At 65.9% G+C, this 56,205-nt stretch carries 57 protein-coding genes and 2 riboswitches (2 of these 59 cut by a window edge); of the genes, 33 read left to right on the top strand and 24 right to left on the bottom strand.

Annotated elements, in window-relative coordinates; translation table 11 throughout:
- Window positions 1–398, bottom strand: the 5' end (the start) of a protein-coding gene (locus MYCSM_RS02330) for a PH domain-containing protein (protein WP_015304520.1). It extends 1,045 nt beyond the left edge of the window; 398 of the gene's 1,443 nt are visible here — the first part of the coding sequence; its start codon is at window positions 396–398; its stop codon lies beyond the left edge, outside the window.
- Window positions 395–886, bottom strand: coding sequence for a PH domain-containing protein (locus tag MYCSM_RS02325; protein WP_015304519.1), 492 nt, complete (start codon window positions 884–886; stop codon window positions 395–397). The genes MYCSM_RS02330 and MYCSM_RS02325 overlap by 4 nt, the downstream gene beginning before the upstream one ends.
- 47 nt (window positions 887–933) lie before the next feature.
- Between MYCSM_RS02325 and MYCSM_RS02320 the strand changes: the two genes are divergently transcribed.
- Genes MYCSM_RS02320 through MYCSM_RS02300 form a run of 5 tightly spaced genes read left to right on the top strand, consistent with a single transcriptional unit; the run spans window position 934 to window position 6,871 of the window.
- On the top strand, window positions 934–1,845 hold the full coding sequence (locus tag MYCSM_RS02320; protein ID WP_015304518.1) for an SDR family NAD(P)-dependent oxidoreductase: 912 nt from the start codon (window positions 934–936) through the stop codon (window positions 1,843–1,845).
- Window positions 1,845–3,068 (top strand): molybdopterin molybdotransferase MoeA, encoded by a 1,224-nt coding sequence (gene moeA / locus MYCSM_RS02315; RefSeq protein WP_015304517.1) that lies wholly within the window; start codon window positions 1,845–1,847, stop codon window positions 3,066–3,068. The genes MYCSM_RS02320 and moeA overlap by 1 nt, the downstream gene beginning before the upstream one ends.
- Window positions 3,069–3,109: 41 nt before the next feature.
- Window positions 3,110–3,808 (top strand): phosphatidylserine decarboxylase, encoded by a 699-nt coding sequence (locus tag MYCSM_RS02310; RefSeq protein ID WP_015304516.1) that lies wholly within the window; start codon window positions 3,110–3,112, stop codon window positions 3,806–3,808.
- Window positions 3,805–4,659: a CDP-diacylglycerol--serine O-phosphatidyltransferase gene (gene pssA, locus MYCSM_RS02305; RefSeq protein WP_015304515.1), complete on the top strand. Its 855-nt coding sequence runs from the start codon at window positions 3,805–3,807 to the stop codon at window positions 4,657–4,659. Before MYCSM_RS02310 ends, pssA begins: the two co-directional genes overlap by 4 nt.
- A 16-nt stretch (window positions 4,660–4,675) precedes the next feature.
- On the top strand, window positions 4,676–6,871 hold the full coding sequence (locus MYCSM_RS02300) for an AAA family ATPase (RefSeq protein WP_015304514.1): 2,196 nt from the start codon (window positions 4,676–4,678) through the stop codon (window positions 6,869–6,871).
- Window positions 6,872–7,104: 233 nt separating this feature from the next.
- On the opposite strand, the gene MYCSM_RS02295 is transcribed toward MYCSM_RS02300, so the two are convergent.
- Entirely contained in the window at window positions 7,105–7,593 is a 489-nt protein-coding gene (locus MYCSM_RS02295; protein ID WP_015304513.1) for an SRPBCC family protein, read from the bottom strand.
- A gap of 41 nt (window positions 7,594–7,634) precedes the next feature.
- On the opposite strand from MYCSM_RS02295, the gene MYCSM_RS02290 reads away from it, so the two are divergent.
- The 8 genes from MYCSM_RS02290 (at window position 7,635) to MYCSM_RS02255 (ending at window position 15,297) form a co-directional block, all read left to right on the top strand.
- Complete coding sequence (locus MYCSM_RS02290; protein WP_015304512.1) at window positions 7,635–8,111, top strand: DUF1707 domain-containing protein; 477 nt, start codon at window positions 7,635–7,637, stop codon at window positions 8,109–8,111.
- 111 nt (window positions 8,112–8,222) lie between these two features.
- A complete protein-coding gene (locus tag MYCSM_RS02285) occupies window positions 8,223–11,099 on the top strand; it encodes a Na+/H+ antiporter subunit A (RefSeq protein ID WP_015304511.1) in 2,877 nt (958 codons plus the stop codon).
- Complete coding sequence (locus MYCSM_RS02280; protein WP_015304510.1) at window positions 11,096–11,566, top strand: Na(+)/H(+) antiporter subunit C; 471 nt, start codon at window positions 11,096–11,098, stop codon at window positions 11,564–11,566. Before MYCSM_RS02285 ends, MYCSM_RS02280 begins: the two co-directional genes overlap by 4 nt.
- Window positions 11,563–13,155, top strand: a complete 1,593-nt coding sequence (locus MYCSM_RS02275; RefSeq protein WP_015304509.1) for a Na+/H+ antiporter subunit D — start codon at window positions 11,563–11,565, stop codon at window positions 13,153–13,155. Before MYCSM_RS02280 ends, MYCSM_RS02275 begins: the two co-directional genes overlap by 4 nt.
- On the top strand, window positions 13,152–13,685 hold the full coding sequence (locus MYCSM_RS02270; RefSeq protein WP_015304508.1) for a Na+/H+ antiporter subunit E: 534 nt from the start codon (window positions 13,152–13,154) through the stop codon (window positions 13,683–13,685). The genes MYCSM_RS02275 and MYCSM_RS02270 overlap by 4 nt, the downstream gene beginning before the upstream one ends.
- Before the next feature lie 76 nt (window positions 13,686–13,761).
- Window positions 13,762–14,043 carry a monovalent cation/H+ antiporter complex subunit F gene (locus MYCSM_RS02265; RefSeq protein ID WP_015304507.1) on the top strand — a complete coding sequence of 94 codons (282 nt, stop codon included), beginning with the start codon at window positions 13,762–13,764 and terminating at the stop codon, window positions 14,041–14,043.
- Complete coding sequence (gene mnhG / locus MYCSM_RS02260) at window positions 14,040–14,402, top strand: monovalent cation/H(+) antiporter subunit G (RefSeq protein ID WP_015304506.1); 363 nt, start codon at window positions 14,040–14,042, stop codon at window positions 14,400–14,402. Before MYCSM_RS02265 ends, mnhG begins: the two co-directional genes overlap by 4 nt.
- Window positions 14,389–15,297 carry an SAM-dependent methyltransferase gene (locus MYCSM_RS02255; RefSeq protein WP_015304505.1) on the top strand — a complete coding sequence of 303 codons (909 nt, stop codon included), beginning with the start codon at window positions 14,389–14,391 and terminating at the stop codon, window positions 15,295–15,297. The genes mnhG and MYCSM_RS02255 overlap by 14 nt, the downstream gene beginning before the upstream one ends.
- 61 nt (window positions 15,298–15,358) lie before the next feature.
- Here the strand turns inward: MYCSM_RS02255 and MYCSM_RS02250 are convergent, their stop codons facing one another.
- Genes MYCSM_RS02250 through MYCSM_RS02230 form a run of 5 tightly spaced genes read right to left on the bottom strand, consistent with a single transcriptional unit; the run spans window position 15,359 to window position 18,650 of the window.
- A complete protein-coding gene (locus MYCSM_RS02250) occupies window positions 15,359–15,991 on the bottom strand; it encodes an LON peptidase substrate-binding domain-containing protein (RefSeq protein WP_085976550.1) in 633 nt (210 codons plus the stop codon).
- Window positions 15,992–15,993: 2 nt separating this feature from the next.
- Complete coding sequence (locus MYCSM_RS02245; RefSeq protein WP_015304503.1) at window positions 15,994–17,133, bottom strand: glutamate--cysteine ligase; 1,140 nt, start codon at window positions 17,131–17,133, stop codon at window positions 15,994–15,996.
- Entirely contained in the window at window positions 17,114–17,824 is a 711-nt protein-coding gene (sodC, locus tag MYCSM_RS02240) for a superoxide dismutase[Cu-Zn] (protein WP_015304502.1), read from the bottom strand. Before sodC ends, MYCSM_RS02245 begins: the two co-directional genes overlap by 20 nt.
- A 10-nt stretch (window positions 17,825–17,834) precedes the next feature.
- Complete coding sequence (locus MYCSM_RS02235) at window positions 17,835–18,299, bottom strand: LytR C-terminal domain-containing protein (protein WP_015304501.1); 465 nt, start codon at window positions 18,297–18,299, stop codon at window positions 17,835–17,837.
- Between the two features lie 42 nt (window positions 18,300–18,341).
- The gene (locus tag MYCSM_RS02230; RefSeq protein ID WP_015304500.1) at window positions 18,342–18,650 is read right to left on the bottom strand and encodes a DUF3263 domain-containing protein; all 309 of its coding nucleotides are present in this window, start codon (window positions 18,648–18,650) and stop codon (window positions 18,342–18,344) included.
- 137 nt (window positions 18,651–18,787) lie between these two features.
- On the opposite strand from MYCSM_RS02230, the gene MYCSM_RS02225 reads away from it, so the two are divergent.
- From MYCSM_RS02225 to MYCSM_RS02215, 3 genes are read left to right on the top strand one after another with little or no spacing between them, the layout of a single operon-like run.
- Window positions 18,788–19,381, top strand: coding sequence for a peptide deformylase (locus tag MYCSM_RS02225; RefSeq protein WP_015304499.1), 594 nt, complete (start codon window positions 18,788–18,790; stop codon window positions 19,379–19,381).
- Window positions 19,382–19,384: 3 nt separating this feature from the next.
- A complete protein-coding gene (locus MYCSM_RS02220) occupies window positions 19,385–20,263 on the top strand; it encodes an N-acetylglutamate synthase, CG3035 family (RefSeq protein WP_015304498.1) in 879 nt (292 codons plus the stop codon).
- Between the two features lie 3 nt (window positions 20,264–20,266).
- Window positions 20,267–21,067, top strand: a complete 801-nt coding sequence (locus tag MYCSM_RS02215) for an exodeoxyribonuclease III (protein ID WP_015304497.1) — start codon at window positions 20,267–20,269, stop codon at window positions 21,065–21,067.
- Between the two features lie 70 nt (window positions 21,068–21,137).
- On the opposite strand, the gene MYCSM_RS02210 is transcribed toward MYCSM_RS02215, so the two are convergent.
- Both MYCSM_RS02210 and MYCSM_RS02205 read right to left on the bottom strand, forming a co-directional pair.
- Window positions 21,138–22,073, bottom strand: coding sequence for a lysophospholipid acyltransferase family protein (locus MYCSM_RS02210; protein ID WP_015304496.1), 936 nt, complete (start codon window positions 22,071–22,073; stop codon window positions 21,138–21,140).
- A 59-nt stretch (window positions 22,074–22,132) separates the two neighbouring features.
- Window positions 22,133–23,902, bottom strand: coding sequence for an MFS transporter (locus MYCSM_RS02205; RefSeq protein ID WP_015304495.1), 1,770 nt, complete (start codon window positions 23,900–23,902; stop codon window positions 22,133–22,135).
- A gap of 127 nt (window positions 23,903–24,029) precedes the next feature.
- Window positions 24,030–24,139: riboswitch (TPP riboswitch) on the top strand.
- Between MYCSM_RS02205 and thiC the strand changes: the two genes are divergently transcribed.
- The 7 genes from thiC (at window position 24,135) to MYCSM_RS02170 (ending at window position 30,229) form a co-directional block, all read left to right on the top strand.
- Window positions 24,135–25,697: a phosphomethylpyrimidine synthase ThiC gene (thiC, locus tag MYCSM_RS02200; protein WP_015304494.1), complete on the top strand. Its 1,563-nt coding sequence runs from the start codon at window positions 24,135–24,137 to the stop codon at window positions 25,695–25,697. Its footprint overlaps the riboswitch before it by 5 nt.
- Window positions 25,694–26,530, top strand: coding sequence for a bifunctional hydroxymethylpyrimidine kinase/phosphomethylpyrimidine kinase (thiD, locus tag MYCSM_RS02195; RefSeq protein WP_015304493.1), 837 nt, complete (start codon window positions 25,694–25,696; stop codon window positions 26,528–26,530). The genes thiC and thiD overlap by 4 nt, the downstream gene beginning before the upstream one ends.
- Window positions 26,527–27,144 (top strand): alpha/beta hydrolase family protein, encoded by a 618-nt coding sequence (locus MYCSM_RS02190; RefSeq protein WP_015304492.1) that lies wholly within the window; start codon window positions 26,527–26,529, stop codon window positions 27,142–27,144. The genes thiD and MYCSM_RS02190 overlap by 4 nt, the downstream gene beginning before the upstream one ends.
- Window positions 27,141–27,677, top strand: a complete 537-nt coding sequence (locus MYCSM_RS02185) for a DUF4190 domain-containing protein (RefSeq protein WP_015304491.1) — start codon at window positions 27,141–27,143, stop codon at window positions 27,675–27,677. The genes MYCSM_RS02190 and MYCSM_RS02185 overlap by 4 nt, the downstream gene beginning before the upstream one ends.
- Window positions 27,678–27,692: 15 nt before the next feature.
- Window positions 27,693–28,415, top strand: coding sequence for a septum formation family protein (locus MYCSM_RS02180; RefSeq protein ID WP_015304490.1), 723 nt, complete (start codon window positions 27,693–27,695; stop codon window positions 28,413–28,415).
- A gap of 43 nt (window positions 28,416–28,458) precedes the next feature.
- The gene (locus tag MYCSM_RS02175) at window positions 28,459–29,943 is read left to right on the top strand and encodes a flavin-containing monooxygenase (RefSeq protein WP_015304489.1); all 1,485 of its coding nucleotides are present in this window, start codon (window positions 28,459–28,461) and stop codon (window positions 29,941–29,943) included.
- 19 nt (window positions 29,944–29,962) lie between these two features.
- A complete protein-coding gene (locus MYCSM_RS02170; RefSeq protein ID WP_015304488.1) occupies window positions 29,963–30,229 on the top strand; it encodes a hypothetical protein in 267 nt (88 codons plus the stop codon).
- Here MYCSM_RS02170 and MYCSM_RS02165 read toward each other — a convergent pair.
- Complete coding sequence (locus tag MYCSM_RS02165) at window positions 30,196–31,434, bottom strand: TetR/AcrR family transcriptional regulator (protein ID WP_041313020.1); 1,239 nt, start codon at window positions 31,432–31,434, stop codon at window positions 30,196–30,198. The two genes, MYCSM_RS02170 and MYCSM_RS02165, sit on opposite strands and share 34 nt — an antisense overlap.
- 103 nt (window positions 31,435–31,537) lie before the next feature.
- On the opposite strand from MYCSM_RS02165, the gene MYCSM_RS37680 reads away from it, so the two are divergent.
- Genes MYCSM_RS37680 through MYCSM_RS02155 form a run of 3 tightly spaced genes read left to right on the top strand, consistent with a single transcriptional unit; the run spans window position 31,538 to window position 33,347 of the window.
- On the top strand, window positions 31,538–31,690 hold the full coding sequence (locus tag MYCSM_RS37680) for a hypothetical protein (RefSeq protein ID WP_015304486.1): 153 nt from the start codon (window positions 31,538–31,540) through the stop codon (window positions 31,688–31,690).
- A gap of 12 nt (window positions 31,691–31,702) precedes the next feature.
- Window positions 31,703–32,044, top strand: coding sequence for a hypothetical protein (locus MYCSM_RS02160; protein WP_015304485.1), 342 nt, complete (start codon window positions 31,703–31,705; stop codon window positions 32,042–32,044).
- A 16-nt stretch (window positions 32,045–32,060) separates the two neighbouring features.
- Window positions 32,061–33,347 (top strand): APC family permease, encoded by a 1,287-nt coding sequence (locus MYCSM_RS02155; RefSeq protein WP_015304484.1) that lies wholly within the window; start codon window positions 32,061–32,063, stop codon window positions 33,345–33,347.
- Here MYCSM_RS02155 and MYCSM_RS02150 read toward each other — a convergent pair.
- On the bottom strand, window positions 33,344–33,769 hold the full coding sequence (locus tag MYCSM_RS02150) for an ester cyclase (protein ID WP_015304483.1): 426 nt from the start codon (window positions 33,767–33,769) through the stop codon (window positions 33,344–33,346). The two genes, MYCSM_RS02155 and MYCSM_RS02150, sit on opposite strands and share 4 nt — an antisense overlap.
- A gap of 78 nt (window positions 33,770–33,847) precedes the next feature.
- On the opposite strand from MYCSM_RS02150, the gene MYCSM_RS02145 reads away from it, so the two are divergent.
- Window positions 33,848–35,134 carry a uracil-xanthine permease family protein gene (locus MYCSM_RS02145; protein ID WP_015304482.1) on the top strand — a complete coding sequence of 429 codons (1,287 nt, stop codon included), beginning with the start codon at window positions 33,848–33,850 and terminating at the stop codon, window positions 35,132–35,134.
- A gap of 227 nt (window positions 35,135–35,361) precedes the next feature.
- Here MYCSM_RS02145 and MYCSM_RS02140 read toward each other — a convergent pair whose 3' ends face one another.
- Complete coding sequence (locus tag MYCSM_RS02140) at window positions 35,362–36,645, bottom strand: acyl-CoA dehydrogenase family protein (protein ID WP_015304481.1); 1,284 nt, start codon at window positions 36,643–36,645, stop codon at window positions 35,362–35,364.
- Window positions 36,646–36,740: 95 nt separating this feature from the next.
- On the opposite strand from MYCSM_RS02140, the gene MYCSM_RS02135 reads away from it, so the two are divergent.
- Window positions 36,741–37,973, top strand: coding sequence for a polyamine ABC transporter substrate-binding protein (locus tag MYCSM_RS02135; protein WP_015304480.1), 1,233 nt, complete (start codon window positions 36,741–36,743; stop codon window positions 37,971–37,973).
- A gap of 8 nt (window positions 37,974–37,981) precedes the next feature.
- Here the strand turns inward: MYCSM_RS02135 and MYCSM_RS02130 are convergent, their stop codons facing one another.
- From MYCSM_RS02130 to MYCSM_RS02100, 7 genes are all read right to left on the bottom strand, one after another.
- A complete protein-coding gene (locus tag MYCSM_RS02130) occupies window positions 37,982–39,427 on the bottom strand; it encodes a M28 family peptidase (RefSeq protein ID WP_015304479.1) in 1,446 nt (481 codons plus the stop codon).
- Window positions 39,424–40,932: a M28 family metallopeptidase gene (locus MYCSM_RS02125; protein WP_015304478.1), complete on the bottom strand. Its 1,509-nt coding sequence runs from the start codon at window positions 40,930–40,932 to the stop codon at window positions 39,424–39,426. Before MYCSM_RS02125 ends, MYCSM_RS02130 begins: the two co-directional genes overlap by 4 nt.
- Before the next feature lie 135 nt (window positions 40,933–41,067).
- On the bottom strand, window positions 41,068–41,835 hold the full coding sequence (locus MYCSM_RS02120; protein WP_015304477.1) for an SGNH/GDSL hydrolase family protein: 768 nt from the start codon (window positions 41,833–41,835) through the stop codon (window positions 41,068–41,070).
- A complete protein-coding gene (locus tag MYCSM_RS02115) occupies window positions 41,832–42,590 on the bottom strand; it encodes a thiazole synthase (protein ID WP_015304476.1) in 759 nt (252 codons plus the stop codon). The genes MYCSM_RS02120 and MYCSM_RS02115 overlap by 4 nt, the downstream gene beginning before the upstream one ends.
- Window positions 42,583–42,780, bottom strand: coding sequence for a sulfur carrier protein ThiS (gene thiS / locus MYCSM_RS02110; RefSeq protein ID WP_015304475.1), 198 nt, complete (start codon window positions 42,778–42,780; stop codon window positions 42,583–42,585). Before thiS ends, MYCSM_RS02115 begins: the two co-directional genes overlap by 8 nt.
- Complete coding sequence (gene thiO / locus MYCSM_RS02105; RefSeq protein WP_015304474.1) at window positions 42,777–43,784, bottom strand: glycine oxidase ThiO; 1,008 nt, start codon at window positions 43,782–43,784, stop codon at window positions 42,777–42,779. Before thiO ends, thiS begins: the two co-directional genes overlap by 4 nt.
- Window positions 43,775–43,884, bottom strand: a riboswitch (TPP riboswitch). Its footprint overlaps the gene before it by 10 nt.
- Window positions 43,885–43,906: 22 nt before the next feature.
- The gene (locus MYCSM_RS02100) at window positions 43,907–45,277 is read right to left on the bottom strand and encodes an FAD-dependent oxidoreductase (RefSeq protein ID WP_015304473.1); all 1,371 of its coding nucleotides are present in this window, start codon (window positions 45,275–45,277) and stop codon (window positions 43,907–43,909) included.
- 75 nt (window positions 45,278–45,352) lie between these two features.
- Between MYCSM_RS02100 and thiE the strand changes: the two genes are divergently transcribed.
- Window positions 45,353–46,036: a thiamine phosphate synthase gene (gene thiE / locus MYCSM_RS02095; RefSeq protein WP_015304472.1), complete on the top strand. Its 684-nt coding sequence runs from the start codon at window positions 45,353–45,355 to the stop codon at window positions 46,034–46,036.
- Here thiE and MYCSM_RS02090 read toward each other — a convergent pair.
- Window positions 46,008–46,502 (bottom strand): NUDIX hydrolase, encoded by a 495-nt coding sequence (locus MYCSM_RS02090; RefSeq protein WP_015304471.1) that lies wholly within the window; start codon window positions 46,500–46,502, stop codon window positions 46,008–46,010. The two genes, thiE and MYCSM_RS02090, sit on opposite strands and share 29 nt — an antisense overlap.
- Before the next feature lie 145 nt (window positions 46,503–46,647).
- Between MYCSM_RS02090 and glnX the strand changes: the two genes are divergently transcribed.
- The 4 genes from glnX to MYCSM_RS02070 all read left to right on the top strand — a co-directional run bounded on the left by glnX (window position 46,648) and on the right by MYCSM_RS02070 (window position 51,843).
- Complete coding sequence (glnX, locus tag MYCSM_RS02085; RefSeq protein ID WP_015304470.1) at window positions 46,648–47,967, top strand: protein kinase G-activating protein GlnX; 1,320 nt, start codon at window positions 46,648–46,650, stop codon at window positions 47,965–47,967.
- On the top strand, window positions 47,967–48,944 hold the full coding sequence (locus MYCSM_RS02080; RefSeq protein ID WP_015304469.1) for a glutamate ABC transporter substrate-binding protein: 978 nt from the start codon (window positions 47,967–47,969) through the stop codon (window positions 48,942–48,944). Before glnX ends, MYCSM_RS02080 begins: the two co-directional genes overlap by 1 nt.
- Entirely contained in the window at window positions 48,944–51,199 is a 2,256-nt protein-coding gene (locus MYCSM_RS02075; RefSeq protein ID WP_015304468.1) for a serine/threonine-protein kinase PknG, read from the top strand. The genes MYCSM_RS02080 and MYCSM_RS02075 overlap by 1 nt, the downstream gene beginning before the upstream one ends.
- Before the next feature lie 278 nt (window positions 51,200–51,477).
- Window positions 51,478–51,843, top strand: coding sequence for an STAS domain-containing protein (locus MYCSM_RS02070; RefSeq protein WP_015304467.1), 366 nt, complete (start codon window positions 51,478–51,480; stop codon window positions 51,841–51,843).
- Window positions 51,844–51,992: 149 nt separating this feature from the next.
- On the opposite strand, the gene MYCSM_RS02065 is transcribed toward MYCSM_RS02070, so the two are convergent.
- The 3 genes in view from MYCSM_RS02065 to fgd are tightly spaced (at most 18 nt apart) and all read right to left on the bottom strand, a layout consistent with a single transcriptional unit that may run on beyond the window.
- The gene (locus MYCSM_RS02065; RefSeq protein ID WP_015304466.1) at window positions 51,993–53,123 is read right to left on the bottom strand and encodes an acetate kinase; all 1,131 of its coding nucleotides are present in this window, start codon (window positions 53,121–53,123) and stop codon (window positions 51,993–51,995) included.
- An 18-nt stretch (window positions 53,124–53,141) separates the two neighbouring features.
- The gene (gene pta / locus MYCSM_RS02060; RefSeq protein ID WP_015304465.1) at window positions 53,142–55,202 is read right to left on the bottom strand and encodes a phosphate acetyltransferase; all 2,061 of its coding nucleotides are present in this window, start codon (window positions 55,200–55,202) and stop codon (window positions 53,142–53,144) included.
- A gap of 12 nt (window positions 55,203–55,214) precedes the next feature.
- Window positions 55,215–56,205: the 3' portion of a glucose-6-phosphate dehydrogenase (coenzyme-F420) gene (fgd, locus tag MYCSM_RS02055; protein WP_015304464.1), read on the bottom strand. The gene runs 20 nt beyond the window's last position; the window shows 991 of its 1,011 coding nt (coding positions 21–1,011); the start codon falls outside the window, past its right edge — the gene reads right to left on this strand; it ends in the stop codon at window positions 55,215–55,217.

The following is a 56,205-nucleotide window of genomic DNA, read 5'->3' as shown; positions in this document are numbered from 1 at the left end:
TCGACCGCATCGAGCGCGAATACCGTGTCGCCCCTTGCCTCCTTACCCGTGCCCAGCCGCAGAACGGTCAACCCGAGCAGTCGGTGCAACAATCGCGCATCGGTCGACACCGAGCGAATCCTATTGCGCGGCACCGAAAGCACCTTGCGCTGAAGGACACCCGTACGCAGCCGCACTTCTTCGGCCTCGATCCGGTATGTGGTGGTGAACCAGCGCGCCACGCCATAGCCGACGACGAGCGCGAGCCCAAATAGTGTCCACAGCGGATTGCCGGTGGCCGATCCGAGCACCACCGATCCAATCAGCAGCGGTATCTGGCGCAGCACCTCATGGACAGGATGCACCAGCAGCATGCGGGGGCTGAGCCGTTGCCACGCCTGCCCGGCGGGGCCCGTCACGTCGCGTCCTCGCCGCCGAGCGCCGCGATATCGGTCAACTGCGCGACAACCCGGTCTGCCACATCGGAATCCAGCGCGACGATTCGCACCGCGCCCGCCGACGACGCCGTCGTCACCGTCACATTGGCCAGCCCGAACAACTGGTCCAGCGGGCCGCGTTCGGTGTCGACGGTCTGCACCCGCGAGATCGGCGCGATCCGGCGCTCCTGCACCAGCCACCCCGTCCGGGTGTACACCGCCTTGGTGTCAATGTCCCAGCGGTGCACGCGGTATCGCCACGCCGGCACGACGCCGACGAACAGCGCGATGCCCGAAACCGTGGCGGCGGCCGCGACAACATGCACCCCCGGTAATCGCGGACTGATCACGAACCACACCAGCTGGCCCGCTGCCAGCATCAACCATGGGATCGCCGCACCGATCGCCCAGACCAGCGGAGCCTTGCGGCTCGGCGGATTGGCCGGCTCAACCAGTTCGACTGCTCGCATCCCCACGACAACGAAACTAGCCGCCAGCTGCTGAGTATGTTGAGGCCATGAGCAACAAGTGGACCGCGGCCGACGTGCCCGATCAAACCGGCCGGGTCGCCGTCGTGACAGGCGCGAATTCCGGCCTCGGCTTCGACACCGCGGCGGTATTGGCGGACAAGGGTGCCCACGTCGTGCTTGCGGTGCGCAATCTCGACAAGGGCAAGGAGGCCGCGGATCGGATCACGTCGAAAAGCCCTAACGCCGTGGTCAGTCTGCAGGAGCTGGACCTGACGTCCTTGGACAGCGTGCGTACGGCCGCCGATCAGCTGCGCGCCGACTACCCCCGTATCGATCTGCTGATCAACAACGCCGGCGTGATGTACGTGCCGACGCGCGAGAGCACCAAAGACGGCTTCGAGATGCAGCTCGGCACCAACCATCTCGGCGCCTTCGCGCTGACCGGTCAGCTGCTCGACAACATGCTGCCTGTCGAAGGGTCGCGCGTTATCGCGGTCAGTAGCGTCGGCCACCGCATCCTGGCCCGGATTCATTTCGACGATTTGCAGTTGGAACGCAAGTACAACCGCGTCGAGGCCTACGGACAGTCGAAACTCGCGAACCTGCTGTTCACCTACGAGCTGCAGCGGCGGCTGGCCGCCAAGGGCACCCCGACGATCGCCGCGGCCGCCCATCCCGGTTTCTCCGACACCGAGCTCATGCGGCACCTGCCCGGTTTCATCCCTGACTTCATCTGGCGTGCCTTGACCCAGCCGGCAGACATGGGTGCGCTGCCGATCCTGCGCGCGGCCACCGACCCCAACGTGCAGGGCGGCCAGTATTACGGGCCCGATGGCATCGGCGAAGTGCGAGGACACCCGAAAGTCGTTGAGTCCAGCGCACAGTCGCATGACGAGGGTCTTCAGCGGCGGCTGTGGACGGTGTCCGAAGAGCTCACCGGCGTGACGTTCCCCGTCTGATGCGCACCGTCGACGAACACCGGCGCGTTGTCGCCGGCCTGATCAAGCCAAAGCCGTCGGTCACCTTGCCGCTCGCCGACACACTCGGCCTCGTCCTTGCCGACGATGTGGTTGCGCCACTATCGCTGCCGGGGTTCGACAACTCGGCGATGGACGGTTATGCCGTCGTGGCGGACGACGTCGCTGCCGCGACACCCGAACAGCCCGTGCTGCTGCCCGTGGCCGAGGACATCCCCGCCGGCCGTACTGACCCGCTCACCCTGAAACCCGGTACGGCACACCGCATCATGACCGGCGCGCCGCTGCCGGCAGGAGCAACGGCGGTGGTCCCGGTCGAGGCCACTGACGGTGCCACCGACACGGTGTCCATCCGCGCGAGCGCCAGGGACGGTCAGCATGTCCGTCGCGCCGGTGAGGATGTCACGGCAGGCACGACGGTGCTGCGAGCGGGCCAGTTGCTCACGCCTGCGGCGCTTGGTCTCGCGGCGGCGTTGGGCTTGGGTGAGCTGAAAGTCGTTGCACCGCAACGGGTCTTGGTGATGTCCACCGGCACCGAGTTGGTGCCCCCCGGTACGCCGTTGCAGCCGGGCCAGATCTACGAGTCCAACGCGGTGATGCTGGCCGCAGCCGTGCGTGACGCGGGCGCCGTCGTGGTTGCCGAGCCGATGGTCGGCGACGACGTCGCCGCCTTCCGCGACGCACTAGATCGCCACACAGGTGATGCCGACCTGATCATCACGACGGGCGGCGTCAGCGCGGGGGCGTACGAAGTGGTCAAGGACTCACTCGGAGCCGGAGGACCCGCGACATCGGGCCAGGGCGGCGATGTCCAGTTCGTCAAGGTGGCGATGCAGCCGGGCATGCCGCAGGGCGCCGGTTCGGTGAATGGCATACCGATCATCACGCTGCCCGGCAATCCGGTCAGCGCGCTGGTGTCGTTCGAGGTGTTCATCCGCGAACCGCTGCGCGCCGCGATGGGACTGCCGAATCCCGACCGGCCGCGGCGCACGGCGGTCCTGGCTGAGGACCTGACCTCGCCGCGGGGCAAGCGTCAGTTCCGGCGCGGGGTGCTCGACCGCGAGGCGGGCACGGTCACCAGCTACGGCCCGCCGGCGTCCCATCATCTGCGCTGGCTGGCCTCGGCCAATTGCCTGCTGGAAATCGACGAGGACGTCGCCGAGGTCGCCGCCGGGTCGACGGTGCACGTGTGGGACTTGGCCTAAGCCCTCTCGGCGAAACGGGCCGCCCGTAGAATCGCTGCACGATGGCCAGACGCCCCGACCTCAAATCCGGCCCTGAGCGGCTCGCGGCGCTGGTGCGCACCACTATTCCGCCGATGCACTCTGCAGGGCTGCCGTTCGTTGGCGCCAGTCTCGCGCTCGCCGCGCTGGGACGTAGGCGCCCGTGGTTGCGCCGCGCCGGCCTGGCGTCGGCGGCCGCGAATGCCGCGTTCTTCCGGCATCCGCGGCGCGTGCCACCCACGCGACCGGGCCTCATTGTCGCGCCTGCGGACGGACTCATCTGCCTCATCGAGGAGGCGCTGCCCCCTGCCGAACTCGGGCTGCCCCCAACGCCGTTGCCGCGCATCAGCATCTTCCTGTCGATCTTCGACGCCCACGTGCAGCGGGCGCCGATCAGCGGCGAGGTGGTTTCGGTCGTGCACCGGCCTGGGGCGTTCGGCTCAGCCGAACTCGAGGCCGCCAGCGAGGACAACGAACGCAACAGCGTGCTGATCCGCACCGCCGACGGCGCCGACGTGATCGCCGTGCAGATCGCCGGCCTGGTGGCGCGGCGCATCGTGTGCGAGGCCAAGGTCGGCGACAAGCTGACCATCGGCGACACCTACGGCCTGATCCGGTACGGGTCGCGGTTGGACACGTACCTGCCCGCAGGCTCAAACATCCTGGTGTCCACGGGGCAGCGGGCACTGGCTGGCGAAACAGTATTGGCCGAGCTGTCGTGAAACCGCGCATCAAGGCGCCCGTCGTGAGCCTGCGCATCCTGCCAAGCGCCATGACGGTGGCAGCCATCTGCCTCGGGTTGACGTCGGTGAAGATGGCGCTGGACAACCGCCCGACCGAGGCGATGGCGTTTCTGGCGGTGGCCGCGATCCTCGACGCGCTCGATGGTCGCATCGCCAGGATTCTGAAGGTCGCCTCGCGGATGGGTGAGGAGATCGACTCGCTGGCCGACGCGGTGAATTTCGGTGTGGCACCGGCATTCATCGTCTACGGCACGCTGCTCTCGCACTCGCGAGGTGGCTGGATCGTGGTGTTGGTCTACTCCGTCTGCATCGTGTTGCGGCTGGCTCGGTTCAACGCGATGCTCGACGTCGACAAGCCCGCCTACGAAAAGGAGTACTTCGTCGGCATGCCGGCGCCGGCGGGCGCGATCGGTGCAATCGGTCCGCTGGCCGCCAAGATGCAGTTCGGCGACGGGTGGTGGACGTCGGAGGCGGCGGTCATCATCTGGATGATTGGCGTCTCGCTGCTGGTGGTCAGCACCCTGCCCATGCGTAAGATTCACACCTTCTCGGTGTCACCAAACATGGTTCCGCTGCTATTGCTCGGGGTGGTCGTCCTGGTGGCGGCGTCAATCTTCTACGGCTACTTGACGATCCTGGCGATCATCGCGGCCTACGTCATTCACATCCCGTTCGCCATCCGTACGCGCCGATTCCTTGCCGAGCATCCAGAAGTGTGGGACGACAAACCCCGACAACAACGTGCGGCGCGACGGGCGATCCGAAGGGCGTCGGGCCCTCAGCGTCGCCGCTCGATGTCGCGGCTTGGCCTGCGCAAGCCGGGCAGGTGAGATGACGCAGACCGAAATGGCGGAGGATCCTCCGCTGGGCCATCTGCGGCTGACTGCTCGCCTGAACACCTCAGCGCTGGACGCGCGCCGCGGCGTCGTCCGGTTACACCCGGAAGCCATTGCAGCCCTTGGTATTCGCGAGTGGGATGCGGTTTCGCTGACCGGCTCGCGTACCACCGCCGCGGTGGCAGGGCTGACACCCGGCGGCACACCGACCGGCACCGCACTGCTTGACGACGTGACGCTGTCCAACGCTGGGCTGCGCGAGGACACTACGGTGATCGTGTCGGCAGTCACCGTCTACGGCGCGCGATCGGTCACCGTGAGCGGGTCAAAGCTTGCCACCCAGTCGATTTCGTCGACGACGCTGCGTCAGGCCCTCCTTGGCAAGGTGATGACCGTTGGCGACACCGTGTCGCTGCTCCCGCGCGATCTCGGCCCCGACATTCCGACCTCGGCGGCTACCGCGGCACTGGCGTCGTCGGTAGGCATCACGTGGACGTCGGAATTACTGACGGTCACCGGTGTCGATCCCGCGGGACCGGTGAGCGTGCAGCCGAATTCGGTGGTGAGTTGGGGCGACGGGGTGGTCGCAACCGCACCCGCAACGGCAGTCCAGCACACGGTGTCCACCCCGAAGAAGACGGCGACGGTCAACATCGACGACCTCAAGGGCTCACATGCCCAAGCCTCGCGGCTCACGGAGTGGCTCAAGCTGGCACTCGACCAGCCTGAACTTCTCGAAACACTCGGCGCCACATCGAATCTCGGTGTCCTGGTGTCCGGCCCTGCCGGCGTTGGCAAGGCCGCGCTCGTGCGTGCCGTTTGTGCCGACCGGCGGCTGGTCGAACTCGACGGCCCCGAGGTGGGAGCGTTACGTGCCGAAGACCGGCTGCAGAGCGTGTCCTCTGCCGTGGCCACCGTGCGCAACGGCGGTGGCGTTCTGCTGATCACGGATATCGATGCGCTGCTGCCAGGCAGCCAGGACAGGCCCGCCGAATCCGTATCAACGCTGATCCTCACCGAGTTGCGCAACGCCGTCGCCACCCGGGGTGTCGCGTTCATCGCGACCTCACAGGCGCCGGACGGGGTCGATCCGCGGCTGCGGGCGCCCGACCTGTGCGACCGCGAGCTGGGGCTGAGCCTGCCCGACGGCGCCGTCCGCAAGCAGTTGCTCGAGGTGCTGCTGCGCGACGTGCCGGCTACCGACCTCAACCTGGACGAAATCGTCGAACGCACACCGGGTTTCGTCGTGGCCGACCTGTCCGCATTGGTACGCGAGGCGGCGTTGCGAGCGGCGGCGAGGGCCAGTGCCGATGGTAAGGCGCCGGTGCTGACGCAGGACGACCTGATGGGCGCGACGACGGTCATCCGGCCGTTGTCGCGATCGGCCACCCAAGAGGTGTCGGTCGGATCGGTGACGCTCGACGACGTCGGCGATATGGCGGAGACCAAGCAGGCGCTCACCGAGGCGGTGCTGTGGCCACTACAGCACCCGGACACCTTTCAGCGGCTGGGCGTAGCGCCGCCGCGCGGTGTTCTGCTGTATGGACCGCCCGGCTGCGGCAAGACGTTTGTGGTACGGGCGCTGGCCAGTTCCGGACGGTTGTCGGTGCACGCCGTCAAGGGCGCCGAGCTGATGGACAAGTGGGTCGGCTCATCGGAAAAGGCTGTGCGCGAACTGTTTCAGCGCGCCCGCGACTCGGCGCCGTCGCTGGTGTTCCTCGACGAGATCGATGCACTCGCGCCACGGCGCGGGCAGAGTTTTGACTCCGGCGTGACGGACCGCGTGGTGGCCGCGCTGCTGACAGAACTCGACGGCATCGAGCCGCTGCGCGACGTGGTCGTGCTTGGTGCGACGAACCGGCCAGATTTGATCGACCCCGCGTTGCTGCGGCCGGGACGACTCGAGAAGCTGGTGTTCGTCGAGCCGCCGGACGCCGAGGCCCGTCGCGAAATACTGCGCACCGCAGGCAAATCCATTCCACTCAGCGACGACGTGGATTTGGATGCGCTAGCCGGGGAGCTGGCTGGCTACAGCGCAGCAGACTGCGTGGCGTTGTTGCGTGAGGCGGCGCTGACCGCAATGCGGCGGTCAATCGATGCGGCCGACGTGACTGCTGCCGACGTCGCGAAGGCGCGAGCAACAGTGCGGCCGTCACTGGACCCGGCGCAGGTCGAGTCGCTGCGCGCGTTCTCGGCCGCGCGCTAACGACGCGCGCCGCGGCGAGCACCGCGAAACTGCAGTTGTTGCGATGTTCACTCGCGGTTTGTCGCAATAACTGCAGTTTCGAGGAGCTGTCGCCTCCGTGGCCCTAGCGAAGCTCTTAGGCTGAGCGAGTGGTGGCTGATATGCCCGTTCGCGTAGTCGCAACTTGGCCAAAGAGTTTCGCGACGGACTGCGAGGCCTACACCAACGCTAAGGCTCGCTTTGTCGAGAAAGCGCTACGACCTCTCGGCTAGCGTTGCCAGCCGCTCGATCGACGCCAACAGTTTGTCTGCCGTGGTGTCACGCGCGCGGGGCAATCGCTTCTCGTCGGTCAGCGCCGACCAATCGTAGATGTGGGTGACCAGCGTCCGTGAGTCGTCCAGAGGTTCGAGTTGCCAGCGCCACAGGTGACCCGGCGGTGGCTTGCCCGGTTCTGAGGGAAGCCACGCGATGAGGCGTCCCTCCTCGAACTCGACGATATGGTTCGTGCGCTCGGCGCCCATGGTCAGCGTCATCGTGAACACGTCGCCCACCGTCCGCACCCGTTGACCGGTCGGCGCTTGCGCCAGGTTGTCGTTGCCATCCCACCGCGGCTGCTGCGACGGGTCGGCGATGAGTTCGAAGATCTTGTCCGCGGGCGCCGCGATCTCGCGGCTCGCGCTGACGACCGTAAGAGTCACATTTCGATTCAACATCATCTTGACAGTGACAAGTTCACCGTGCATAGTCGACCTAGAACTTGTCACTGCCAAGATCGGAGGCCTCCATGACCGCACCAGCCGTCGCGTCCGTTCGAGCCGGCGACCACGACCGTGACCGCACCGCCACGCAGCTGGGCCAGGCACTAGCGCAGGGCTACCTCGCGGTCGACGAATACGACAGTCGGCTGCAGGCCACGTTCGCCGCGCACACCACCGCCGAACTGCGCCGACTCATCGCCGACCTGCCGCTCGCGCAGCTTCGTCGCAACGATCCCCAGCGCCAGGCCGCACGCAGGCGGGCCGCACGGCTCGGGGTGCGCATCCACCTCGGGGTCTACCTCACAATGGTCGTCATCGTGCTCACTGTGTGGCTGGCGGTCGGCCTCGCGGTGGGCGAGTGGTACTTCTGGCCGATCTGGCCCATCCTCGGCGCGGGTATCGGCGTCGCCTCTCACGCCATCCCGGTTCGGTTCGCAACGCCGCGGCTGTGTCACTCGCGCGCAGCGATCTACCGCCGCGGCCAGTTCGACATCATCCGGTAGCCGCTCACTCGCCCACGAGGCCGGATGGTAGCTGCATCCGCCCACGTAGACTGGCGCTAACCCAAAGCCTTCACCCGGCTGACACCCCGACCACAGCACGATCGGAGTGCCATGCTTGCCATCTTGTTCGCGCACGCGGTCGCTACCGCGCTCGCTCCCCTGCTCGTCGCCCGCTGGGGCCGGATGGCGTTCTACCCGCTGACCCTCGTTCCGCTGGGCTCGCTGGTCTGGGTGGCGATGAACTGGCCCGGCCATCGTGGACCGACCACGGTCAACATCGAGTGGCTGCCCGAGCTATCGATGAACATCACCCTCCGATTCGATGCGCTCGCGGCGATCATGAGCGTGCTGGTCCTCGGCATCGGGGCGCTGGTCCTCTTCTACTGCACCGACTACTTCCACCATCACGACGGTCATACCGAAAAACGGTTGCCGAGTTTTGCCGCCGAGTTGGTCGCGTTCTCCGGTGCGATGTTCGGTTTGGTCTGCAGCGACAACATGCTGGTGCTCTACGTGTTCTGGGAGCTCACGACTGTCCTGTCGTTCCTCCTCGTCGGCCACTACGCCGAACGGGCCACCAGCCGCCGGGCCGCCACACAGGCGTTGTTGGTGACGACGTTCGGAGGGCTGGCCATGTTGGTCGGCATCGTCGTACTCGGCAACGTGTCGGGCACCTATCTGTTGTCCGAACTGATCGCCTCGCCGCCGACCGGCCCGGCCGCGTCGATCGGGATCGTGCTGGTGCTCGTCGGTGCGCTCGCCAAATCGGCCATCGTGCCGATGCATTTCTGGCTGCCCGGCGCGATGGCCGCCCCAACGCCGGTCAGCGCATATCTGCACGCCGCGGCGATGGTCAAGGCCGGCGTGTATCTCGTCGCGCGGATGAGCCCTGGCTTCGCCGACTCGCCACCATGGCGGCCCACGGTCGTGATCCTCGGTGTGCTCACCATGTTGTTGGCGGGCTGGCGCGCGGTGCGCGAACACGACCTGAAGCTGATCCTGGCCTTCGGCACGGTCAGCCAACTCGGGCTCATCACCTTGATGGTGGGTGCGGGCGGCCGCGATCTGATGCTGGCAGGTCTGGCGATGCTGTGTGCACATGCGATGTTCAAGGCGTCGTTGTTCATGGTCGTTGGCGTCATCGACCACGCCACCGGCACCCGCGACATCCGCAGGCTCGCCTGGCTCGGGCAACGCAGCCGGCCGCTGCTGATCATCGCGGTCGGCGCAACCGCGAGCATGGCCGCGCTGCCGCCGTTCCTCGGCTTCGTCGCCAAGGAGGCCGACCTCGAAACCGTCGCGCACGCACCGACACTCGGCGCCGCGGCGCCCTACGTGCTCGCAGGTATCGTTCTCGGCTCGGTGTTCACCACCGTCTACAGTTTGCGATTTTTGTGGGGGGCCTTCAGCCGCAAAGGGTTACCGCAACCGAGCAAGCGGGTGGCCGAAATGCACCGTCCGGTAAGCAGTTTCCTGATCGCACCCGGGATCTTGGCCGTCGCGGGACTGGTATTCGGCGTCTGGCCCGCGGGCCTGGACGACGCGCTCGACGGCTACGCCGAGACCGTGCCCGGCGGGCAGCAGTACCACCTCGCGCTCTGGCACGGATTCGGCACCCCGCTGCTGCTTTCGGTTCTGGTGTTGGCGGTCGGCACGGCAGCCTACTTCGGCCGCGACCGGCTCTGGTGGCTGCCGACCGTGCGCCAGCCGCTTGGAAACGCCGACCGGATCTACGACGCCGCGCTGCGGGGCCTCGATCTGATGTCGGTGCGGCTCACCGCATTCACGCAACGCGGATCGATCCCGGCCACCCAGTCGGTGATCCTGTCCACGCTGGTGCTGGTGCCCGTCATCGCCCTCGCGCTCGGTGCCCGCGACCGCCCGTCCTTCGCGTTGTGGGACTCACCGCTGCAGGTCGTGGTCGGGCTGTTGATGCTGGCTGCGGCGTTGGGTGCGACGGTGATGCGCAACCGGCTGGCGGCGGTGCTGCTGGTCGGTGTCACCGGCTACGGCTGCGGCGCGATCTTCGCGTTCCACGGCGCGCCAGACCTGGCGCTGACCCAATTCCTTGTCGAGACACTGACTTTGGTGATCTTCGTGCTAGTTTTGCGCACGCTGCCCGCCGAAGCCGACCGCCAGAACATCAAGCGATACCGGATGCCGCGCGCACTTCTCGCGCTCGCCGTCGGCGCAACGGTCACCACGTTGGCGGTGTACGCAATGGCGGCTCGCACCGGCACCCCGATAGCCGCATTGCTGCCCGACGCGGCGTACTACCGCGGACACGGCGCCAACACCGTCAACGTCCTTCTGGTCGACATCCGCGCCTGGGACACCCTCGGTGAAATCTCGGTACTGCTGGTCGCGGCGACCGGCGTTGCATCACTAGTGTTCCGGCACAGGCGTTTTGGGGCAGCACCCCGCGTCGCCGACGCTGGCCGGCCCGACGTGGGTCGGCTACCCGACATCGCGATCAGCCCGGCAGCTGGAGACGTGACATGGTTGCGCGGCAGCGAATTGCGCGATCCGCGGCATCGCTCGCTGGTGCTCGAGGTCGCCACCCGGATGATCTTCCCGCTCATCATGGTGTTGTCGGCGTACTTCTTTTTCGCCGGGCACAACACGCCGGGCGGTGGATTCGCGGGCGGACTCACTGCGGGGCTCGCGTTGGTGCTGCGGTATTTAGCCGGCGGCCGTTACGAACTCGGCGAGACGCTGCCGTTGGATGCGGGAAAGATCCTCGGCGTCGGCCTTGGCCTGTCGACCGGTACCGCGGTGGCCTCCCTTCTGGTCGGCGCACCGGTGCTGTCGTCGGCGCTGGTTCAGATCGACGTGCCGGTGCTCGGCACCGTCAAGTTCGTCACCGCGTTGTTCTTCGATCTCGGCGTCTACATGATCGTTGTCGGCCTGGTGCTCGACGTGCTGCGCAGCCTCGGTGCGCGAGTGGACGCCGACCTCGGTGAACAACGGCAGAAGGTGGCCGCATGACCACCTTCCTGGTTCCCCTGGCACTCATCGGTGGGCTCACTTCCGTTGGGGTGTACCTGCTGCTGGAGCGCAATCTGACCCGAATGTTGTTGGGGCTGTTGCTGATCGGCAATGCGATCAACCTTCTGATCCTGACCGTCGGGAGCGCGTCGGGAAATCCGCCGATCCGCGGTCGCACCAGCGACGGCGACACCACCACGGCTGACCCGTTGGCACAGGGCATGATCCTGACCGCCATCGTCATCACCATGGGGATCGCGGCGTTCGTGCTGGCGCTGACGTATCGGTCGTATCGGTTGAACACGGTCGAAGAAGTCAGCGACGATCCCGAGGACACCAGGGTCTCACAGCTCGCCGGAAAGGACGGCGCCGTACTGGAAGACGACCGCCCCCAACCCGACATCGCGAAGGACACCGACGCACCGGACGAGCTCGACGCCCTGCCAGGGCTGGAGGGGTCGCGATGACAGCCTCTGGAGTGTTGACGCCACTGCCCGTGCTGATCCCGTTGATCGGCGCCGCGCTGACCCTGTTCGCAGGCCGCAGACCCCGGCTTCAGCGAGCCATCACCCTTGCCGCGCTGTGTGTAGTGGTCGCGGTGTGCGCCGGGCTGCTCTACCTCACCGACCGCAACGGCACGCTGGTGCTGCAGGTGGGCGGATGGGGACCGACGACGGCAGGCATCGGCCCGCTGGGCATCACGCTGGTCGTCGACCGGCTGTCGGCCCTGATGCTCGTCGTGTCGTCAATTGTGTTGCTGTGCGTGGTGTTCTACGCGATCGGGCAGGGCATCCGCGACGGCGATGAACGGCAACCGGTTTCGATCTTCCTGCCCACCTATCTGGTGCTGTCGGCGGGCGTGTGCACGGCTTTCTTGGCAGGTGACCTGTTCAACCTGTTCGTCGGGTTCGAGGTGTTGCTGTCGGCGAGTTTCGTGCTGCTGACAATCGGCGCCAGCAAGGACCGCGTCCGCGCGGGCATCGCCTACGTGATGGTCTCAATGGTTTCGTCTCTGGTGTTCCTGTTCGGCATCGCGTTGGTCTACGCCGCCACCGGCACACTGAACCTGGCCGAGTTGGCCGTACGGCTCGACAGTGTGACGGCAGGCACCCGCACCGCGCTGTTCGCGGTGCTGCTGGTCGCGTTCGGCATCAAGGCGGCGGTGTTCCCGCTGTCTACATGGTTGCCGGACTCCTACCCCACCGCGCCTGCGCCGGTCACCGCTGTGTTCGCCGGCCTGCTGACGAAAGTCGGTGTGTACGCGATCATCCGGGCACACTCGCTGTTGTTTCCCACCGGCGGACTCGATCCGCTGTTGTTGGTGGCGGCGCTGCTGACAATGCTGATCGGCATCCTCGGCGCGATTGCGCAGAGCGACATCAAGCGTCTGCTGTCCTTTACACTCGTCAGCCACATCGGGTACATGGTGTTCGGCATCGCGTTGTCGAGTCAGCTCGGCATGTCGGGTGCGATCTACTACGTCGCCCACCACATCGTGGTGCAGACCACCCTGTTCCTGGTGGTCGGATTGATCGAGCGGCAGGCGGGTGCGTCGACGCTGCAGCGGCTCGGTGGGCTTGCCGCCGTCAGCCCGCTGCTCGCCTTCCTGTTCGTCGTGCCTGCGCTCAATCTCGGTGGCATTCCCCCGTTTTCCGGGTTCATCGGCAAGGTGGCGCTACTCGAGGCGGGCGCCCAAAGCGGCTCGTTGCTGGCGTGGCTGCTGGTCGGCGGCGGCGTGCTCACCAGCCTGCTGACCTTGTATGTGGTGACGCGGGTGTGGACCAAGGCGTTCTGGCGGTCTCGTGAAGACGCCCCCGAGGGCCATCTATCCCGCGCCGCGCCTTCGGTGCTGCTCGACGAACCCGAGGATATTCAGTTCGTCGACCGCGATCACGTCGGCCGGATGCCGGTGGGGATGCTGTTGCCAACGGGCGCTCTGATCGCGGTTGGCCTGACGTTGACGGTGCTCGCAGGGCCGATCTTCTCCTACAGCGGTCGGGCCGCAGACGAGGTGCTCGACCGCAACCAATACATCTCGGCGGTGTTGGGCAGATGAGACGGATAGCGCTGCGCGTGTGGGTACTGGTCTGGCTGATGCTGGTGTGGATCCTGTTGTGGGGCACGGTTTCTGCTGCCAATATCCTGTCCGGCTTGGCTGTCGCGCTGATCGTCACCTTGCTGTTGCCGCTGCCGCCGGTCCCGGTCGAGGGGCGGGTGCACCCGCTCTCGCTGCTTGGGCTGGTCGGCCTGGTGGGGTGGTATCTGCTGCTGTCGTCGCTGCAATTGGCGATGCTCGCAGTCCGGCCGGGCCCGCCGCCGCTGTCCGCGGTGCTGCGGGCACACATGGCGATCAAGTCGGATCTGGTGTTGGCGCTCGCGGTCAACATCATCAACCTCACGCCGGGCACCATCGTGCTCGAGATCGACCAGGTGCGCCGGATGATCTACGTCCATGTGATCGACGTCGGATCCGACCGCGCGGTCCAGAGGTTCTACCGGCAGATCGCACAGGTGGAGCGGCTGCTGATCGCGTCGTTCGAGCGCGAAGAGCATTGGCGGCCGGCGGCGGAAAGGGAGCGCGCATGATGACTTCCCGAAGACGACCGCGAGTGAGGACCGCAGCGAGGAACGAGCGAGGACCGGAGCGACCGGGAGTCGAGGCATGACAACCGTCTGGATCATCGCCGCAGTCATGCTCACCACCGCCGCCGTCCTCACTATGTTCCGGCTGCTGGCCGGTCCGAGCACGTTGGACCGGCTGGTCGCGCTTGACGCTCTTGTCGCGGTGACGATGTGCGCGATCGGCACGTGGGCGGCGTTCAGCCTCGACACCACCGTGACCTACGGCCTTACCGCGCTCGCGTTGATCAGCTTCGTCGGCTCAGTCAGCGTCGCCCGATTCCGGGTGCCCGACAAGCTGCGCTCAGCACGGAGACCGCAATGAGGATGCTGGACATCGCCGCGGCCGTGCTGGTGCTCGGCGGCTCGACGCTGGCACTGACCGCGGCGATCGGCGTGGTGCGCTTCCCCGACACCCTGACCAGAATGCACGCAGCCACCAAGCCGCAGGTGCTGGGCCTCTTGCTGGTCTTGGCCGGCGCGGCGATCCGGCTGCGCGGCAACGCCGATGTCGGCATGGTCATCCTCACCGGATTGTTCACATTGATCACCGCGCCCGTCGTCGCCAACCGCGTCGGTCAACTCGCGTACCGCGAACAGAACATTCGTGATGACCTGCTGACGAAAGACGAAATGCATGAGTTCGCCGAAAACAGGGAATCCGGTGCCAATGGCCAGAACTGACAATGACAGCTGGGACATCACCGAGGGCGTCGGACAGACCGCACTCGGTGTGGCGATGGCGCGCGCCGATGAGACGGCGACCGGCTGCCCATTGTTCAGCGACCCGTTCGCGCAACTGTTTCTCGACGCCGCCACCGAACGCGGATGGCAACGACCTCCGCCGTACATGGTCGAGCGGATTCGCTCCATCAGCAGCTACGCGGCGTCGCGCACCAAATGGTTCGACGAGTTCTTCATCGCCGCAGGCGCCAACGGCATCGACCAGGCGGTGATCCTGGCCGCGGGCCTCGACGCCCGCGGCTGGCGGCTGCCGTGGGTGGACGGCACCGAGCTCTACGAGATCGATCAACCCAAGGTGCTCGAGTTCAAGGCACAGACGCTGGCCCAGCATGACGCCAAGCCCAACGTTTTCCGTTACGTCGCGGTCCCGGTCGACCTGAGGCAGGACTGGCCAAAAGCATTGCGCGACGCGGGATTCGACGCGACCAAAGCCACGGCGTGGGCGGCAGAAGGATTGCTGCCGTATCTGCCCGCGGCCGGGCAGGATCTGCTCTTCGAGCGGATCGACGAACTCAGCGCATCTGGCAGTCGCGTCGCGGTCGAGTCGTTCGGCCGCGGTTTCTTCGACCGGGATTACCTGGCAAGCCGTCGCGAACAAATGCGCCGTCTGCGTGAACAGGCGGGCGAGGACCCCGACGCGGACGCCCCTGATACCCAGGACCTGTGGTATCTCGAGGATCGCACGGACGTGGCCGACTGGCTGACCGGCCACGGCTGGCAGGTGTCCGAGATCGAGGCCCGCGACTTGATGACCCGGTACGGCCGCTGCACCCCAGACCAGGATGAGGCCACGATTCCCCGGTCGGTGTTCATCGAGGGCCATCGGATCTGTTGAGGAAGGCGACGACGTCGGCAAGCCCTCGGCTCACCGCCGCGCAAGCTGCCTTCGACGGGTTTCATTCCGACAGCTGGAACTCCACCATGGCGGTGACGGTCTCCACCGCGTCGCGCAGCGCCGTGACCCGGTCTGCGACCGTGGGCGCCGACAGCACCGCATACCGGTCGGCCTGCCCCATCGGAACGCGGGAAGCCAACGCGTACAGCCACATTGCCGCATCACCGGAGTCGTCGGCGCCGACAACGATATCCCTGGGATCGACCTCGGCCCCGCGGGCCCTTGCGATCCGCTCGAACAATGCGATCATCCGGTCCTCGATGTCGCGGATCGCGTCGGCGTCGACCGCCGCGCCGGGCTGGTCGGGCCACACCTCGACGGCAGCCCGTGGATAGGGATCGTCGGGATGCCATTCGAGCACCCGGATACGCTCGGCCATCACACAGCGCAGCCGGTAGCGGCCGTCGCCGAAATCAGCGCACTCGGTGATGTGGGCCATCGCACCGACATCGCTGCGGGTGTCGCCGCCGCCGACCTCGCGGCCTGCCGAGATCAGCACCACGCCGAACGCCGGATCCTCGGTGGCCAGGCAGTCGGAAACCATTGCGGTGTAACGCGGTTCGAAGATTCGCAGCGGCAGCTCCTCGCCGGGCAGCATCGCCACCTCGAGCGGGAACATCGGCGTGATGAGCACTACTAGATGTCCAGCTCCGCAACCAGCGAGTCGACCACGGCACGCAGATCGCCGTCGTGCTCCTCGGCGACCCTGCGCTGACGCTGGTAGGAACCACCCGAGGAGTAGATGTCGGACACCGCGGCGAGCTCGTCGGCACAGTTCAGCGATTTGGCAACCGGCTCAAGCTTGTTCAGCAACTCGTCGAGGTCCTCGGTCACCAGCCGTTCATTGCTGTCGGCGTCCTGGATGATGACGGCATCGAGGCCATAGCGTGCCGCGCGCCACTTGTTTTCCTGCACATGCCAGGGCGGCATGGTCGGCAGCCGCTCACCGGCGTCGAGGCGATGGTCGAGGTCGACGATGAGGCAATGAGTCAGCGCAACCAACGCTGAGAGCTCGCGAATGTTGGAAACCCCGTCGAAGATCCGCACCTCGACCGTCCCCTTGTGGGGCGAAGGCCGGATGTCCCACCGGATTTCGTTCATGTGGTCGATGATCCCGGTCTTCTTCTGGTCGTGCACAAAGCCTTCCCACTCCGCCCAGGTCTGGAAGTGGAACGGCAAACCGGCCGTCGGCAGCTGCTGGAACATCATCGCCCGGTTCGAGGCGTAGCCGGTGTCCTCGCCATCCCAGTACGGGGAGGACGCCGAAAGCGCCAACAGATGCGGATAGTGGTTGAGCAACGACGTGTTGATGGCCATCACCTTGTGCGCCGACGAGATGCCCACGTGCACATGCACGCCCCAGATCAGCATCTGCCGTCCCCACCATTGGGTGCGCTTGATCAGCTCGGCGTAGCGCGGTGCATCGGTCAGGCTGCCGGGCGACCACTTCGCGAACGGATGCGTCCCTGCGCAGAACAGTTCCATGCCGCGCTCTCGGACGATCTTGCGTGCGGCCCTCAGCGTCGACCGCAGATCATCCATCGCCTCCGGCACGGAATCACAAATGCCGGTGACGATCTCAACGGTGTTACGCAGCAGTTCCTTGTGAACGTGCGGATTGTTTTCGCCGAGTTCGACTATCACTTCCGCGGCCTCGTTGCTGACGTCGCGGGTCTCGGAGTCGACGAGAGCGAACTCCCACTCGACGCCAAGGGTCGGCCGGGGCGAGCCGACGAAGTCTATATGGCCGGGGTGGCTAGCCGGTGCCGATGACACCGCACGCCACGCGCTTTCCGGCGTCGCCGGTGGCCAGGGTGGTCTCGTCCGGCGGCGGCGCACCATTCACCTGCTGGTAGCGCTCCGGCGGGATGTTGGCGAAGTTGTCCGCCTTCTCGTGAATGATGATCGCAGTCTTGGCGCCGCCGAGCAGATCCTCGGCCGTGAACGCATCCGTCGTCGTCACCAGCTTCGCGGTGCCGTCCTGTCGAACTTGAAGTGACGCCAGGTCGCCGCTTGCGGGATGGCCGGTGTGGCCCGCCTTCTGGAAATGCGCACCCGCGGAATTGAAGTCGCCGGGCGCGCCGCCTGTCGGTGCAACGGAGTTGGCCTCGCACTTACCGACGGCGTGGATGTGCATACCGTGGAAACCCGGCGTCAGCTTGCCTGGCGTCGTGGTCTCGACCGTGACGGTGGCGAAGCCGCCCGCGAACTCGATGTCCGCGGTGGCAACCGTGGTGCCGTCGGCCAGCTTCAGCTGCGTCGTGAGTTTCTCGCCCGCCGCGGGGGCCGGCGTCTCGCCGTGTCCGCCGCCCTGCGCCTCGCTGGGTGACGCGGACGGTGCGGGCGAGCCGGTCCAGACCGACGGCGTAGTGCCGGGTGAGGTGGCAGTCGGTTCGTTCGGGCTGCACGCGCTCAAGGCGACGGCCGGAACGGCGAAGAAGGCAGCAACAGCGACGGTCTTCAGCATGCGCAAGAGCCTAGCCGGTGACCGCCACGACCACGCCCGGCGGTTGCTCTGTCAGTTCGGGCAGTCGCGCCTGCACCGGTGCCTGCAGCAGCTTGCCCACTTCGTCGGCGGCTTCGTGCTCCCCTGGCGCGTCGCTGAAGAACACCGTGGTTGCCGACACCTCCGGCAGTGTCAGGTTGCCGGTTTCGGTGACGTTCCAGCCGGCTTCCCTCAACCTGTTGGCGGTGCTTTCGGCTGCGCCCTCGGTCGACGAGATGTTGTAAACGCGCACGTCGGCCTTCGCAGGAGCGGGTGTCGCAGATGACGTTGCCGAGGGCGGGGTGCTGACAGTGCTGGTGGCGATCGACGACTGGTCGCCCTCAGAGTCGCCTGAGCCCATCGCCTGGAATCCAACCAGCAGGAACACCACACCCAGGAACAGCAGCACCATGACCATGGCGCGCAAAGGCAGCCCGGAGGAATTTCGCTGATTCATTACCGCCCACTCTATCGAGAGAGGGAACCCAGACCCGAAAGCTCAGGTGACGTCGAAGCCCAGCCGACGAGCCGCGCGGGCCTTCTGCCGGCTGGCCCGCAGTCGCCGCAGCCGCTTGACCAGCATCGGGTCGGCTGCCAGCGCCTCGGGGCGGTCGACAAGGGCGTTGAGCACCTGGTAGTAGCGGGTGGCCGACATCGAGAAGAGCTCCTTGATGGCGTCTTCCTTTGACCCGGCGTATTTCCACCACTGGCGCTCGAAGGCCAAGATGTCATGCTCGCGCCGAGTCAGCCCATCGGTGAGATCAGAGTCGTCCCCGGATTGCTCAGTCCGCGCGATCGCGCCGTCCATATTGCCCCTGGACCCTTCCCCACACTCGAAATAACAACGTTGCTGTTTCGGCGATCATTCAACCACGGGTTTGGAAGCCGAAGCGTTACCCAACCCCGCGAGTCGGGTGAGAAGGATTGCCGACTTAAGCTTCCCCCGTGGCTGTCGTACCCATCCGAATCGTGGGAGATCCCGTCTTACACACTGCGACCGAACCGGTGACCGTTAACGGCGACGGTTCGCTACCCGACGATGTCGTGGCGTTGATCAACGATTTGTACGAGACGATGGACGCCGCGAACGGGGTTGGACTGGCCGCCAACCAGATCGGCGTTGCCAAGCGGGTATTCGTCTACGACTGCGCCGACGAGCGCGGGCGGACGGCACGCCGTCGCGGAGTCGTTGTCAATCCGGTGCTCGAGACGTCCGAGGTGCCCGAGACCATGCCGGACCCCGACAACGACGACGAGGGCTGCCTTTCGGTGCCTGGCGAATCGTTCCCGACGGGCCGGGCCGACTGGGCGCGGGTCACCGGCCTGGACGCTGACGGCAACCCGATCACGATCGAGGGCACTGACCTGTTCGCGCGGATGCTGCAGCACGAGACCGGTCATCTGGATGGCTTCCTCTATCTGGATCGGCTGGTCGGCAGGCATGCGCGCAGCGCGAAGCGGTCGGTGAAGTCGCACGGCTGGGGGGTGCCGGGGCTGAGCTGGATGCCGGGCGAGGACCCGGACCCGTTCGGTCACTAGCCCGTGGTTGATGTCGGCGCCCGTGTGGTGGTGCGGTACCGGTTGCCTGCCGGGTCGGTGCCGCCGCTGACGGACGTCATCGGACACTTGGAGGCTATCGGGCCGACGCTGACGGTGCGCACCAAACGCGGTGAGGCTGTTGATATTTCCGCTGACGACGTGGTGACAATCAAGGCGCTCGCCGCGGCGCCGGTGCGCACCGGCGACATCCGCAACCTCGAGCATGCGGCGGCGTTGGCGTGGCCGGGCGTGGACCATTCTTGGGTCGGAGGCTGGCTGTTGCGCTTCGGCCACGGCATCACTCGGCGGGCGAATTCCGCTGTCCCGCTTGATGTTTCTGGTGCCGGCGTTGTTGGAGCGGTCATCGACTGGTATGCAGCCAGAGGGGTGGCGCCGCTGGTGGCGGCGCCGGACCGACTGTTGCGCCTCCCGCCGGGCGTCCCGACGGATGCCGAAACGGTCATCATGTCAGGCGAATTGGATTTCGCGTCCCGTGCCGTCGACATCGCGGGCGCGCCAGACGACGACTGGTTGCGGCTGTACCGGCGTGAGGTGCCGGTCGACGTGTTGACGGCGGTGATCGGGGGCGTGGTGGCGTTCGCGTCAGCTGCCGGCGCGGCAGTGGGCAGGGCGGCTGTCACTGAGGCGCCCGACGGCACGCGATGGGTGGGGTTGTCGGCGGTGCACGTCGTCGAGGAGGCGCGGCGGCGAGGTCTGGCGCGCGATGTGTGCGCGGCGCTGTTGGCCTGGGGCGGGGAGCAGGGCGCAACGCGCGCCTACGTGCAGGTGCTCGCGGACAACACCGCTGCCTCACGGCTTTACGAGTCGATGGGCTTTTCCGAGCACCACCGCTCGCGATACGTCGACGCACGTAGCCTGTAACCCATGCGGCTGGCGACGTGGAACGTGAACTCGATCCGCGCCCGCGTCGACCGCGTGGTCGACTGGCTCGAACGGGCCGACGTCGACGTACTGGCCATGCAGGAGACCAAGTGCTCCGTCGAGCAGTTCCCCGTGATGCCGTTTCTGGCGGCCGGATACGAGGTCGAGCACTGCGGCTTCAACCAATGGAACGGAGTGGCAATCGCGTCGCGGGTAGGACTCGACGACGTCCAGGTCGGCTTCGAAGGCCAGCCCACCTGGAGCGACAAGCCCGACGTCGAGGCCGCGGCTGAGGCCCGAGCACTCGGCGCCACATGCAACGGCGTACGGGTGTGGAGCCTGTACGTGCCCAACGGGCGGTTCGTCGGCTCATCTCACTATGACTACAAACTGGAATGGCTTGCTGCACTTCGTAATACGGCGCACCGCTGGTTGACCGAGGATCCATCGGCCCAGATCGCGCTCGTGGGCGACTGGAACATCGCGCCCACCGACGAGGATGTCTGGAGCCCGGAGTTCTACGCGAACAGTACGCATGTCACGCCGCCTGAGCGTGCGGCGTTCAACGCGATAGTCGACGCCCAATATGTCGATATAGTGCGCCCATTCACGCCGGGACCCGCGGTCTACACCTACTGGGACTACACGAAACTGCGATTTCCCAAGAACCGCGGCATGCGCATCGACTTCATCCTGGGCTCACCGGCATTGGCCGCCCGCGTCACGCACGCCGAGATCGTCCGCGAGGAGCGCAAAGGCAAGGCCCCGAGCGACCATGCACCAGTCTTGGTGGAGTTGACATAATGCATTGTGCCTGCGGCTATGGCGTAATACCGCGAGTAGTTAACGCGCTCACCGCAGAGTCAATGCAGGTTTAGCCGAACAGGGGCAACGCCCGCTTGCGCGCCAACGCGTCCATCCCGCGCTGGATGCTGTCCTGCACCTCCCAGTACTTCTCATCGAGGTACTCGTCGTCATCGGCGCGATCGGGTTGGCGGTCCAGCTCGATTGCAGGCATGAGCCGCGTCCGGATCTTGGCTGGCAATGGGAACTGCGGCAGCGCCGCAGGTGCAATCCCCCACGGCAGCGAAAGTGCGATCGGAAACACCTTGAGCCGCAATAACTTATCCAATTGCAACCGGCGAGATAGCTGATCGCCACGAATCAGCACCGGCATCGCGTCCGCTCCACCGACCGTCGCGATCGGCACGATCGGCACCCCGGCGCGAATAGCCATCTTCACGAATCCCTTGCGGCCAGCCAGGTTCGCGCGGTCGCGTTCAGCCCACGGTCGCAGCGAGTCGACTTCACCACCCGGCCAGACCGCCACATCGCGGCCCTCCGCCAACGCGGTGGCCATCGAGTCGGGTGCGGCCGGCAGCACCCCCATCGCCCGGAAGTATCGACCTACCAGGGGCATGGCCATCAGCACGTCATGCGCGGTGCCGTGCAACGGCCTGTCCTGGCCGAACCGCCGCCACCAGTGCACGCCCACCGTCCACGCGTCCCACACGAACGGCGCGCCCGAGTGAATGCCCACCAACAGCACCGGCGGATCCGGCAAGTTTTCCCAGCCGTCGAATTCCATCCGGAACCAATAGTCGACGAGGAAGTTCCAGAAATACTTCTGCCGTTGCATGGTGGCCTCGTCCGGGCCGTCGAGCGCCCACTCACCTGCGCGCTCGTTCAGCCAGCCAACCAGGCCGTCCTCCTGCTGCCGCCGCGCATTTACCCGCTCTCGGGCCTCGCTCGCATGCCGTTCTGCCTGCTGCCTGACCTCCTGCGGCCTGCTATCAACTGTGCTGCCCATGGGCCACGGTTACCCGCATGCACCACCGGCCTAACCCGCGCGCCAGAAGCGTGCTTCCACTACGCCTCGTTGTCGGCGTTGTCCTCGGTGCCGTAGCGGCCGGGGTTGAAGATCGACGCCATCGCACCGATCAGCATCATCACGGCCGCCGCGCTGAACACCACCACCAGGCCCGAATGGAATGGCTCGGTGATCAGGTGCGGGAAGAAGGTCTGACCGGTCAGCACGTCGGCGTTCACGCCGGGCTGTTGCAATGCGCCCGAGGGGGCCAGCAACTCGGCCATCGGGTTGTAGCCGAGGAAGGCCGCAAACAGGCTGCCGACAGGCGGCAAATTCGCCACGTCGTGCGCGACGGTTACAGAGACACCTTGCTCCTGCAGCCCCGAGCTCATCGCTGAAGGAAGCGTGTGGGCCAGCCCAACGATCATGAGCGAGAAGAAGATCCCGATCGACAGCGATGAACCGGCGTTGAAGAACGTCGCGCGCACGCCGGAGGCCGCACCACGCTGCGCGGCAGGCACGCTCGACATGATCGCCGCCGTGTTGGGTGCGGTGAAGATGCCGCCGCCGAGGCCATTCAGGAAGACCAGGATCGCGAACACCCAGTAGTTGAAGTTCACCGGGATCATCACGAGCGCGATGAACGCACCCGCCATCAGCAGCATGCCGCCGACCGTGAAGACCCGCGCGCCGAAGCGGTCCGCCAGCGATCCGGCCATCGGCGCAGCGATCAGGAAGCCGAAGGTCGCCGGCAGCAGATAGATCCCCGCCCACAGCGGCGTCGACTCAAAGCTGTAGCCGTGCAACGGAAGCCAAATGCCCTGCAACCAAATGATCAACATGAACTGCAGCCCGCCACGGCCCACCGACGACATCAGCCCCGCCAAGTTGCCCATGCCAAATGACGCCGACCTGAACAGCCGGAGGTCCACCATTGGCTGGGCGACCCGCAGCTCGATGAGGCAGAACGCGACGAGCAGCAACACGCCAAACAGGATCGAGCCGAGCACCCACGGGTTCGTCCACCCCGTCGTCGAATCCCCATACGGCTGAATGCCATACGTGATTCCGGTCAGCATCACCGTCAGGCCGATCCCGAACGTGAGCGTGCCTGCCCAGTCCAGCCGCCCCGGCGTCCGGACGCCGAGTTCCTTCAGCGACCGGTAGCTCCAGATCGTGCCGAGCACTCCGATCGGCACGCCGACCCAGAAGATCGCCTGCCAGTGAATCTCCGACAGCACGCCACCAATCAGCAGGCCGAGGAACGACCCCGCGACGGCGGCCACCATGTTCACCCCCAGCGCCATACCGCGTTGGTTCGCCGGGAACGCGTCGGTGAGTATCGCCGCCGACGACGCCATCAGCATGGCGCCACCGACCCCCTGGATCACCCGCCAGCCGATCAGCCACAGCGCGCCAGGACCCATGTGAAACGGATCGAAGGACAGCGCGACGGCCGCAACCGTGAAGACCGCGAATCCAAGGTTGTAGATGCGCACGCGGCCGAACATGTCGCCCAGCCGACCGAAGAACACCACCAGCACCGCGGTCACGACGAGGTAGCCCATCAGCATCCACAGCAGGTAGCTGACGTTGGCCGGCGCCAGCGGGTTCAGCCCGATGCCACGGAAAATCGCGGGCAGTGAGATGAGGACGATCGAGGCGTTGATCGACGCGAGCAGCATGCCCAACGTGGTGTTGGACAGCACGATCCACTTGTAGAACGGGTGGTCGTGGTCCATTCGCCGCCGACGGTCAGCCGTCTCGGCCATCGCCGTGTCGACATCCGCCACTACCTGGGTCTTCGTCTTCTCTATCTCAGTCGTCATCTATTCGCTTACGTATCCATGGCGCAGCAATCGGCGCAAAACACATATATTAGCTATACAAAGCAACCGGGAGCAATTCCGTATTCCCACTGGCCGCCCGCGTCACGGCTGCGCTAGCCTGCATACTGTCCACACACACGGGAGCGCACACCCAGTGCGCTGAGAGGACAGCTGGGGCTGTCGACCGTACGAACCTGACCGGGTAATGCCGGCGTAGGGAGTATGACTAAAAATGACGCTGCTTGATTCCGCTTCTGTTTCTGTCACCACCGGCCCGATCGTGGGCAGCACCAAGATCTACGTCGACGGGGTTCCGTTTCGGCGGGTGAATCTGACCAACGGCGAGTACCTGGATCTGTACGACACCTCCGGTCCGTACACCGATCCGGACGCGGAGATTGATCTGCACCGAGGCTTGTCGCCGCGCCCCGGTGTTGTCCGCGAAGAGGGCACGCAGTTGCAGCGCGCCCGTAATGGTGAGATCACCGCGGAGATGGCGTTCATCGCCGCCCGCGAAGGCATGCCCGCCGAGCTGGTTCGCGACGAGGTCGCCGCCGGTCGCGCGGTGATCCCGGCCAACCACAACCACCCGGAGAGCGAGCCGATGATCATCGGTAAGGCGTTCGCGGTGAAAATTAATGCCAACATTGGCAATTCGGCTGTCACAAGCTCCATCGCCGAAGAGGTCGACAAGATGGTGTGGGCTACGCGCTGGGGCGCCGACACCATCATGGATCTGTCGACCGGCCGCAACATCCATGAGACGCGCGAATGGATCCTGCGCAATTCGCCGGTCCCCGTCGGCACCGTCCCGATCTACCAGGCCCTCGAAAAAGTCAATGGCGATCCCACCCAACTCAGCTGGGAGGTCTACCGCGACACCGTGATCGAGCAATGCGAGCAGGGTGTGGACTACATGACCGTGCACGCCGGCGTGCTGCTGCGCTACATTCCGCTGACCGTCAAGCGCGTCACCGGCATCGTCAGCAGGGGCGGCTCGATCATGGCGGCCTGGATGCTGGCGCATCACAGCGAGTCGTTCCTCTACACGAATTTCGCGGAGCTCTGCGAGATCCTGGCCCGCTACGACGTCACCTTCTCGCTGGGTGACGGCCTGCGTCCAGGCTCGATCGCCGACGCCAACGACGAGGCGCAGTTCTCGGAGCTGAGAACGCTTGGCGAGCTGACCAAGATCGCGAAAGCCCATGGCGTGCAGGTGATGATCGAGGGGCCGGGCCACATCCCCATGCACAAGATCGTCGAGAACGTGCGCCTCGAAGAGGAGCTCTGCGAGGAGGCGCCGTTCTACACCCTCGGCCCGCTGGCCACCGACATCGCGCCCGGCTATGACCACATCACCAGCGCCATCGGGGCCTCGATCATCGCCCAGGCCGGCACCGCGATGCTGTGCTATGTCACACCCAAGGAGCACCTGGGCCTGCCGGACCGCAACGACGTCAAGGTCGGCGTGATCACCTACAAGATCGCTGCGCACGCAGCCGATCTCGCGAAGGGGCACCCGCGTGCGCAGGAGCGTGACGACGCATTGTCAAAGGCCCGCTTCGAGTTTCGCTGGCACGACCAGTTCGCGCTGTCACTCGATCCGGACACCGCGCGCGAATTCCACGACGAGACACTGCCCGCGGAGCCCGCCAAGACCGCGCACTTCTGCTCGATGTGCGGGCCGAAGTTCTGCTCGATGCGCATCACCCAGGACATCCGCGACGCGATGGCAGAGAAGTCCAGGGAGTTCGCCGAACACGGAAACCAGGTCTATCTACCCTTGGCTACATGAACTTCCTGCCCCTGACCCCGCCGGGCCAGACCCCGCTGCGGGTGCTGACCATCGCCGGATCCGACTCCGGCGGTGGTGCCGGACTACAGGCCGATCTGCGGACGTGCGCGCTGCTCGGTGTGCATGGACTTGCGGCGGTGACTGCCGTGACCGTACAGAATTCGTTGGGCGTCAAGGGGTTTCACGTAGTTCCGGAAGAGACCATCGCAGCGCAGATCGAGGTGGTGGCCACCGATATCGGGGTGCAGGCGGCCAAGACCGGGATGCTGGCGTCGAAGGAAATCATCGCGACAATCGCAGATACCTGGCGCACACAAGGTTTGGCCGGAAACGTGCCGCTGGTGGTCGATCCGGTCTGCGCTTCGATGCACGGCGACCCGCTGTTGCATCCGAGTGCACTGGATTCCTTCCGTACTGAGCTGTTCCCGCTGGCGTCGTTGATCACACCGAATCTCGATGAGGTCCGGCTACTCGTCGATATCGAAGTGGTCGACGAACAATCGCAGCGTGAGGCCGCCCGAGCGCTACACGCGTTCGGTCCAGAATGGGTGCTCGTCAAGGGCGGTCACCTGCGATCGTCAGCGAACAGCCCCGACATGTTGTTCGACGGCACCGACTTCCATCAGTTCGACTCTGAACGGGTGCACACCGGCCACGACCACGGGGCCGGCGACACCCTTTCCGCGGCCACGGCGTGCGCGCTCGCGCACAACTACTCGATGCCCGACGCCGTCGCGTTCGGGAAACAATGGGTCACCGAATGTCTGCGCGCCGCATACCCATTGGGCCACGGCCACGGTCCGGTGTCGGCACTGTTCAGACTCAACTCATGACAATCGAGGAGATCGCCGGCGTCGCGCACGAGCCCAAAGGCAAAGCCAAGGGTGCAGTCGTGCTGACCCACGGCGCGGGCGGTAGCCGGGAGTCACCGCTGCTGATCAGGATCTGCGACGAGTGGGCCAGCCGCGGCTGGCTCGCCGTCCGGTACAACCTGCCGTACCGGCGGCGACGGCCCAAGGGGCCGCCGTCCGGCTCGGCAGCCACCGACCAGGCCGGCGTCGTCGAGGCCATCGAGTTGGCCCGCACGCTGACGAAGGGTCCGGTCGTCGCGGGCGGCCACTCCTATGGCGGCCGGATGACGTCGATGGTCATCGCCGATGAGGCCGCCGCCGTCGACGTGCTCACACTCTTCTCGTATCCGCTGCACCCGCCGGGCAAGCCCGAGCGCGCCCGCACCGAGCACCTGTCGCGCATCACGGCGCCGACGGTGTTCACCCATGGCACCGCCGATCCGTTCGGCACCATCGATGAACTGCGCCCCGCCGCGGCGCTGATCTCCGCCGCGACCGAGCTCGTCGAAATCACCGGAGCCCGTCACGACCTGGGCTCCAAAACCCTCGATGTCCCGGGGTTGGCGGTCGACGCCGCACTACGGTTGCTCGGGTGAGAGCGCTCCCGCCCGACCCGAAACGGCCTGGCGGGAGCAACGGCTGGGCGATCGCCGCGTTCGTGCTCGGCATCCTCGGCGGCATCATCCTCAGCGTGATCTTCGCGATCTTGGCCTTGGTGCAGATCCGGAGAAGTCACCAGCGCGGCCGCGGACTGGCGATCGCGGCGCTCGTCATCTCGGCGATGTGGATCGTGGTCATCGGCTCGGTCATCGCGTATGGGGTGTCCGCACAAGGGAAGTCGGTACGGGCCGCCGACCTCAACACCGGAGACTGCGTCAAGGAAGCCTACGACGACCACATGCCGACCTGGGTGAAGCGGGTGCGCTGCGACCGGCCCCACTACGGCGAGGTGTTCGCAATCCTCACCCAGCCCGACGCGACTGTCGCCGACTGCGGATCAAAGTTCTTCGACTACGCACCGAACTCGCCGGAGGGCCCCGCGTTTCGGGTCGCGTGGGCAAACCGCGACGGGTCCATCGTTTGCATCGCTATGTCGAGGCATGAACGGTGGTCATCGCTTCGCGATTGACGCTAGGGTCAGCGCGTGAGTACACCGCCGAGCAATCCCCCGCCATACGGCGAACCGCCGCAGGGACCGTATGGCCAGCCGGCCCAAAACCCTTACCCGCCGCAACAGGGCGGATACCCACCGCCCCCGGGCGCGTACCCACCGCAGCCCCCTCCCGGCGCGTACCCGCCGCCTGCTCCTGGCGCGTACCCTCCTGGCGATTACCCCCCGCCCCAGCAGGGCGCATATCCGCCTCCTCCCCCGCCACTGCCCTACGGGGAGGCGCCTTCGCTCGGCGCCTACGGTCCACCACCGAAGAAGACGCGGTGGGGCTTGATCATCGGCCTGATCGTCGGCGTCTTCGCGCTGATGGCCATCGCCGTCATCGTCTTCGTGGTGATCATCGGCAAGGGCACGGTCACCGCCACGGACGTGAAAGTCGGCGACTGCCTCAAGGAGATACCGGGTAACACCCGCGTGCTGACCGTCGACACCGTCGGCTGCGACCAGCCACACGCCGGCGAGGTTTTCGCGGTACTGCTGATGCCCGAGGGCGACTTTCCAGGACAGTCCGCGATCGAGGCCTATCAGAACAAGTGCGAACCCGCGCTGGCCACGTATGCACCCAACGCGATGACCGACAACACGGTCCAGCTGTACGTGCTGTATCCGACAGCCGAAACATGGTCGCAAGGCGATCGGGCGGTGACGTGCGTTGCGACTCTGGATCCGCCGCGAGCCGGGTCGCTGAAGCACTGAGCCGGTCGGCAAAGTTTCCGGTACCTGAGGTACCGTCTTGCGCATGACTTCGGAGCTTTACGACGCGGTCATTGTGGGAGCCGGCTTCGGCGGCATAGGCGCAGGCATCCAGCTCAAGCGGATGGGCTACCACAATTTCGTGATCCTGGATCGCGAGGATGACCTAGGCGGAACCTGGCACGTCAACCGCTACCCAGGCTTGGCCGTCGACGTCCCGACCACCACGTACTCGTACTTCTTCGAGCCAAACCCGAACTGGTCGCGACTGTTCTCCACCGGTGGAGAGATCAAGCAGTACGCCGACGACGTCGCCGACAAGTTCGACATCCGCAGGCATATGCGCTTGCGCACCGTCGTCGAGGGTGCTCGCTGGGACGAGGAAGCCAGCGTATGGAAGGTCACGCTGGCCGATGGCGACGTGTTGTCCACGCGATTCCTGATCACCGCCACCGGCTTCCTGTCGCAGCCGAAGGTGCCAGACATCCCCGGCGTGATGGACTTCGCGGGCAAGGTCATCCACACCACCGCGTGGGACGACGAGTATCCGCTGGCCGGCCGCAAGGTCGCCGTCATCGGCACCGGTGCCACCGCTGTCCAGCTCATCCCCGAACTGGCGAAACGGGTTGCCGACCTGACCGTCTACCAGCGCACCCCGATCTGGGTGGTGCCGAAGATCGACATTCGCTTCGGTGACCGAGCCAAGCGGCTGTTCGCCCGAATCCCGTTGACACAGCGCGCGATTCGCTGGCTGACCGACTCGATCTACGAGGTGATGATCAACACCGCGATCATCCACCACCGGCACTTTCGCAGGCTCAACATCGCCGCCGCAGACCTGTCGAAGATGCACCGCTTCGCGTCGATCCGCGACAAGGAGCTGCGCCGCAGGCTCACCCCGGACTACGACTTCGGCTGCAAGCGGCCGACGTTCTCCAACGGCTACTACCGCGCCTTCACGAAGCCGAACGTGCATCTGCAGACCGACGGCATCACCCGCATCGAGGCCGACGGCATCGTCAACGCCGACGGCTCGAAGACGGTCATCGACACCCTGGTGCTGGCCACCGGCTTCGACCTGTGGGAGGCCAACTTCCCCGCCATCGAGGTCATCGGCCGGGAGGGCCGCAACCTCGGAAAGTGGTGGCGTGAAACCAGATTCCAGGCGTACCAGGGCGTGACGATGCCGTACTTCCCGAACTATCTGAGCCTGGCCAGTCCCTTTGCATTCCTCGGGTTGAACTTCTTCAACACGATGGAGTATCAGATGCGGCACATGGACCGGCTGTTCGGTGAGCTCAAGAAGCGCGGCGCCACGACCTTCGAGGTGACCGAGGACGCCAACACCCGCTACCGCGACCGGATGACCGACCTGCTTGGCGATTCGCTGTGGACGATCGGCAACTGCGCGACGTCGCGGTCCTACTACTTCAACCCGCAGGGCGAGCCGACACTGCTGCGGCCGATGTCAACAAGCAGGGCGATCAAAGAGGCATCGGATTTTCCGTTGAGCGACTACCAGATTGCGTGATCAGAGAGGGCCAGCAGCTGTGCCGAAAACCAATTCGCGTCTCACTAAGTTCGCCGGGCTGGTGGTAGCCGGCGTCGGGCTGTCGCACTTCACCAGCCCACAGTTGTTCGACGGGATCACGAAGTCCGCGTTTCCGCGCAACACCCGCCAGCGGGTCTACATCCACGGCGGCGTCGAGACGGCACTTGGGCTTGGGCTGAGTTCGGCCAAGACTCGGCCGCTGGCCGCCGTCGGCACCATCGGTTACCTGGACTACTTGGCGGGCAACGCAGCGCGCAACCGGTAGCGACCGAGCAGCGTCAGGTCCACCAAGCGCTCGACGACCGCCCGGACCGGCGCGGAGTTGTCGTACCGCATCAGCCGGCCCAGGTCGATCACCAGTGACATCGCGGCGTGCACAGCGAAGCGCGCTTGCCCCGGCGTCCAATCAGGCCGCACCGACACCACCAGCTCCACCCACGATTCGACGTTGGCGCGCTGCAGGTTTCGCAGGATCTTCTGGTCGCCAGGTGTCATGTTGAGCCGCTCGGTGTAATACACGTAGTCCAGTTCGGGACGGTCGAATGACCGCAGCACGTACGCATCGATGACCGCGGTCAGCGCCTCTTCGCGATCGGGCGTGTTGGCCACGATGTCCAACATCTCCTCCGACAGCCGGTCGGCCGCCCGCCGAAACGCGGCCGCGAGGATGTCGCTCTTACCCGAGAAGTACCGGTAGATGCCGGACGCCGGCATTCCCACGGCCGCCGCGATATCTTCCATGCTGGTGTCGCGGTAGCCCTTGAGGTTGAACAGGCGCATCGACTCATTCAGCAGCGCTTCGTATTTCGGGGTTTCCGCACCGCCGGTGAGGGGAGGCCGAGCCTCGGACACGGTGCTTTCGACGTCGGGAAGGTCGGCGGCGAGCACCGCGTCGGCGAGATCGGCGAGCAATGCCCGGACCTGGATAGCGGGCAGCTTCGCTCGGTGATCGACGATGCTGCCGATCACCGACAGCGCGGCGGTCGACAAGGTCCACCTCTGCCGCGACGTCAGCTCCGGCCGAATTGCCATCAGCGGCAGCTGGATCCGGTGGTGCACGGTACGCATCTGGGCGATCAGCGTGGCTTGGTCATCGCCGTGCAGGTAGCGGCCTTCCCAGCGGTAGAGCCCACCGGATTCGCGGTTGGCCATCGCGGTGTCGATGAGCGCCGAGACGAGCCGATGCAGCGTCAGCTCGGCATCACCGTCCGCCTCGTCGGCGAAGAACGTGCAGTCGACCAATTGCTGGCCGAGGTTGAGTACCGCGTCGCGGAACAGCTCGTACTTGCTCGAGTAGTGGCGGTACAGCGCGGCGGCGGAGATCCCCACCCGTTTCGCGATGGTCTCCATGCTGACGCCGTAATAACCAAGCGCGCTGAACCCCTCAGCCGACGCGCGGGCGATCTGCGCCTTGCGATCCTTCGGCCGGCGCCGGACACCCTCGGCGCGGGTGGGCCTGGTGCGCGCCATGGCCAACACCATAACGGACGCGAGCCATACATAGCGGCCCACTTTGGTTGGAAAATCACAAGAAATAGTCGTGTACGTCAAGAATGGCCATTAACATAGTGCCGTGCTCGACGCGCCGCGACGGTTGGGATTCCAGGTGACGATAGGTGGATTGATCGTCGTCGCGGTAGTGCTTGGCACTCCGTACCTGGTCTCGTACCTGGGGTCGATCGTGTCCTGGCCGGTACTGCTGTTCGCAGACGTCTGCATGACCTGAACGGGGAACCCTTTGCATCACTACCACCATCGCGCGTTCTACATCGGCATCGTCGCTTTCTCCCTCATCATCGTCGGACTGTTGGCACTGAATTTCCCCGTCTTCCTCGACTCGTTCGACCAATACGGATTTCAGATCAAGTGCGGAACGGGATACCTCACCGATCTGAGCCAGGCGGCGTCTGCGGCCGGGACGGACAACTACGTCGATCATTGCGAAACGGCGCTACTCATCCGCCGGCTGTGGACCATTCCGCTGGTGGCGATCGGGTCAATCGTTCTCGTCGCTGTGGTTGCCGTGGCGGCAACCCTTTGGGGTCGCGAATCGGTGTTCGGCAAAGACCCGGTTTCCTGACGTAGCATTCGCAGGCGTGAGCACGCCGCACGGCCCTGCACTGCAGCGGCGGCTCGGCACTTTCGACGCCGTCATCATCGGCCTCGGCTCGATGGTCGGCGCGGGCATCTTCGTCGCACTGGCCCCCGCCGCGGCTGCTGCGGGCTCGGGCCTGCTCATCGGATTGGCGGTCGCCGCCGTCGTCGCCTACTGCAATGCAACGTCGTCGGCACGGCTGGCCGCGCTGTATCCCCGGTCGGGCGGCACCTACGTGTACGGCCGCGAACGCCTCGGCGAATTCTGGGGCTACACCGCCGGATGGAGCTTCGTCGTCGGCAAGACGGCATCGTGTGCGGCGATGGCATTGACCGTCGGCTTCTACGTGTGGCCGGCCCAGGCGCACGCAGTGGCGGTGGCCGCAGTCATCGCGCTCACCGTGGTGAACTATCGCGGTATCCAGAAGTCGTCGCTGCTGACCCGGGTGATCGTCGCGTCGGTGCTGGCGGTCCTTGCGGCGGTGGTGGTCGTCGTACTCGGGTTCGGCGATGTGGACGGTTCACGGTTGATGCTCGGCGGCGACGCGGGCGTGCGCGGCGTGCTGCAGGCCGCGGGGCTGCTGTTCTTTGCGTTCGCGGGCTACGCCAGGATCGCGACGCTCGGCGAAGAGGTTCGCGACCCGGCCCGCACCATTCCGCGGGCCATCCCGATCGCGCTTGGCATCGCGCTGGTGGTTTACGCGGTGGTGGCGATCGCCGTGCTGAGCGAATTGGGCGGTCCCGCATTGGCTTCGGCGAGCGCTCCACTGGCCGACGCCGTGCGTGCCGCTGGCTTCGCGGGGATGGAGCCGGTAGTTCGGGCCGGGGCCGCTGTCGCCGCGCTGGGTTCGCTGCTGGCCTTGATTCTCGGCGTCTCCCGAACCACGCTGGCGATGTCACGCGACCGGCATCTGCCGCACGCCTTGGCCGCGGTGCATCCGCGGTTCAAGAGCCCATATCGGGCCGAGGTCGTGGTCGGAGTAGTCGTCGCCGCCGTGGCGGCGCTTGTCGATGTGCGGGGTGCGATCGGCTTCTCGTCGTTCGCGGTGCTGCTGTACTACGCGATCGCCAACGCCTCGGCATTCACGCTGGAGTCGGAAGGCCGGCGACATGAAGCTTTGCGTCGCAGGGTGATTCCCGTCATCGGCCTGGTCGGCTGTGTGGTGCTGGCCGTCCTGCTGCCGGTCTCCTCTGTGCTGGTGGGCGCTGCAGTGGTGGCGGTCGGCGCAGTGGCCTACGTCGTGACCAGGTCGCGCGCGGCCAAATCGGGTCCCGCGTTCGGCGACTAGTGCAGCGGCGGAATGACGTTCAGCTGCTGCAGCATCGCGAGCACGTCCTTATCGGACCATTTCTCGACTAGCCGGCCGTTGGCGATGCGGTGAATCACCGTGGCCGTCATGCACATCTCGTTGCCAGTCGCGGGGATGCCGGGAAGCTCGCCAATGTGGGTCCCGCGGGCGGTCAGCCTTGTCACCACCTTGTCGCCTTCGGCGATCTGGTCCTCGATGTCATGGGTGCCGGGCGTAGCCTCCCAGAACAGCCGGAAGGCTTGCTTGAGCCCGTCGCGCCCGGAAGCGTCGAGGCCGGGGAACGGCGGCGGTGAATGGTCCAGGTAATCCTCGGCCACCAGTTCGTCCAGTGCATCGATGTTGCCCGCGTCTATCTCTCGGTAGAACCGACGGACCAGATCCTTGTTGTCCTCAATCGACATGGCTACCTCCCCCGAGATACGCCGACGATACTCCGATCAACGTGCGGCACGGCGGCACATCGTGTGTAGTCAGACATCGTGATCCCGCTGACTTGGAAACACGTCGAGACGCAGGCCGACCCCGACTTCGTCGTCGCGCCCGATGAGCGGCTGAGCTGGGCCCGGACCATCGGGCTCGGCGCTCAGCATGTGGTGGCGATGTTCGGCGCCACGTTCCTCGTTCCCGTACTCACCGGTTTCCCGCCCGCCACCACGTTGTTGTTCTCCGGCGTCGGCACCGTGATGTTCCTACTCATCACCGGCAACCGGTTACCGAGCTATCTGGGCTCGAGCTTCTCGGTGATCGCGCCTGTGACGGCCGCGGTGGCGTCGCACGGGACCGGAAGCGCGCTCGGCGGTCTGGTCGCGGTCGGTGTCGTGCTGATCATCATCGGCGCGGTCGTGCATCTGGTCGGCACTCACTGGATCGATGTCACGCTGCCGCCAGTCGTGACGGGCGCGATCGTCGCGCTGATCGGTTTCAACCTCGCGCCCGCTGCGAAGTCGAACTTCGAGAAGGGTCCGGTGGTCGGACTGGTGACGCTGGTGGTGCTCGTCTCGACGCTGGCGTTCTTCCGCGGCATCATCGGCAGATTGGCGATCTTCGTCGCCGTCGTCGTCGGCTACCTGCTGGCATTGATCCTCGGCGAGGTGGACACCTCGGCGATCAAGGCCGCGTCGTGGGTGGGTTTGCCCGAATTCCACACGCCGACTTTCACTCTGGCGGTCTTGCCGATGTTTCTGCCCGCAGTCATTGCCCTGGTGGCCGAGAACATCGGGCACGTCAAGTCGGTGGGCCAGATGACGGGTATGGACGTCGACCCGGTGATGGGGCGCGCGCTGGCCGCCGATGGGGTGGCGACGACGCTGGCGGGATTCGGCGGTGGGTCGGCGACCACCACCTATGCCGAGAACATCGGCGTGATGGCGGCGACGCGGGTGTACTCGACGGCGGCATATTGGGTCGCCGCGGCGGTAGCGATCTCATTATCGTTGTGCCCCAAGGTCGGTGCGGCGATCTCGGCGATTCCGCCGGGTGTGCTCGGCGGTGCGACGGTCGTGTTGTACGGGTTGGTCGGCGTCCTGGGCGTGCGGATCTGGCTGACCAACGACGTCGACTTCTCCAAGCCACTGAACCAGATGACCGCAGCCATCCCGCTGATCATTGGCATCGCCGACTTCACCTGGCAGGCAGGCGATCTGACGTTCACCGGTATCGCGCTCGGCTCGATCGCCGCACTGGTGGTCTACCACGGAATGCGGTTGCTGGGCTTCAGGACGGCTCGAGCAATGCAGAGCGACCGCGAGAGGTTCTCACGCATGTAGCCGCGACCGCGTGATGTGCGGCGTCGGTCTTGACAAGCTTTGATATGCTCGCGACGGCTGTGAGGTGTATGACCTCGCGGCCTTTTTGGTGCCCTCGGCCAGTACTGGCCGGGGGTTTTCTGTGTATCTGGAGCAAGCATGACCGAACTCATCTCAGGCGAAGGGCAGACGTGGGCGGGTTTCTCGGGAGTTGGATGGGCCGTAGCTTGATCGACGGACCGTCACTCTCAGCGCCGTCGCGAAAAGTACTTCTTGTAACCCTGCGCCGCAGCGCGCAATTCGGGGTCGGCTTCAAACTTGGGCTCGAACTTCGCCCACGCGGCCTCGCGCTTGGCAGGGATGTATTCCGTCGGCCAGTACGGGTGCTGCTGCGGCTGGTAGTCGCGCAGCACACGGCGCGCGACGGTAGCCTTGTGCACCTCGTCGGCGCCGTCCGCGAGACCCATCGTCGGCGCGCTCGCGTACATCGCCTGCAGCGGGGTGAGGTCCGTCGTGCCGAGTGAGCCGAGGATGTGCAGTGCGTTGAACGACACGTCTCTCAACACCTTGGCCATGGTGAACTTGACGGTTGCGATGTCGGTGCGCGCGTCTTTGGTGCTGGAATTGTCGATCTTCCAAGCGGTTTCGAGCACCAACAACCGCAGCATCCGGATAGCGGCGTAGCAGTCGGCGATCTTTTCCTGCACCATCTGGTGCTCGGCGATGACCTTGCCGTGCGACTCGCGCGACAGCGCCCGCTCGCACATCATGTCGAACGCGAGCTTGCACTGGGCGATGGTGCGCATTGCGTGGTGGATGCGGCCGCCGCCAAGTCGGCGCTGCGCGAGGGTCTTTGCGCCGTTCTCAGGTCCGAGGAGATGGTCGAGTGGAACCCGCACATCGCGGTAGATGATGTGGTTGTGGTTGCGGGGTTCCGGCTGAATCTCCACACCCGGGGTCTTGCGCGGAACCACGAACATGCCGTTGGTACACATCACGAACAGGATGTCGGCGACACGACCTGCTGAGGTGAACCACTTCTCGCCGTTGATCAACCATTCGTCACCGTCGCGCACGGCATGGGTCTTGAAGAGATTGGGGTCGGAGCCACCCTGCGGTTCGGTCATCGAGTACGCGGAGAAGATGTCCTGGTTCAGCAGCGGCTCCAACCACCGCCGTTTCTGTTCCTCGGTGCCGAAGGCAGCGAGCATCTCCATGTTTCCGGTATCGGGGGCGGCCGCGCCGAACATCTGCGGAGCCCCTTGATAACGGCCGATGACCTCGTTCAGCAGTGCCAGCTTGAGCTGACCGAAGCCCGGGCCGCCAAGGTCCTTGTCGAGGAAGATCGCCCACAGCCCCTGGTCCTTGACCTGCTGCTGCAGGTCGCGGACGTAGGCCTTGACGTGGGGATCAGGCGATCGAACCGCGTAGGGGAACACATACTCCAGGGGCTCTACCTCTTCCCGACAGAACTCCTCGACCCAGTCGAGCTTCTTCTGAAATTCCGGTTCGGTAGAGAAGTCCCACGCCATCTTCAGGATTCTGCCCGACGCGGCGCAACTTCTGGCCGGACTGGCAGTTCAGGGTGCTGTTACGCTCCGAAAACGGTCCCGCGGGAAGGCCCCACATGCCAAAGTCCACCACCCGACGCCAATTCCTGACGCGCGCCGCATTTCTCGCCGCGAGCGTCCCCGCCCTCGGCGGAATCCTGCCGGCCTGCTCGAAGAACGCTACGTCGTCGTCCCCGCGACCGAGCGTGACGCTGGCCGCGCCCAACAATCCGGTCACCTGGCCCATTTCCGGTGACAACAAACCCATCGCCGACGGGCTCGCGCCGGAGAAAGACGCGACGCTCAAGATCTACAACTACCCGGACTATCTCGGCCCACAAGCGGTCAAGGCTTTCGAGGATCGATACCGGACCAAGGTCGAGATAACGACGTTCGACGACAGTGACGAAGCCGCCACCAAACTGCGCAGCGGCGCCGACTTCGACGTCTACAACGCCAACTACACCCAGATGAGCCGGCTGGTGACCGGTGGCCTGCTGCGGCCGCTGAACCATACCTACATCCCGAACATCACGAACGTCTGGCCGCGCTTTACCGACCCCTGGTACGACCGGGAGTCGCGCTACACGGTGCCGTACACCATCTACACCACCGGTATCGGCTGGCGGACCGATCAGGTCTCCACCGACATCGGCGCGCTGCCGAATCCCTACGACTCGCTCTGGGATCCGGTGTACAGGGGTAAGACCGCGGTGCTGGACGACTGGCATACCGCGATGGCCATGGTGCTTCTGCGCCGAGGCATTACAAATATCAACACGTCATCGGTTGCCGATTTGAGAGTTATCGGTGAGCAACTTCAGGCGCTGGTGTCCGCGACGTCCCCCAAAGTAACGATCGCGGCGTACAGCGAGCTTCCTGCAGGCCAACTCGGTCTCGCGCAGATATGGTCGGGCGACGTCATCAACGCTCAGTCCTATCTGCCAGAAGGGACCGGCCCTGAGATCCTGCGATATTGGTTCCCGACGGACGGCAAGGGCATGGTTGACAACGACATGTTGGTGACGCCACGAAGCGGCAAGAACCCGGTTCTCGCCCATCTTTTCCTCAACCACATGCTCGAGCCCGAGGTCGCCATGGAAAACTTCTCGGCGATCGGTTATCAGCCGCCACAGAATTCGATCACGCCGGATCTTCTTGTGAGAGAGCGACTTATCCCGGACAATTTGCGGAGCGCGATCGTGCGGCCCGAGTACTTCGAGACCGGCTACCGGCTACTCGAACTCGACCCGGCCAACGACGCCGCGTGGCATAACGTGTGGCAGACCTTCAAGGGCGCTGGGTCCTAAGGCGCAGACTAAGGCGTATTCCGGTTCCGCTGGTCCCGCGGCGGGACACCGTTGGGGCCGTCGATCGCCTGCGCGTAGGTGCCGATCGCGAACGCGAGTGCCTGCCCCATCACCGCCAGCGCTTTGCGGTCGACGTTGTCGACGTTGTCCTGCGGCGTGTGGTAGTTCGGATCGAACGCGATGCCCGCCTGGCCGCCCCAAAGCCGGGCCTGCACTTCGGTTTTCCGTGGCGATGTGCCAGCGGTGAGTCCGCCGATCGGGACACCCGCCGCCAGGAATGGGGCGTAGTCCGCGGTTCTGCTCAGTGGCATATCGGCCGGCCGTACGCCACCGAGGTTGAGGTAACCCGCAAGTGTCCGCTCGACTCCCGCCGATCCTGCGGGCACGGCTTGTGGCGGGATGTCCGGGTTGGGCTGACCGGACTGATCGCCGTCATAGGTGAAGTATCCGGCATTCGACGAGCCGATTGCATCAGCGCCGAGATACAACGCGACATCGTCGACTTGGTCTCGGGGAAGGGCGCCAAGGTATTTCGCCGGACCCTCCGCGAGGGAACCCCAGAAGACGAACCGGACCGCGTTGGCGATCTTGTGCTGTGCGCCGAAGGCCGACGCGGTTTCCAGCAGCGCGGCCACCCCCGAACCGTTGTCGTTGATGCCTGGACTGCGCGGTGTGCTGTCGAGGCGTGCGCCTGCCAGCACGATGTTCTTGCTATCGCCGGCCTTGGTCTGCGCCACCACGTTTCGTGTCTTCACCATGACGGGCTTGCTGTCCAGCACCAGCTTCACCGGCGCGGTCGTGCGCCGCAGGTTTGCGTCGGCATTTCTGTCGATGACCCCGACCGGGATCGTGAGCTGCTGGTAGTAGCCGGGCGTGAACAAGCCTGCGGGGCCGGTAGTTCCGGGTGCGCTGACGACGAGCATCCCAACTGCGCCCTTCGCCACGGCGGCGTTATGCTTGGCGCCCACCGAGCAGCCCGTGTCATCGACGACGGCGATCGCGCCCCTCACAGCCACCGTGCCGTAGTCGGCGGCGCTGCAGCCGGATACCTTCTGCGGCCGCACCGTGATCGCGTTGAGTCCCCCCGGCGGGGTGCCGACGAGCAGCGAAGCCTGGTCGACGTGATATCCGCGGCCGGCGACTGTCAGCGTCGGGTTGCCGCCTTCCGTGCGGTCAAGCGTGTCGAACTCCGGGGTTTGCACGTCGAAACCCTTGTCCTTCAACACCTTCACGACGTAGTCCACGGTGGCGTCGAAACCCGGCGTGCCCACGGCTCGGCTGCCGTGGTTGGCGTCGGCGATCTCCTGCAGCTTGCGAAGGTGTGTTGTCATCCCGTCGGCGGTGACCTTGCCCGCGACTTCGTGAGCCACGTCGGGCGCCGGCGCAGATTCGGTGGACGAACACGATGCCAACGCGGTCACCGCGATGGCCATGACCGCGGCGACAACTCTCATGATTCGAGGACGTGTCGGGTGCGGTCGTCCCGGACGGGCACGCCGTTGCGGCCGCTTTGGTCTTGTGCATACAGCCCCACCGCGTATGCCACCCCACCTCCGTTGATCTCGAGTGCCGTCCGGTCGATGTGGTCCAGCGTGTCAGTTGCCTTGTGGTAGTTCGGGTCGAACGGCGCATCCGCCTGCCCACCCCACCGCTCGGCCTGTTCGACGGTCTTCTTTTCCTCGGCCCCGGAGAAGATGCCGCCGGCCGGTATGCCCGCCCTAGTGAAACCGTCGTAATCGGACCGCCCGTCGAATGAATAGTCCTCTGGCGGCTTTCCGGCGCCGTTCAGGTATGCGACAAGTGTGCGTTCAATGCCTGCCGAACCCTCGGGCACCCGCGGTACGCCGTCGTTTTCGTTCAGCTTGATGGACTGGTCGCCGTCGTAGGTGAAGTAAGCCGGGTTTGGCGAGCCGAGCATATCGAAGTTGAGGAACAGGGCAATGTCTTTGAGCGCATCCTGATTCAGCGATTGCACATAGTTGTTGGACCCGAGAAGGCCCTCCTCCTCGGCGCCGAAGAAACCGAAGCGCACCGCGTTGGCCACCTGGGGTGAATTGCCAAGCTGCAACGCGGTTTCCAGAACGGCCGCCACACCCGAGCCGTTGTCATTGATCCCCGGCCCGCCGGGCACGCTGTCGAGGTGCGCGCCGACCATGACCACGTTCGCGGCGGAACCGGTCTTGGTCTGGGCGATGACGTTGCGCGAGCGCTCCTCGCGCACTCCGGCATTGAGCTTGATGGTGGTGGGCCCCGGAGCACCGCGCAGTCGCTCGCCGGTGGCCTTGGTAACGCTGATGACCGGAATCTTGACGTCGGTTCCCCCGCCGAGGGTGCCGCCCATTTGATCGCCATCCTCGTTGTTGGCAACGATCAGCGCCACCGCACCGCGTTCTGCAGCGACGGCCTGCTTGACGCCGAACTTACACTTGCCGCGGTCCACCAGCACCACGGCGCCGGCGACCGGCAAGCCGTCGTAGTCGGAGGCGGTGCAGCCCGGGGTGTCGTCCAGACGGGCGGGGACGAGCGGGCCAGATACGCCCTCCGCCGGAGTGCCCTTGGTGTATTCCAACGGCTTGGCCGCGACCTTGTCGCCACTGACGGTCACCACTGGCTGGTCGGCAAAAGGAAGACGTACCTCGAACTCAGGTGTCTGCACATCAAAACCCTTGTCCCGCAACGTTTTGACTACATAGTCGACGCTAGCGTCGTAGCCAGACGTGCCGAGGGCCCGATTGCCGTGGTTGGCGTCAGCGATCTCCTGCAACTTCTTCAGGTGCACCATCATCGCGTCGGCGGTCATTCGCTTCTGCAGCGTCGAAGCCAAGTCTGTGGCGGGAGTGGCCGGGGTGGTCTGGGTGCTGGTCGGCTGCGCTTGCTGCGGGCGGGTGCTACGACTGCAGCCACCCAGCGCCACGACGGCAAGAACCACCGTCAGCACCGCCAGGGATTTGCGCACCATCGCCACCACGTTAGCGGGGCGACCTGAGCTTTCTGATAGAGGCCGCGATAATTCGACTGCGGGGCCTGCGCCGAAGTGGGATCTTGTGACGCAGAACCGACAAAATCCATCAGAAACCGTGGTGTCGGCGCGTGCTCAGCCCGCGGAGGATGCCTTCGCGACGACGAGGTCCGCGACCGCGCGCAGGCCCGCCGCGTTGGGATGCAGCGGCGCTGGCCTGCCGGGAAGCGGCAACCCGGGTTTCGTCGTCCACGGCTCGGCCGACCACGCGTGGTGGTCTCGGCTGGCAGCGGCAACGCGCACCCATTCGCAGCCGGTGTCGGCAGCGGCCTCGCCGGTGAGACGCTCGAGCGTGTCGGCGACCCGACGGCCCAGCGCGACGTCGACACCGGACAGTGGAGGTGCCGAACCCGTTGGCGGCAACAGCGTTAGATAGTCGACGAACAACACCCTCGCCCGCGGTGAGCGCTGACGCAGCGTGCGGCCGACTTCCTTCAGCGATTCCGCCACGTCGACCAGCGCCCGGTCGCGGGCTGTCGGGTCGAGCATCTCGCGCACGGCGCCCCCGAGCACCGGTAAGGAACGAACGAAGCGCGGCAGCCCCGCGGCCATCAGCAGCGGCACGTATCCAACGTCATTGCCGCCGATCATCACCGTCACCAAATCCTCTGTGCCGTCCAGCACCTCGGCCTGTGGACGTGTCCCGTGCTGCGGATCGTTGAGGATGTTGGCGGTGGTCGCACCGGAATACGTCACGTCGACGAGGTCGAGACCCAACTCTTCGGCGACCAGGTGTGCGTAGTTGCGCGCCGAACGCCCGGCCCGAAACGGTGCACCCTCCGCGGTCGGCCGAATGCCCGGGCCCGCCGCCATCGAGCTACCGAGCGCGACGTACCGGCTCATATCGAAGGACTAGACGCCTGCGCCCAAAACCGCTTCGGGATCCGGCCCGCCTGCCGCGCCAGGTATCCGGCGGTGACGGCCGCGGCCATTGCCGCAGCCATCGTCGGCGGATCGGATGCGCGCGTCACGGCAGTAGCCAAAAGGACGGCGTCACAACCCAATTCCATCGCTAACGTCGCATCGCTGGCCGTTCCGATGCCGGCGTCGAGGATCACCGGTACGCCTGCCCCCTCGACGATCATCTCGATGTTGTGCGGGTTGGCGATGCCCAGTCCGGTGCCGATCGGCGAACCGAGCGGCATCACCGCCACGCAGCCGGTGTCCTCCAGTCGACGCGCCAGCACAGGATCGTCGTTGGTGTACGGCAGCACGACGAATCCGTCGTCCACCAATTGCTCTGCGGCCCTGACCAATTCGACAGCATCGGGCAGCAGCGTGCGCTCGTCGGCGATGACCTCGAGCTTCACCCAGTCGGTGCCCAGCGCCTCGCGCGCCAGCTGGGCCGTCAGCACCGCCTCGGCGGCACCGCGGCAGCCCGCCGTGTTGGGCAGCGGGCTGATGCCGAGCCGATTGAGCAGGTCAAGCACGCCGGTGCCGCTTTCGGCGTCGACGCGGCGCATCGCGACCGTGGTCAGCTCGGTGCCCGAGGCGACCAAAGCCTCCTCGAGCACAGCGAGGTTCGTCGCGCCGCCGGTGCCCATGATCAGCCGCGAGCCGAACTCGCGACCCGCAATAGTCAGTTTTGAATCAGCCACCCTGCACCGCCGTCACCACTTCCACGCGCGCGCCGTCGGTCAGCGCGGTTTCCCATTCCGATCGCGGCACCACCGACCAGTCGACCGCGACCGCGATGCCCTTCTCCGGAAAGCCGAGGCTTTCCAGCAGTGCGGCGACGGTCGTCTGCTCGTCGACCTCGACCGCTTCGTCGTTGACTGTCACCTTCATCGGCTTGCTCCCACTGCGACATTCAGTTCGGCCGCGATCCGCTCGGCGGTCCATGGCGCAAGCAGGAATCCGTTACGGCCATGGCCCGCAGCCACCAGCGTGCGCTCATCGAGCCGCTCGACGATCGGCAGCCCATCGGGCGTCATCGGCCGCAGACCGGCCGCGCACTCTGCGAGTTCGTATTCCCCCAACGCCGGGATCACCGCGCACGCGTCGTCAAGCAGCTCGCGTACGCCGGTGACGGCGGGCGCGGTGTCGCGGCCGTGTTCGTACTGCGTGGCGCCGATGACAACCCCGTCGGCGCGCGGCACCAGGTATACCTGCCGTCCATGTACGCGACCGCGGATCACGCGCTGCGGCACCGGCATACAGCCGCGGCGCCATCGCAATCGCAGCACTTCGCCTTTCACCGGCCGAATCGGCAGGCCGGGCCAGAGCGTCGGCGCGTCGATGCCGTTGGCGATCACGACCGCGTCGACGTCGGCCGGCAATGCCGCGACAGGCGGCGCCCATTGCACACCAAGGCGCTCGCAGTGCGCTGCCAATGCATCGACGACGGCCCGATTGTCAACGGCGAGTTCGGTTTCGGCAACGAACCCGTGCCGAATGCCTTGCGCAAGAATCGGTTCCAGATCACGGGCCGTCGACGTCAGCCGAACCGGATGCCCCTGGGCTGCCAGCCACTCCCCGACAGTCTTCAGGTCGGCGGCGTCAGCACGGTCCACGGCGACCACGAGGGATTCGCGGGCGGTGACGACATCGGCGGGCAAGCCGTCGAGGAAGCCGTCATGCCACAGCGCCAGCGAGGCCAGACCGATCTGCAGCAGCCGCTCCTCGCCGGGCCAGCCCTCACTGTGGGGGGCGAGCATCCCGCCGGCCACCCATGACGCGCCGTGCTCGTCGGTGCGGTGCACGCGCACAGCCCAGCCATCCATCGCAGCGCGACGCGCGACGGACAGGCCGATGACGCCGCCGCCGACAACCGCAAGTGAACCGTGCACCATTCCCTCCTCCCTTCGCCGGCATGACCCGGATCAGGTGTGACGGTAAGGGCTGGCGTGCCCACTCTCAGTCCGCGGTCCCGGGACTCCCGTGTCGGAACAACACTACTTGAACATGGCTGGCGTCACGCCGGAGTCAGTGCAGGCGCTGCCTGGGTCTGCGCTCGCCGCCGAGGGCGGGTCGCGCGCAGCAGCATCTTCGGGTGCAGAAGTGTCGCGGGCGAGTCGAGCAGACTGACCACGCGGGTCAGCTGTTCGGCGACCTCGACGTCGCTCTCCCCCACCGTTTGCAGCCGGTCGACGTACTTGTTCGACAACCGCACCGCGAGCGACCGGTGGCCCTCGACCTCCGGAAGGCTCAGATCGGCGCCGACGGCGAACTGCCAGGCCACCCCGATCGGCTTCGCAGCTGCGCGGAAGTAGCGCCTGGCCAGGTCGGCCGTGCCCTCACGCAGACAGTCGCGCAGCGCCTGCGCCTGCAGGGCCGCCACCGTCATGCCCTGGCCGTAGACCGGGTTGAAACTGCATATCGCGTCCCCGAGCACCACCAGGCCCTCCGGGAAGCGGCGCATCTTGTCGTACCTGCGCCACCGGCTCTCGGGATAGCCGAACCGGCACACCTCGGCCCCCGGCTCACCCTCGCTGATCGCGGCAAGAATATGGGGCGGTGCCAGCCCGTCGACGAAGGACAGCATCCCGGCCCGATCGCGCGGTGTTTCTGCGCCCGCGATACCGAGAGCCGTGAGGATCCACATGTCGTTCTCGTATCCGAACAACGCCATGCCCGTCGGCCGGCCTGCGATGGGACCGATGATGACGATCTTTTCCCTCAGCGTGCCCGGCGGCAGCCGCAAGGGCTGACTCGAATAGGACACCCGCACGGCCACGCTGTCTTCTGCCGGCCTGCCGTAGCCCAAAGCCTCGAGAAACACGGGTGTCCGCGAACCCCTTCCGGTGGCGTCTGTGACCAGGTCTGCCGACAGCACCTGCTCGTCATCACCGTTGTGGGCACGTACCAGCACACCGGACACTCGATGGTTGCCCGCGGTTGACATCAGCTCGACCACGTCGTACCCCTCGAGCAACGTGACGTTTCCGATGGCGCGCAACCGTTGCCGGACAAGGTTTTCCAACAACGGCCTACTCGGGATCAGGACCGGCGGGACGTTGCGGAAAGCCCCGGCCCGCATCGACTGGTGACCCGCGATGCAGAAGTACTGCTCGGAAAGGTCGTGGTAATCCAGGGTCGGCGCGCCCGCACCGACGATCTCGTCGGTGAGCCCAGGAAGCAGCTCCGCCAGCGCCGCGGACCCGCGGCCCAGCAGGGCATGGACGTGTCGGCCCTGCGGCACTCCTCGACGATTGGCGGCATCGGGCGGCAGTAGATCGCGCTCCACCACGGTGACTCGGTCGTAGAAATCGGCCAGTACGCGTGCGGCGACCAGACCCCCCATGCTCGCCCCGAGTACGACCGCGTGTTCCCCCAGTTTTTCCATGAAATCACCATGTCGCCGCCGGTGAAGGCCGCCTAGCGTAGACGGATACTCGAATCCGGCCGCTAGGGTCGCCGTGTGCATACCACCGGTGAGCGGCTTGCTGCTGCGCAGCTGTATCTCTGCACCGACGCCCGCCGTGAGCGCGGCGACCTTGCCGAATTCGCCGAAGCTGCGCTCGCCGGCGGGGTCGACATCATCCAGTTACGCGACAAGGGCTCGCCGGGAGAGCAGCAGTTCGGCCCGCTCGAGGCGGGCCATGAGCTGGCGGCCCTGGAGGTGCTCGCCGATGCGGCCCGCCGCCACGACGCGCTGCTGGCGGTCAACGACCGCGCCGACATCGCGCTAGCCGCCGAAGCCGACGTGCTGCACCTCGGTCAGGACGACCTGCCGCTGCCGATCGCCCGCGGCATCATCGGCCCACGTCCGGTGATCGGCCGCTCCACCCACGACCGCGACCAAGTCACCGAGGCAGTCGCTGAGTCCGCCCCAAATGGCCCGGACTACTTCTGCGTCGGCCCGTGCTGGCCCACGCCGACCAAACCGGGCCGGCCGTCCCCGGGCCTCGACTTGGTCCGGGCGACGGTCGAATTGGCAACGGACAAGCCGTGGTTCGCAATAGGCGGCATCGACGAGCAGCGGCTGCCCGAAGTGCTTGACGCAGGCGCACGGCGCATCGTCGTGGTGCGCGCAATCACGGGCGCCGACGATCCGAAGGCCGCGGCGCAACGCCTCAAAGCTCGGCTTGCAACAGCGGGATAGTCGCGGCCACGTCGCGCAGCCGCTCCCAGCTGGCGGCAAATCCTGGATGCAACGGCAGCTCGGCCACCTCATTCACCGAGACCCAACGCAACTCCGCGCTCTCCCGGTTCGGAATCGTCTCGAGCTGCTCGGCGGCGTCGGCGATCACGGTGGTGTATGTCCAATTGCTGCCTGTCGCAGTGGCCGTGACGACCGTCGTGCGAACGGTCAGCAGGTCGGCAGAGAGGCCGGCTTCCTCATGAGCTTCGCGGACGGCGGCCTGCTCCGGCGTCTCGTGACTGTCGCGGGCGCCACCGGGCAGACCCCAGGTGCCGCCCTGATGACTCCACGGCGCCCGGTGTTGTAACAGCACCGCAGGGGCGCCGTCGGCGCCGGGCGCTCGCAACAGCAGACCGGCCGCGCCGTGCTTGCCCCAGAAAGCCGCACCGGTGTCGGACACCACCCAGCCGTCACCGTCGCCGCGCACGCGTTCAGCTTAGGGAACACCGAAGAAAGACGTGCCGGTCGAATGCCCACACGTCACCACAACAACTCTTAGAATTCTTTTATAGTGTGGTGAGACGGTCGGGACGATAGCCGGAGAGCAGCGAAAAGATGAGGTTCGCGCGCACGTGACTGTGGAGTTGGCGCACCCTTCGACCGAGCCGCTGGCGTCGCGGTCGCCGACCACCCCGGCGCACCCGCGCTGGTGGTTCCTATGGACCACACCGGGCCGGATCCTGACCATCGGCGTCGTCTTGTCGGCGCTCGTCATCGCCAGCGCGTTTGCCACGTCGACCACGATCAACGACCGCCAGCAGGCGCTCACCACGGTCCTTAATCACACCGAGCCGCTGTCGTTCGCGGCCGGCCAGCTCTACACGACCTTGTCGGTGGCCGACGCCGCCGCGGCCACGGCATTCATCGCAGGCTCCGAACCGCGCGACGTCCGGCAGCGCTACGAGCAAGCCATCACCGATGCGTCGGTGGCAGTGACGCGAGCGTCCAGCGGGCTGACCGACGAGCCGATGGTGCAACTGCTCGGCAGGGTCAATGCCCAACTGTCCGTCTACACGGGGCTGGTCGAAACCGCGCGCACCAACAACCGCGCAGGCAATCCGGTCGGATCGTCCTACCTGTCCGAGGCGTCGTCGTTGATGCAGACGCAGATGCTGCCCGATGCGCAACGTCTCTACGAGGAGACCTCAGCGCGGGTGGACGCCGAAACGACCGCGTCGACAAGGATTCCCGGACCGGTCATTCTTGTAGTGCTCGGAACGCTGTTGTTCGGCGCGTTCGCGAACCGCTGGCTCGCACGACGAACGCGTCGCCGCGTGAACATCGGGTTCGTGGCGGGCGGCCTTGCCGTGCTGATCATGTTGATATGGGTGGGCACCGCCCTGGTCATCTCGACCTCGGACAGCCGCAGCGCCAAAGATACTGCGGCCGAATCCCTCAAGACCGTCACGAACCTCGCGATCACCGCGCAGCAGGCGCGCGCCGACGAAACGCTGTCGTTGATCCGGCGCGGTGACGAGGACGTGCGCAAGCAGTCCTACTACCAACGCATCGACTCAATGCAGCAGCAGCTGTCCGACTATCTGGGCCGCGACGACGCGATCGACAAGAGCGACCTCAAGGACGCCGAGGCGTTGCTCAAGCGGTGGCGGGCGGCCGACGACCGGATCAACGCCTACATCGCGGTCGGCAACTATCAGGCCGCGACGCAGGTGGCGCTTGGCACCGGCGAGGATGACTCAACGCCCGCGTTCGACAAGCTCGACACCGCGCTCACCAAAGGCATTGAGGAGAGCCGCAACCAGTTGCGCAACGACATCCTCAACGCCCGTCGGGTGCTGTCCGGTGCGACAGTCGGCGCCGCGGCGCTGTCGGTGGCCGCGGCGTTGGCGGTGGCGCTGGGGTTGTGGCCAAGGCTGAGTGAGTACCGGTGATGAAGCGCGACGAACGCACCAAACCGCTGTGGGTTCTGCTCGCCGCAGCCGCGGTGGTGTTGAGCGGTTGTGCGCAAAGCACCGCGGTGATGCCGACGCCCGGCGTCACCCTTGCACCGCCGACGCCGGCGGGTCTGCAGGAGTTGCCGCCGGTCGCGGCGAAGGCACCCGCGGATGAGGGCGACTGCAACCGCACGGCGAGCCTGCGCCCCTTCAACACCAAGCCGGAGGCCGACGCCGCCGTCGCCACCATCCGCAACCGCGGCAGGCTCATCGTCGGGCTGGACATCGGCAGCAACCTGTTCTCGTTCCGCGATCCCATCACCGGCGAGATCACCGGTTTCGACGTCGACATCGCCGGCGAGATTGCGCGCGACATCTTCGGCAGCCCGTCGCAAGTCGAGTACCGCATCCTGTCGTCGGCCGACCGCATCGCCGCGCTGCAGAACAATCAGGTCGATGTGGTCGTCAAGACCATGACCATCACGTGTGAGCGCAAGAAGCAGGTCGGTTTCTCGACGGTGTATTTGAACGCCAACCAACGGATTCTGGCCGCGCGGGATTCGTCGATCTCGCAACCGTCGGACCTGTCGGGCAAGCGGGTGTGCGTCGCAAGAGGCACCACGTCTTTGGACCGGATACAGCAGATCAGTCCACCGCCGATCATCGTCGGTGTGGTCACGTGGGCGGATTGCCTTGTCGCGCTGCAGCAGCGGCAGGTCGACGCCGTCAGCACCGACGACTCGATCCTGGCCGGTCTTGTGTCTCAGGATCCATATCTGCACATCGTCGGCCCCAGCTTGAACGAAGAGCCCTACGGCATCGGCGTGAACCTGGAGAACACCGGGCTGGTGCGCTTCGTCAACGGCACGCTGGAGCGGATTCGCCGCGACGGCACCTGGTACACGTTGTACCGCAAGTGGTTAACGGTGCTCGGTCCGGCGCCAGCGCCGCCGGTTGCGAGGTATTCGGACTGATGGCCGAGGCAAAGGATTACGAAGAAGGCCCGGGCACTCAACCGGCCACCTTCGACGACCTCGGCATGGATTCCGCGTCGACGTTGCGGCCGATGGCCACCCAGGCAATCTTCCGTCCACACCTCGACGACGACGTCGACAGCACATCAGTGGGCACGGAGGACACCGAACCGCACGATCACCTGACGGCAATGACTCGTGCCCTGTCGCCGACGCGCCGCCTAGGCGGCGGCCTGGTGGAGATCCCGCGCGTGCCAGCGAAGGATCCGCTCGACGCGCTGATGACCAATCCCGTTGTCGCCGAGTCGAAGCGGTTCTGCTGGAACTGCGGCCGTCCTGTCGGCCGGTCGACGCCCGACGGCCATGCGTTGTCGGAGGGTTGGTGCCCGCACTGCGGCAGCTCCTACTCGTTCCTGCCCCAGCTGAGCCCCGGCGACGAGGTGGCCGATCAGTATGTGATCAAGGGCTGCATCGCGCACGGCGGACTAGGCTGGGTTTACCTCGCCTACGACAAGAACGTCAACGACCGCCCCGTCGTGCTCAAGGGCTTGGTGCACGCCGGTGATGCGGAGGCGCAGACCATCGCGATGGCCGAGCGCCAATTCCTCGCGGAGGTAACGCATCCCGGCATCGTGAAGATCTACAACTTCGTCGAGCACGAAGACAAGCACGGCAACCCGGTCGGCTACATCGTAATGGAGTACGTCGGCGGCACATCGCTCAAGCAGGCCAGGGGCGACCGGCTCCCAGTGGCCGAGGCCATCGGTTTCATGATGGAAATCCTTCCCGCGCTTGGTTATCTGCATTCGATCGGGTTGGTCTACAACGACCTCAAGCCGGAAAACATCATGGTGACCGAGGATCAGCTCAAACTGATCGACCTCGGCGCGGTGTCGACGATCAACTCGTTCGGATACCTTTACGGCACACCGGGTTTCCAGGCTCCGGAGATCGTCCGCACCGGTCCTACCGTGCAGACTGACATCTACACGGTGGGCCGCACGCTGGCGGCATTGACGGTGAATCTGCGTACCCGCAAGGGTCGTTACGTAGACGGCCTGCCCGAGGACGACCCGGTGTTGCACGAGTATGACTCGTTCGGTCGACTGCTGCGCCGCGCCATCGACCCGGACCCGCGCCGCAGGTTCGCCAGCGCCGAGGAGATGTCCGGACAGCTACTCGGTGTGCTGCGTGAAGTGGTGGCGCAAGACACCGGGGTGCCGCGGCCGGGCCTTTCGACGGTGTTCTCTCCGACAAGATCGACGTTCGGGGTCGATCTGCTGGTCGCGCACACCGACGTGTATCTCGACGGCCAGGTGCACTCCGAGAAGCTGACCGCGCAGGAGATCGTGAAAGCGTTCCCGGTGCCGTTGGTCGACCCGGCGGATGTCGGCGCGCCCGTGCTGTCGGCGAGCGTGCTGAGCCAGCCGGTGCAGACGCTTGACCAACTGCGGGCGGCCCGGCACGGATCGTTGGACTCCGAGGGCATCGACCTGTCCGAATCGATCGAGCTGCCACTGATGGAGGTCCGCGCGCTGCTCGACCTCGGCGACGTTGCCAAGGCCACCCGCAAGCTCGACGACCTTGCGGCCCGGGTCGGCTGGCGGTGGCGGCTGGTGTGGTTCCGCGCCGTGGCCGAGATGTTGTCGGCCGATTATGATTCGGCCACAAAACATTTTACCGAGGTGCTCGACACGCTGCCCGGCGAGTTGGCGCCCAAGCTGGCGCTGGCCGCGACGTCGGAGCTGGCCGGTAACGCCGATGAGCGCAAGTTCTATAACACGGTGTGGTGCACCGACAACGGTGTGATCTCGGCTGGATTCGGCCTGGCAAGAGCCCAGTCCGCGGAGGGCGACCGTGACGCCGCGGTGCAAACTCTGGACGAAGTGCCCGCTACCTCAAGGCATTTCACGACCGCGCGGCTGACCAGTGCGGTGACGCTGCTGTCGGGCAGGTCGATCAGTGAGGTGACCGAACAACACATCCGCGATGCCGCCCGTCGTGTTGAGGCCCTGCCCGACACCGAGCCGCGGGTGCTGCAGATCCGGGCGTTGGTGCTGGGCACCGCGATGGACTGGCTGGCCGACAACACGGCGAGCACCAACCACATTCTCGGCTTCCCGTTCACCGAACACGGGCTGCAGCTCGGCGTCGAGGCATCGCTGCGCAGCCTGGCCCGCGTTGCGCCGACACAGGCACACCGATATGCGCTGGTCGACCTTGCCAATAGCGTGCGACCGACGAGCACGTTCTGATCGACGGATCCCGCCGCCCGTTTGCCCTGGACAATCCCGGTTCTTTCGCGTAACCGCTGTTGAACTTGCGGATTCCGTAGTAGCCTCTGCTCAGGTTGAGTTAACAGCCAACTGGTGACGTCAAAGGCGCACGAGGCTGGATTATCGGCTCGCCGATGGTGCTGACCTCCCAAGTGCGACGGCTTTAAGACGTAGGGCCCGATCCCTGACGGCAACCCAGTGCGAATATCACTTTTCGACTGAGGGAGGCCACCTTGCGTGCAATAGGTACCTGTCGCGTGCTCCGACCAGATCCGCGGTCGCTGGACCGCCGGGAAGAACACCACCGAGCGACTTTTTCCGCCTGCCACCTGTCTGATACGACGGTTCTTGTCACGGTTAGCGGTGAGATCGACGCGTCCAACAGCCGCGCCCTTTCCGATTACGTCGAACGCCAACTCGCGGGATGGCCGCGCCTGGTGCTTGACTTGTCGGGTATCAATTTCTTCGGCACCGCCGGATTCGCGACGCTGCACCACGTCAACGTGATCTGCGCCCGCTACCGCGCCTCGTGGGCGCTCGTTGTGGGACCCGAATTGCGACGATTCCTGAAGATCTGCGATCCCGACAACTTGCTTCCCGTGGAGGACTCGGTCCCCAACTAGCCGCGTTTGCTTCCTAGCATTCGACCACCGGCTTCAGCACGACGCCGGTGGCATACAGCCAGTCGGCGTTGCGATCGCTCGCGGCGCGGGTGCGGCAGGCGGCGGCGTCAACGGCAGCAACGGTCAGCCCGGCAAGGGTGGGCTCAGCGTTAGCCCTTGATGATCGCCACACACGCGCGGGCGATCGCAAGCTCCTCGTTCGTCGGGACGACTAGCACGGTCGTAGGCGAGGTGTCGGCCGAGATGCGGCGGGCGGTCTGGCCGGGGCTGGCATTGCGTTCTTCATCGAGCTCGATGCCCAGCCCCGCCATACCCGCAAGCGCGTCGCGACGCACTGCCGCGTCGTTCTCCCCCACGCCGGCAGTGAAGGTGACGACGTCGGCCGAACCGAGCAACGCTAGATAGGCACCGATGTACTTGCGCAGCCGGTGGATGTAGACGTCGTACGCCAATTGTGCTGCGGTATCTCCGGATTCGATGCGCTGGTGCAAGACACGGAAGTCGATCTCGCCGCCGAGGCCGCGCACTCCTGACTGCTTGTTGAGCATCGTCTCGATGTCGTCGACGCTCATTTCCGCCGTGCGCCACAGGTACGTGAGCACACCGGGGTCGACGTCGCCGGAGCGGGTGCCCATCACCAGACCCTCCATCGGGGTCAACCCCATCGAGGTGTCGACCGGCCGGCCGCCGACGATCGCCGATGCGGACGCGCCGTTTCCGAGGTGCAGCACAATCTGGTTCAGCTCGGCAAGCGGACGGTCGAGGAACGCCGCGGCCTGCTCGCTGACGTACTGGTGTGACGTCCCGTGAAACCCGTAGCGCCGGACGTGCCAACGCTCGGCGATGTCTCGATCGATCGCGTACGTCGCGGCCGCTGGCGGCAAGTCGTGAAAGAACGCGGTATCGAACACCGCGACGTGCGGCACGTCGGGCAGCGCCTTGCGCGCTACCCGGATTCCGAGCACGGCCGGCGGATTGTGTAGCGGCGCAAGCGAAGACAGCTGTTCGAGCTTGGCGATCAACGCGTCGTCGACCACTGTGGGCTGATACAGGTCTGGTCCACCGTGCACCACGCGATGCCCGACCGCGACGAGACCGTCGCTGGCGAGTTGCGGCCCGATCTCGTCGAAGATCCTGCGCACCGCCGCGTCATGGTCGGCGACATCGCTGTCGCCGATGCGCTCAACGATCCCTTCGGCCACTTCGATCGCTGAATCTGGCTCGATCACAGCGTATTTCACCGAGGACGATCCCGAGTTGAGCACCAGCACATTAGTCATGCCCCGACTCCTCGGGCCTCATGACTGCGCCTGGATAGCGGTGATCGCGACGGTGTTGACGATATCTTCGACCAGCGCGCCGCGGGACAGGTCGTTGACGGGTTTGTTGAGCCCCTGCAGCACAGGGCCGATCGCGATGGCACCCGCGCTGCGCTGCACCGCCTTGTATGTGTTGTTGCCGGTGTTGAGGTCGGGGAAGATCAGCACCGTCGCCCGGCCGGCGACCATGGAATCGGGCATCTTGGCCTTGGCGACCGTCGAGTCGACGGCAGCGTCGTACTGGATGGGCCCCTCGACAAGCAGTTCCGGTTCGCGTTTGCGCACCAATTCGGTTGCAGCCCTGACTTTGTCGACGTCGGCGCCCGTACCGCTGGTGCCCGTCGAATACGACAGCATCGCCACACGCGGGTCGATACCGAACTGTGCGGCGGTGCGTGCCGACGAGATCGCGATGTCGGCCAGCTGTTCGGACGTCGGGTCAGGCACGATCGCGCAGTCGCCGTAAGCCAGGACGCGATCGGCGAGGCACATCAGGAAGATGCTCGACACCGTCGACACGTCGGGCAGCGTCTTGATGATTTCGAATGCCGGCCGCACGGTATGCGCAGTGGTGTGGGTGGCACCCGAAACCATGCCGTCGACCATGTCGTTGTGCACCAGCATGGTGCCGAAATATGAGACGTCGTGGATGATCTCGCGGGCCTGCTCGACCGTGACACCCTTGTGCTTGCGCAGCTCGCCGTACTGCTCGGCGAACTTGTCGCACAGCTCGCTGGTACGCGGGTTGAGCACCGCCGCCGACGACAGGTCGACGCCGAGTTCGGCTGCGCGGGCTCGGATCCGCGGCTCCTCGCCAAGGATGGTCAGGTCGGCGACGCCGCGCTGGAGAAGCCGGCCGGCAGCTTTGAGGATGCGGTCATCCTCGCCCTCCGGCAGCACAATGCGCTTGCGGTCCGAGCGCGCGCGGTCTTGCAGTTGGTAGGTGAACATCTGCGGCGTGACCACCGACGGGATCGGAATCGCCAACTGCGCAAGCAGATCCGCGGTATCGACGTACTTGTCCATCAATGCGATCGCGGTGTCGATCTTGCGTTGCGACCCAGCAGTCACCCGGCCCCGCGCAGACGCCACCCGGCTAGCCGTGTCGAATGTGCCGAATCTCGTCGTAATGATGGGCAGCCGCAGCCCCAGCCCGGACACCAACGACTCAATCGAAGAATGCAGCTCGAGACCGCCGTTGAGGATCACGCAGGACAGCGACGGAAAGCCCTCCGCCGCATGGGCACTCACCACTGCGAGGACGACATCTGATCGGTCGCCGGGGGTCACCACCGCGACACCCTCGGTCAGCCGTTCCAGCACGTGCTCGGCCGTCATGCCCGCCACCAACACGTCCAAGGCTTCGCGGTCCAGCAGCGCCGGATCGCCGCGAAGCAGCGTCCCCTCGACCGCCTGCTGCAGCTCCGCAACCGATGGCGCGACCAGCAGGGGCTCTTCCGGTAGCACATAGGTCTTGGGGCCCAACGGCTTCAGCGCATCGGCGACCGCGGTCATCTGCGCCGGATCACAGCGGTTGGCCACCACCGCCGCGGTGTGGGCATGTTGGGCGTCCAGCTCGACGAGGCACAGGTCGACGACTTGCGCGATCTGTTCGGGGGTGCGGTCCTTGGCCTTCACGGCGAGCACCACCGGCGCGCCGAGGTTCACAGCGATACGCGCGTTCATCGACAGTTCGCTGGGGGTGGCCACGTCGGTGTAGTCGCTGCCGACGATCAGCACCGCATCACACCGGTCGGCGACGTGGTGGTAGCGGTCGACGATGTCGGCGAGCGCCGCGTCCGGATTTTCGTGCAGCTGTTGGTAGCCGACGCCGACGCATTCGTCGTAGGGCAGCTCCGCAGTGGTGTGCGCCAGCAGCAGGTCGAGGATGTAGTCGCGGTCCTCGCCCAGCCGGGTGATCGGACGGAAGACGCCGACCTTCACGACGGTGGCGGCGAGCCGGTGCAGGATGCCGAGTGCGATCGTCGACTTGCCGGTATCGCCCTCCGGCGAGGCGACGTAAATCGCTGTGGTCGGCACGCGGCAAACGTATCAGCCGAGTCGGCGCAGCCGCGGCTCCAAATCCTTGGCAAACAGCTCGAGGAAGCGGCGCTGATCGTGTCCTGGCGCGTGGAACACCAGGTGGTTCAGCCCCCAGTCGACGTAGTCCTTGACCTTCGCGACGGCCTCGTCGGGGTCGGAGGCGACGATCCAGCGCTTGGCGACCTGTTCGATGGGCAGCGCGTCGGCCGCCTTCTCCATCTCGATCGGGTCGTCGATGGAGTGCTTCTGCTCCGCGGTCAGCGACAGCGGCGCCCAGAACCGGGTGTTCTCCAGCGCCAGTTCAGGATCGGTGTCGTAGGAAATCTTGATCTCGATCATCCGGTCGACGGCGTCGGGGTCCTTGCCCGCCGCCTCGGCGCCCTCGCGCATGGCGGGGATGAGCTTGTCTTTGTACAGCTCCTCGCCCTTGCCCGACGTGCAGATGAATCCGTCGCCTGCACGGCCGGCGTACTTGGCCACCTGCGGGCCGCCCGCAGCGATGTAGATCGGGATGCCGCCCTCGGGGACGTCATAGATGGATGCGCCCTTGGTCTTGTAGAACTCGCCTTCGAAGTCGACGCGGTCACCCAGCCACAGTTCTCGCATCAGCCGCACCGACTCGCGCAACCGCGCGTAACGCTCCTTGAACTCCGGCCACTCGCCCTCGTAGCCGGTGGCGATCTCATTGAGCGCCTCGCCGGTGCCGACGCCAAGGAAGATCCGGTCCGGGTACAGGCAACCCATGGTCGCGAAAGCCTGCGCGATCACAGCGGGGTTGTAGCGGAAGGTCGGAGTCAGCACCGAGGTGCCGAGGACCAGCCGCTTGGTGCGCTCGCCGACCGCGGCCATCCAGGCCAGCGACCATGGCGCATGCCCACCTTCATGCCGCCACGGCTGGAAGTGGTCGCTGACCGTCGCGCTGTCCATGCCATGCTCTTCGGCCGCAACGGCCAGCTCGACGAGTTCGCGCGGGGCGAACTGCTCCGCCGATGCCTTGTAT

The sequence above is a fragment of the Mycobacterium sp. JS623 genome (assembly GCF_000328565.1).
Classification (GTDB): Bacteria; Actinomycetota; Actinomycetes; order Mycobacteriales; family Mycobacteriaceae; genus Mycobacterium.
Note: the sequence above shows the minus strand (reverse complement) of the source record. Positions and strands in the feature narration are given on the sequence as shown.

Bases quoted from the DNA above. Each gene is read 5' to 3' on its own strand.
- MYCSM_RS02325 (WP_015304519.1), bottom strand. From the start codon at position 886: ATGCGAGCAGTCGAACTGGTTGAGCCGGCCAATCCGCCGAGCCGCAAG.
- MYCSM_RS02320 (WP_015304518.1), top strand. From the start codon at position 934: ATGAGCAACAAGTGGACCGCGGCCGACGTGCCCGATCAAACCGGCCGG.
- moeA (WP_015304517.1), top strand. From the start codon at position 1,845: ATGCGCACCGTCGACGAACACCGGCGCGTTGTCGCCGGCCTGATCAAG.
- MYCSM_RS02310 (WP_015304516.1), top strand. From the start codon at position 3,110: ATGGCCAGACGCCCCGACCTCAAATCCGGCCCTGAGCGGCTCGCGGCG.
- MYCSM_RS02300 (WP_015304514.1), top strand. From the start codon at position 4,676: ATGGCGGAGGATCCTCCGCTGGGCCATCTGCGGCTGACTGCTCGCCTG.
- MYCSM_RS02295 (WP_015304513.1), bottom strand. From the start codon at position 7,593: ATGCACGGTGAACTTGTCACTGTCAAGATGATGTTGAATCGAAATGTG.
- MYCSM_RS02290 (WP_015304512.1), top strand. From the start codon at position 7,635: ATGACCGCACCAGCCGTCGCGTCCGTTCGAGCCGGCGACCACGACCGT.
- MYCSM_RS02285 (WP_015304511.1), top strand. From the start codon at position 8,223: ATGCTTGCCATCTTGTTCGCGCACGCGGTCGCTACCGCGCTCGCTCCC.
- MYCSM_RS02280 (WP_015304510.1), top strand. From the start codon at position 11,096: ATGACCACCTTCCTGGTTCCCCTGGCACTCATCGGTGGGCTCACTTCC.
- MYCSM_RS02275 (WP_015304509.1), top strand. From the start codon at position 11,563: ATGACAGCCTCTGGAGTGTTGACGCCACTGCCCGTGCTGATCCCGTTG.
- MYCSM_RS02270 (WP_015304508.1), top strand. From the start codon at position 13,152: ATGAGACGGATAGCGCTGCGCGTGTGGGTACTGGTCTGGCTGATGCTG.
- MYCSM_RS02265 (WP_015304507.1), top strand. From the start codon at position 13,762: ATGACAACCGTCTGGATCATCGCCGCAGTCATGCTCACCACCGCCGCC.
- mnhG (WP_015304506.1), top strand. From the start codon at position 14,040: ATGAGGATGCTGGACATCGCCGCGGCCGTGCTGGTGCTCGGCGGCTCG.
- MYCSM_RS02255 (WP_015304505.1), top strand. From the start codon at position 14,389: ATGGCCAGAACTGACAATGACAGCTGGGACATCACCGAGGGCGTCGGA.
- sodC (WP_015304502.1), bottom strand. From the start codon at position 17,824: ATGCTGAAGACCGTCGCTGTTGCTGCCTTCTTCGCCGTTCCGGCCGTC.
- MYCSM_RS02235 (WP_015304501.1), bottom strand. From the start codon at position 18,299: ATGAATCAGCGAAATTCCTCCGGGCTGCCTTTGCGCGCCATGGTCATG.
- MYCSM_RS02230 (WP_015304500.1), bottom strand. From the start codon at position 18,650: ATGGACGGCGCGATCGCGCGGACTGAGCAATCCGGGGACGACTCTGAT.
- MYCSM_RS02215 (WP_015304497.1), top strand. From the start codon at position 20,267: ATGCGGCTGGCGACGTGGAACGTGAACTCGATCCGCGCCCGCGTCGAC.
- MYCSM_RS02210 (WP_015304496.1), bottom strand. From the start codon at position 22,073: ATGGGCAGCACAGTTGATAGCAGGCCGCAGGAGGTCAGGCAGCAGGCA.
- MYCSM_RS02205 (WP_015304495.1), bottom strand. From the start codon at position 23,902: ATGACGACTGAGATAGAGAAGACGAAGACCCAGGTAGTGGCGGATGTC.
- thiC (WP_015304494.1), top strand. From the start codon at position 24,135: ATGACGCTGCTTGATTCCGCTTCTGTTTCTGTCACCACCGGCCCGATC.
- thiD (WP_015304493.1), top strand. From the start codon at position 25,694: ATGAACTTCCTGCCCCTGACCCCGCCGGGCCAGACCCCGCTGCGGGTG.
- MYCSM_RS02190 (WP_015304492.1), top strand. From the start codon at position 26,527: ATGACAATCGAGGAGATCGCCGGCGTCGCGCACGAGCCCAAAGGCAAA.
- MYCSM_RS02175 (WP_015304489.1), top strand. From the start codon at position 28,459: ATGACTTCGGAGCTTTACGACGCGGTCATTGTGGGAGCCGGCTTCGGC.
- MYCSM_RS02165 (WP_041313020.1), bottom strand. From the start codon at position 31,434: ATGGCGCGCACCAGGCCCACCCGCGCCGAGGGTGTCCGGCGCCGGCCG.
- MYCSM_RS02150 (WP_015304483.1), bottom strand. From the start codon at position 33,769: ATGTCGATTGAGGACAACAAGGATCTGGTCCGTCGGTTCTACCGAGAG.
- MYCSM_RS02140 (WP_015304481.1), bottom strand. From the start codon at position 36,645: ATGGCGTGGGACTTCTCTACCGAACCGGAATTTCAGAAGAAGCTCGAC.
- MYCSM_RS02135 (WP_015304480.1), top strand. From the start codon at position 36,741: ATGCCAAAGTCCACCACCCGACGCCAATTCCTGACGCGCGCCGCATTT.
- MYCSM_RS02130 (WP_015304479.1), bottom strand. From the start codon at position 39,427: ATGAGAGTTGTCGCCGCGGTCATGGCCATCGCGGTGACCGCGTTGGCA.
- MYCSM_RS02125 (WP_015304478.1), bottom strand. From the start codon at position 40,932: ATGGTGCGCAAATCCCTGGCGGTGCTGACGGTGGTTCTTGCCGTCGTG.
- MYCSM_RS02120 (WP_015304477.1), bottom strand. From the start codon at position 41,835: ATGAGCCGGTACGTCGCGCTCGGTAGCTCGATGGCGGCGGGCCCGGGC.
- thiS (WP_015304475.1), bottom strand. From the start codon at position 42,780: ATGAAGGTGACAGTCAACGACGAAGCGGTCGAGGTCGACGAGCAGACG.
- thiO (WP_015304474.1), bottom strand. From the start codon at position 43,784: ATGGTGCACGGTTCACTTGCGGTTGTCGGCGGCGGCGTCATCGGCCTG.
- MYCSM_RS02100 (WP_015304473.1), bottom strand. From the start codon at position 45,277: ATGGAAAAACTGGGGGAACACGCGGTCGTACTCGGGGCGAGCATGGGG.
- MYCSM_RS02080 (WP_015304469.1), top strand. From the start codon at position 47,967: ATGAAGCGCGACGAACGCACCAAACCGCTGTGGGTTCTGCTCGCCGCA.
- MYCSM_RS02075 (WP_015304468.1), top strand. From the start codon at position 48,944: ATGGCCGAGGCAAAGGATTACGAAGAAGGCCCGGGCACTCAACCGGCC.
- MYCSM_RS02065 (WP_015304466.1), bottom strand. From the start codon at position 53,123: ATGACTAATGTGCTGGTGCTCAACTCGGGATCGTCCTCGGTGAAATAC.